The 56,733-nt window shown below is 45.4% G+C and carries 44 protein-coding genes and 1 riboswitch; of the genes, 13 read left to right on the top strand and 31 right to left on the bottom strand.

What is annotated here, in order from left to right; translation table 11 throughout:
- Positions 1-255: 255 nt before the first annotated feature.
- The 9 genes from MHH60_RS28005 to qoxA form a co-directional block, all read right to left on the bottom strand.
- Entirely contained in the window at positions 256-777 is a 522-nt protein-coding gene (locus MHH60_RS28005) for a mismatch-specific DNA-glycosylase (RefSeq protein ID WP_076137132.1), read from the bottom strand.
- A 34-nt stretch (positions 778-811) separates the two neighbouring features.
- Positions 812-1,372 carry an RNA 2'-phosphotransferase gene (locus MHH60_RS28000; RefSeq protein WP_076137130.1) on the bottom strand — a complete coding sequence of 187 codons (561 nt, stop codon included), beginning with the start codon at positions 1,370-1,372 and terminating at the stop codon, positions 812-814.
- A gap of 366 nt (positions 1,373-1,738) precedes the next feature.
- Positions 1,739-3,784 (bottom strand): hypothetical protein, encoded by a 2,046-nt coding sequence (locus MHH60_RS27995; RefSeq protein WP_143766750.1) that lies wholly within the window; start codon positions 3,782-3,784, stop codon positions 1,739-1,741.
- The gene (locus MHH60_RS27990) at positions 3,738-4,640 is read right to left on the bottom strand and encodes an ABC transporter ATP-binding protein (RefSeq protein WP_036680830.1); all 903 of its coding nucleotides are present in this window, start codon (positions 4,638-4,640) and stop codon (positions 3,738-3,740) included. The genes MHH60_RS27995 and MHH60_RS27990 overlap by 47 nt, the downstream gene beginning before the upstream one ends.
- On the bottom strand, positions 4,633-5,022 hold the full coding sequence (locus MHH60_RS27985) for a GntR family transcriptional regulator (protein ID WP_036680827.1): 390 nt from the start codon (positions 5,020-5,022) through the stop codon (positions 4,633-4,635). Before MHH60_RS27985 ends, MHH60_RS27990 begins: the two co-directional genes overlap by 8 nt.
- 970 nt (positions 5,023-5,992) lie before the next feature.
- Positions 5,993-6,283 carry a cytochrome aa3 quinol oxidase subunit IV gene (gene qoxD, locus MHH60_RS27980; RefSeq protein WP_036680878.1) on the bottom strand — a complete coding sequence of 97 codons (291 nt, stop codon included), beginning with the start codon at positions 6,281-6,283 and terminating at the stop codon, positions 5,993-5,995.
- Between the two features lie 4 nt (positions 6,284-6,287).
- Positions 6,288-6,884, bottom strand: a complete 597-nt coding sequence (qoxC, locus tag MHH60_RS27975; RefSeq protein ID WP_042124373.1) for a cytochrome aa3 quinol oxidase subunit III — start codon at positions 6,882-6,884, stop codon at positions 6,288-6,290.
- Positions 6,881-8,824 (bottom strand): cytochrome aa3 quinol oxidase subunit I, encoded by a 1,944-nt coding sequence (gene qoxB, locus MHH60_RS27970; RefSeq protein WP_036680823.1) that lies wholly within the window; start codon positions 8,822-8,824, stop codon positions 6,881-6,883. The genes qoxC and qoxB overlap by 4 nt, the downstream gene beginning before the upstream one ends.
- A gap of 38 nt (positions 8,825-8,862) precedes the next feature.
- Positions 8,863-9,882 carry a cytochrome aa3 quinol oxidase subunit II gene (qoxA, locus tag MHH60_RS27965; protein ID WP_036680822.1) on the bottom strand — a complete coding sequence of 340 codons (1,020 nt, stop codon included), beginning with the start codon at positions 9,880-9,882 and terminating at the stop codon, positions 8,863-8,865.
- A gap of 486 nt (positions 9,883-10,368) precedes the next feature.
- Between qoxA and MHH60_RS27960 the strand changes: the two genes are divergently transcribed.
- Complete coding sequence (locus tag MHH60_RS27960; RefSeq protein ID WP_076137126.1) at positions 10,369-11,505, top strand: polysaccharide deacetylase; 1,137 nt, start codon at positions 10,369-10,371, stop codon at positions 11,503-11,505.
- A 1,366-nt stretch (positions 11,506-12,871) separates the two neighbouring features.
- Here the strand turns inward: MHH60_RS27960 and MHH60_RS27955 are convergent.
- From MHH60_RS27955 to MHH60_RS27915, 9 genes are all read right to left on the bottom strand, one after another.
- Complete coding sequence (locus tag MHH60_RS27955; protein ID WP_076137124.1) at positions 12,872-14,578, bottom strand: methyl-accepting chemotaxis protein; 1,707 nt, start codon at positions 14,576-14,578, stop codon at positions 12,872-12,874.
- 202 nt (positions 14,579-14,780) lie between these two features.
- On the bottom strand, positions 14,781-17,345 hold the full coding sequence (locus MHH60_RS27950; protein WP_076137122.1) for a DUF4430 domain-containing protein: 2,565 nt from the start codon (positions 17,343-17,345) through the stop codon (positions 14,781-14,783).
- Between the two features lie 170 nt (positions 17,346-17,515).
- Positions 17,516-17,718, bottom strand: a riboswitch (cobalamin riboswitch).
- Between the two features lie 127 nt (positions 17,719-17,845).
- Positions 17,846-20,842: a GAP1-N2 domain-containing protein gene (locus tag MHH60_RS27945; protein ID WP_076137120.1), complete on the bottom strand. Its 2,997-nt coding sequence runs from the start codon at positions 20,840-20,842 to the stop codon at positions 17,846-17,848.
- Complete coding sequence (locus tag MHH60_RS27940; RefSeq protein ID WP_076129587.1) at positions 20,839-22,101, bottom strand: hypothetical protein; 1,263 nt, start codon at positions 22,099-22,101, stop codon at positions 20,839-20,841. The genes MHH60_RS27945 and MHH60_RS27940 overlap by 4 nt, the downstream gene beginning before the upstream one ends.
- A gap of 82 nt (positions 22,102-22,183) precedes the next feature.
- Positions 22,184-22,825, bottom strand: a complete 642-nt coding sequence (locus MHH60_RS27935; protein WP_076099551.1) for a beta-mannanase — start codon at positions 22,823-22,825, stop codon at positions 22,184-22,186.
- 24 nt (positions 22,826-22,849) lie between these two features.
- Complete coding sequence (locus tag MHH60_RS27930; protein WP_076129588.1) at positions 22,850-24,124, bottom strand: vWA domain-containing protein; 1,275 nt, start codon at positions 24,122-24,124, stop codon at positions 22,850-22,852.
- A 293-nt stretch (positions 24,125-24,417) separates the two neighbouring features.
- Positions 24,418-26,820, bottom strand: coding sequence for a transcription initiation factor TFIID (locus MHH60_RS27925; RefSeq protein WP_081389088.1), 2,403 nt, complete (start codon positions 26,818-26,820; stop codon positions 24,418-24,420).
- A 4-nt stretch (positions 26,821-26,824) separates the two neighbouring features.
- Positions 26,825-30,214 carry a tubulin-like doman-containing protein gene (locus MHH60_RS27920; protein ID WP_076137118.1) on the bottom strand — a complete coding sequence of 1,130 codons (3,390 nt, stop codon included), beginning with the start codon at positions 30,212-30,214 and terminating at the stop codon, positions 26,825-26,827.
- 89 nt (positions 30,215-30,303) lie between these two features.
- Positions 30,304-32,121, bottom strand: coding sequence for a vWA domain-containing protein (locus tag MHH60_RS27915; RefSeq protein ID WP_076137116.1), 1,818 nt, complete (start codon positions 32,119-32,121; stop codon positions 30,304-30,306).
- A 205-nt stretch (positions 32,122-32,326) separates the two neighbouring features.
- On the opposite strand from MHH60_RS27915, the gene MHH60_RS27910 reads away from it, so the two are divergent.
- The 3 genes from MHH60_RS27910 to MHH60_RS27900 all read left to right on the top strand — a co-directional run bounded on the left by MHH60_RS27910 (position 32,327) and on the right by MHH60_RS27900 (position 35,318).
- Positions 32,327-32,479, top strand: coding sequence for a hypothetical protein (locus MHH60_RS27910; protein ID WP_155986556.1), 153 nt, complete (start codon positions 32,327-32,329; stop codon positions 32,477-32,479).
- On the top strand, positions 32,472-33,398 hold the full coding sequence (locus MHH60_RS27905; RefSeq protein WP_076137115.1) for a hypothetical protein: 927 nt from the start codon (positions 32,472-32,474) through the stop codon (positions 33,396-33,398). Before MHH60_RS27910 ends, MHH60_RS27905 begins: the two co-directional genes overlap by 8 nt.
- A 147-nt stretch (positions 33,399-33,545) precedes the next feature.
- Positions 33,546-35,318, top strand: a complete 1,773-nt coding sequence (locus MHH60_RS27900) for a hypothetical protein (protein ID WP_076137113.1) — start codon at positions 33,546-33,548, stop codon at positions 35,316-35,318.
- A 572-nt stretch (positions 35,319-35,890) separates the two neighbouring features.
- Here the strand turns inward: MHH60_RS27900 and MHH60_RS27895 are convergent.
- The 4 genes from MHH60_RS27895 to MHH60_RS27880 all read right to left on the bottom strand — a co-directional run bounded on the left by MHH60_RS27895 (position 35,891) and on the right by MHH60_RS27880 (position 40,430).
- Complete coding sequence (locus MHH60_RS27895) at positions 35,891-37,291, bottom strand: ADP-ribosylglycohydrolase family protein (protein ID WP_076137111.1); 1,401 nt, start codon at positions 37,289-37,291, stop codon at positions 35,891-35,893.
- Between the two features lie 499 nt (positions 37,292-37,790).
- The gene (locus MHH60_RS27890) at positions 37,791-38,345 is read right to left on the bottom strand and encodes a pyridoxamine 5'-phosphate oxidase family protein (protein ID WP_076137109.1); all 555 of its coding nucleotides are present in this window, start codon (positions 38,343-38,345) and stop codon (positions 37,791-37,793) included.
- An 896-nt stretch (positions 38,346-39,241) separates the two neighbouring features.
- Positions 39,242-39,379 (bottom strand): hypothetical protein, encoded by a 138-nt coding sequence (locus MHH60_RS27885; protein WP_162636657.1) that lies wholly within the window; start codon positions 39,377-39,379, stop codon positions 39,242-39,244.
- Positions 39,380-39,857: 478 nt separating this feature from the next.
- Positions 39,858-40,430 (bottom strand): GyrI-like domain-containing protein, encoded by a 573-nt coding sequence (locus tag MHH60_RS27880; protein ID WP_076138997.1) that lies wholly within the window; start codon positions 40,428-40,430, stop codon positions 39,858-39,860.
- A 156-nt stretch (positions 40,431-40,586) separates the two neighbouring features.
- Between MHH60_RS27880 and wrbA the strand changes: the two genes are divergently transcribed.
- Positions 40,587-41,222 (top strand): NAD(P)H:quinone oxidoreductase type IV, encoded by a 636-nt coding sequence (wrbA, locus tag MHH60_RS27875; RefSeq protein WP_076138996.1) that lies wholly within the window; start codon positions 40,587-40,589, stop codon positions 41,220-41,222.
- Between the two features lie 80 nt (positions 41,223-41,302).
- On the opposite strand, the gene MHH60_RS27870 is transcribed toward wrbA, so the two are convergent.
- The 5 genes from MHH60_RS27870 to MHH60_RS27850 all read right to left on the bottom strand — a co-directional run bounded on the left by MHH60_RS27870 (position 41,303) and on the right by MHH60_RS27850 (position 44,377).
- Complete coding sequence (locus tag MHH60_RS27870; RefSeq protein ID WP_081389216.1) at positions 41,303-42,301, bottom strand: Gfo/Idh/MocA family protein; 999 nt, start codon at positions 42,299-42,301, stop codon at positions 41,303-41,305.
- Between the two features lie 44 nt (positions 42,302-42,345).
- A complete protein-coding gene (locus MHH60_RS27865; protein ID WP_081387265.1) occupies positions 42,346-42,696 on the bottom strand; it encodes a DUF1648 domain-containing protein in 351 nt (116 codons plus the stop codon).
- A 37-nt stretch (positions 42,697-42,733) separates the two neighbouring features.
- On the bottom strand, positions 42,734-43,060 hold the full coding sequence (locus tag MHH60_RS27860; RefSeq protein ID WP_076138995.1) for a nucleoside triphosphate pyrophosphohydrolase: 327 nt from the start codon (positions 43,058-43,060) through the stop codon (positions 42,734-42,736).
- Between the two features lie 40 nt (positions 43,061-43,100).
- Positions 43,101-43,496 carry an 8-oxo-dGTP diphosphatase MutT gene (mutT, locus tag MHH60_RS27855; RefSeq protein WP_076138994.1) on the bottom strand — a complete coding sequence of 132 codons (396 nt, stop codon included), beginning with the start codon at positions 43,494-43,496 and terminating at the stop codon, positions 43,101-43,103.
- A gap of 167 nt (positions 43,497-43,663) precedes the next feature.
- Positions 43,664-44,377: a YceI family protein gene (locus MHH60_RS27850; RefSeq protein ID WP_076138993.1), complete on the bottom strand. Its 714-nt coding sequence runs from the start codon at positions 44,375-44,377 to the stop codon at positions 43,664-43,666.
- A 147-nt stretch (positions 44,378-44,524) separates the two neighbouring features.
- On the opposite strand from MHH60_RS27850, the gene MHH60_RS27845 reads away from it, so the two are divergent.
- The 3 genes from MHH60_RS27845 to MHH60_RS27835 all read left to right on the top strand — a co-directional run bounded on the left by MHH60_RS27845 (position 44,525) and on the right by MHH60_RS27835 (position 47,176).
- On the top strand, positions 44,525-45,208 hold the full coding sequence (locus MHH60_RS27845) for a response regulator transcription factor (RefSeq protein WP_232061150.1): 684 nt from the start codon (positions 44,525-44,527) through the stop codon (positions 45,206-45,208).
- Positions 45,196-46,611, top strand: coding sequence for a HAMP domain-containing sensor histidine kinase (locus MHH60_RS27840; RefSeq protein WP_076138991.1), 1,416 nt, complete (start codon positions 45,196-45,198; stop codon positions 46,609-46,611). Before MHH60_RS27845 ends, MHH60_RS27840 begins: the two co-directional genes overlap by 13 nt.
- A gap of 70 nt (positions 46,612-46,681) precedes the next feature.
- A complete protein-coding gene (locus MHH60_RS27835) occupies positions 46,682-47,176 on the top strand; it encodes a hypothetical protein (RefSeq protein WP_076099543.1) in 495 nt (164 codons plus the stop codon).
- Positions 47,177-47,272: 96 nt separating this feature from the next.
- Here the strand turns inward: MHH60_RS27835 and MHH60_RS27830 are convergent, their stop codons facing one another.
- Positions 47,273-48,400 carry a copper amine oxidase N-terminal domain-containing protein gene (locus MHH60_RS27830; RefSeq protein WP_076138990.1) on the bottom strand — a complete coding sequence of 376 codons (1,128 nt, stop codon included), beginning with the start codon at positions 48,398-48,400 and terminating at the stop codon, positions 47,273-47,275.
- Positions 48,401-48,569: 169 nt separating this feature from the next.
- Here MHH60_RS27830 and MHH60_RS27825 point away from each other — a divergent pair, with 169 nt between their 5' ends.
- Positions 48,570-50,027, top strand: coding sequence for an amidase family protein (locus tag MHH60_RS27825; protein WP_076138989.1), 1,458 nt, complete (start codon positions 48,570-48,572; stop codon positions 50,025-50,027).
- A gap of 6 nt (positions 50,028-50,033) precedes the next feature.
- Here the strand turns inward: MHH60_RS27825 and MHH60_RS27820 are convergent, their stop codons facing one another.
- Both MHH60_RS27820 and MHH60_RS27815 read right to left on the bottom strand, forming a co-directional pair.
- Positions 50,034-50,357 carry a YciI family protein gene (locus tag MHH60_RS27820; RefSeq protein ID WP_081389215.1) on the bottom strand — a complete coding sequence of 108 codons (324 nt, stop codon included), beginning with the start codon at positions 50,355-50,357 and terminating at the stop codon, positions 50,034-50,036.
- Positions 50,358-50,459: 102 nt separating this feature from the next.
- Positions 50,460-51,017 (bottom strand): DUF1273 domain-containing protein, encoded by a 558-nt coding sequence (locus MHH60_RS27815; RefSeq protein WP_038568847.1) that lies wholly within the window; start codon positions 51,015-51,017, stop codon positions 50,460-50,462.
- Positions 51,018-51,216: 199 nt separating this feature from the next.
- Here MHH60_RS27815 and MHH60_RS27810 point away from each other — a divergent pair, with 199 nt between their 5' ends.
- On the top strand, positions 51,217-51,906 hold the full coding sequence (locus MHH60_RS27810; protein ID WP_076138988.1) for a hypothetical protein: 690 nt from the start codon (positions 51,217-51,219) through the stop codon (positions 51,904-51,906).
- Positions 51,907-51,983: 77 nt separating this feature from the next.
- Here MHH60_RS27810 and MHH60_RS27805 read toward each other — a convergent pair whose 3' ends face one another.
- Complete coding sequence (locus tag MHH60_RS27805) at positions 51,984-54,014, bottom strand: beta-galactosidase (protein WP_076138987.1); 2,031 nt, start codon at positions 54,012-54,014, stop codon at positions 51,984-51,986.
- A 119-nt stretch (positions 54,015-54,133) separates the two neighbouring features.
- Here MHH60_RS27805 and MHH60_RS27800 point away from each other — a divergent pair, with 119 nt between their 5' ends.
- The 3 genes from MHH60_RS27800 to MHH60_RS27790 all read left to right on the top strand — a co-directional run bounded on the left by MHH60_RS27800 (position 54,134) and on the right by MHH60_RS27790 (position 56,714).
- Complete coding sequence (locus MHH60_RS27800; protein WP_232061149.1) at positions 54,134-54,967, top strand: AraC family transcriptional regulator; 834 nt, start codon at positions 54,134-54,136, stop codon at positions 54,965-54,967.
- A gap of 69 nt (positions 54,968-55,036) precedes the next feature.
- Positions 55,037-55,312 carry a hypothetical protein gene (locus MHH60_RS27795; protein WP_143766818.1) on the top strand — a complete coding sequence of 92 codons (276 nt, stop codon included), beginning with the start codon at positions 55,037-55,039 and terminating at the stop codon, positions 55,310-55,312.
- A 283-nt stretch (positions 55,313-55,595) separates the two neighbouring features.
- A complete protein-coding gene (locus MHH60_RS27790; RefSeq protein WP_076137728.1) occupies positions 55,596-56,714 on the top strand; it encodes an IS4 family transposase in 1,119 nt (372 codons plus the stop codon).
- Positions 56,715-56,733 lie beyond the last annotated feature (19 nt).

The following is a 56,733-nucleotide window of genomic DNA, read 5'->3' as shown; positions in this document are numbered from 1 at the left end:
GTCTACGGATCTACACCGTAATCTGCGCCAACTTCCCAGCTTTTACCCTTGCGGACTCAGGCGCCGTTATTCGCGGATTTTCGGCCATTTAGTGGTGATTTCGGACTCCAGAGACGCTATCTACCCAAAATGGTCTCATATTCAGTCAATTTCCACCCAATAGCTGCATTGGTGTCCGATAGCGCACAAATTAGAGTGATTTGTTACTTTTAGCGACTCCTGTGTCCTTTAGCACCCTAACTCCGAATACATCAATCACCCATCGTTCTCTTGCGTAAACTCGGCTAATCTGCGATAAATTCCAACGATCTCTTCCATCGGCATTCTAACTAATCCACTTGAAGAGGGTGCAACAAATTCACGGACACCATCTACCTTCGGAGGCACGTCCCCTTGAAATCCCCAGTTAGCTTTTGTTCTGCGACTAAACTCTGTATACACACCCTTACCTACAAAACAGGCGACTTGAGGCCGATATTTCTCCAGCTTGGAGCGAAGCAATTCCCGACCCTCCTGGTATTCTTCACGAGTAATATCGTCGATTCCCCGTGTGGGACGGGCAACAATATTTGTAAACCCATAGCCCAGCTTAAGCAAGTTCCCATCCTCAGACGCATCATACAACCGGGGAGTAAGTCCAGACTGATGTAATATTCTCCAAAAATTATTCCGCGGATTGGCGTAATGATGTCCTACCTCGCCAGAACGGATACTAGGATTGAACCCAATAAATACAATCTGTAATCCGTGATCTAAGTGATCTGGAATTTCATCCATGTTATTATGCCTCCTAACCAAACGTCGATCTAGTTCAACTTACAGGTGTATACACCTTAAGACAGGAAGGCGGTATATGACCTGCCAACCATACCTTATTACCCGCATTATAAAAGGTTACACCCATTTGACCCGCTCTAATCGTATCAACAGTTAACAATATCAATTTCCCTCTGCGACTTCCGGCTAAACTGGCAAAATGAGTCCCTTCAGACAAATGAACATACTGCCGTCCCATCGATTGAAGCCCCTCTTCCAAAATCACAGTAAGCACACCAGCATGAGTTCCGTGAAAAAGTACAGCAGGCGGAGTCCCCGGCTCATAAGTGATTTTTGTATGGCTATGCCCGTACCGGGCTTTGATCCGGTCATCAACGATTTCCAATCGTTGCTTGTCGCAACCTGCGACCACTTGCCGAATATCTCCCACAGTCACCTCTGACCATCTAGGAGTGCTTACAATAACAGACAGCAAATCATCTAACCTACAGGAACCATCCTCTGGATCCAAAATAAGACCATATTGCTCCGGGGTATGCCGAAGCAGCTTAGTCATAAACTTACTTAACGACACTTCCGCTGTATTGCTTAACATTATATTTACACCTCAATTTTTCCTATTTATATTATTCTACAGTAAAGGATCTCTTCGAAGTAGATTCCAGAGGCATTACAGCAATCACACATCCATGTATTACCTCTTACTATGCAAAAAAGACCATGGACTCTATCGTCCATGGTCGGGCTTCACCTAAATACAAAACTCCTTACCAGTTAATACAGCGATGTTATTTTACCGGAAATGAATATACTGGTTCAGAGGCTGACCTGAAAGTTCCATTTCATCCTTATCGTATCTCCAAAAGCATAATCCAACTATCCAGTTTATGTCAACAAGTAGTCTTTTATCTGTAATCTTTTACTTACCTTATTCTAAACTTATTCTTAACTTATTCTTAACTTATTTCAGCAATGCTTTCAATTCAGGCGTCATATCCGATTCTTTTAACATTACGAAATCGCTATACCCCTCTTTGTACATCAACTTCACAATGTAGTTACCATTCTCAACACCATAATGGAAATGATGGTCCAAAATATCTGTTAATAATGTCTTATCCTTCGTAACAGCCGTACGATTCTTTTCACGTGCAAGCACTACTCTTTGTTCAGGACTAGTAGGGTTCTTAGGTGTTTGCTCGTCCATATAATCATCTTTTATAATCTCTGCCGATTGGATATCTTCAGCTGTTATTCGTATTTTATCGGCATAACCTTTTTCATTCATCCATTTCTCTAACTCATGAAAAGATGACTTCCACGGATAATAATAACCATAACTTGAAGAAACTTGATTGCTGTCCTCTTTTACCTTTACCTCTGTTTCGATATTAGCCACATCAGGTTTTCCGTCCTTATCTATCTGTACTTCGTAGGACATATTCAAAATTTCGCGTTTGATAATCTCCTTTAGCTCTAAAATTTCCCCGGGATCAGAGATGGCAACTCTTTTATTCCTATTAGTAATCCACATGAGATCCATTTCTCTGTCTAAGAAAGCTAAATTATACTTTTCATACTTGTAAGCTTCAGTATCCTTAACCGCCTTGAGCTCTGATTCAAACCCCTTATTAGGGATCCAGTATTCCCTCACCAACTTGTGACCATTCTCCAATTGATAAGCCAGAGTAAAATATTCATAAACATATTGCTGTGAGGTATGTTCTGGACGTACTGCAACTACCGTTTGATGAAGTTTACGGACAGTTTCTATATAATCTTTATCATCGGAAAAAGGGTTCTGCCCCATGTAGGGTGTAGTGTGCAAACCATCCGTTGGGGTATACAACCGGTAGTTAGCTCCCATATATACACCGCTAATCTTATCACCGGAAGGCACTCTTGCTTCATACCCCGTAACACTTGATACCGGGATATACAGAAGTAACCCTATCATTACCGCATAAACTGCAAACTCAGCTACCATTTTACGCGTCATAATCTGCCATGTTTTCCGAACAATCATTTCTGCGGCAACATAACCAATAATGGCTCCGATGGCATATCCACTAATCACCCAGCCCATTTGATGCTTCATTTGCGCAAAATAATTACCAGCAATAAGCATGGCACATAACATAACCCCTGCTTTAAACAGTGGATTAAAATATCCAAAAGCAATAGCCTGACCCGCTTTTTCCGTATTACGTTTACGGTATAACAGATAGCACAACCCAATAAATAGAAGTGCCAATACCCCATAAATCCATAACTCTGTATTGGTGAAGGGTTTGACGGTAAAATAATACACGATATGAACAAACGGAGACCACATCTGCAAACTAGAATCACGGAAGTTTACATTTGTATTTGCATTTGCATAACCATAAAGATACATGGCGAAATGGCTATTGATTAATGAGATCAGTACAACAGGAAGAATAAGCAAAATATAAATGATAATTCCCTGAAGAATAGATTGGCCCGTACATATTCCCACAAAAACACTAAAACAGAAGAGGAACAAAGTCAGAATACTAACTGTTATACACCATTGCCAAATATCTGCGCCTTGAAAAATATAAAAATTCCCACTCCATGGCTTAACAACGGCAACCACCCCAGCAGTTAACCAAACAGGCAGCAACAGTAAGGTAAGTCCACTCGTCAGATGAGCTGTAAATAAATGCTCTCTGCGTAAAGGCAGGCTATGCCAAAGATCTGCGGGTGATTTTGCCTGAAGGTATCGGAATAAGAATAGTCCTGCGGCAACTGGGATTGTAATGATAAACAAGGCTTGCACACTACCAGCTATGCGAAATAAATGATCAATTCCCTGCGGTTTTGCATCCGGATTGTTGCTCATGAAGAGCTGTAATGGAAGAGCGAATAATAAGCCGAGTGCATATATAATCCCTATCCAGCCATGCTGGCGGAAGTTCTGGCGAAAAACACTGCTATTAAAGTAGTAATGGCTGCGCGTCATATCCGACATCCCCCATTTCATAAATAAAGATCTCTTCTAACGTTAATGGAAGCAAATCGAATACGTATGGCTCGTACACCTGAAAAGCCGCTTTGATCCGTTCACGATCCCCTTTTACAATATATAGGTTCACACTTCCCCGGCGCTCTTGATGCAAAACTTGTAATTTGGCAGCTAACGGAATCTCATGCCGTTCATCCCGAAACGCCACTTGAATCTTATGTGTATCCGCCTTAAGATCATCCAGATCTTTCTCAATCAACATCTTCCCACCATGCATAATCCCGACATGATCGCATAGATCTTCAATCTCACGAAGGTTATGGGAAGAAATGATTACCGTCAACTCGCGTTCAGCAACCTCCTGAAATAGCAGGTTTTTGATTTGACGCCGCATCACCGGATCTAATCCGTCAATCGGTTCATCCATAATCAACACATCCGGCATACAGCTTAAACATAACCAGAATGACGCTTGCCGCTGCATCCCTTTGGAGAAACGACTGAGCTTGCGCTTTTTATCGAGCTGAAATACGGTTCCCAAATCTTCAAAACGCTTCTGATTCCAGCTCGGATAAATCGAGCGATAGAAAGCCGCCATTTGCAGCATGGTGGATTGTGGGAAAAAGTAAGGAGCATCCGGCATAAAAATAACCCGTTGCTTAGTCGTCGGGTGTTCGAATACTGCTTCACCATCCACCCGCACGGTCCCCTTATCTGGAGAGTAGATGCCCGCCAATGTTTTGAGCAGCGTAGTTTTGCCCGCGCCATTAGAGCCGAGCAGCCCATAAATTGTTCCTTTATGTACCGTTAAAGAGATATCGTCGACTGCCTTCTCGCCTTGAAATAACTTGCTGACTCCTCGAATCTCAATCATCACTCTTCCCTCCTTCTCTTTGCTTCTCCACTTGTTGGTACAAAGAACTAATCTCAGCTGCGGTGAACCCAAGGTATACCGCCTCCGCCATCAGCCTCAGCAACTCATTCCGGACTTCCGCTTTTTTGATCGCATTTTGTTCTTTTTTCATCGGGGCTACAAAACTTCCTTTCCCCTGTAATGAATAGATATATCCCTCACGTTCCAATTCACGGTAAGCCTTCTGAATCGTATTGGGATTCACGGTTAGCTGCTGGGATAACGTCCTTACAGAAGGTAGCTGTTCATCCGTCTGCAAAATACCATGCAGAATCATCTCCTTGACCTTATCGGTCAGCTGCTCATAAATCGGCTTCCGACTACGAACATCCAGTTCGAACATAACCTTCCTCCTTCCACTATCTTGCATTAAATCCATTATGATGTGTACTAACTGTACTACTATTATTAATACAGTTCGTTTTATATGTCAACAAAAAAATCCCCAAGATTTTCCTTCGGGGATTTATCTATTCCTTGCTATTAATCAAAATTACGTCCGATCGCGCCGAGCCAATCTCACCCCCGTGGCTTTCGGACCCAGATGACGCTATTCGCACATTTTCCGCCTATTGAGCGAAGTTTCGGACTCCACTGCAGCTATTGCCTAGAAAGGTGCTCATTTGGGGCATTTTTCACACCAATAGTGGCTTTGAGGTCCGTCACTACTCCAAATGACGCTGATTCCTGCTTTTAAGGTCATCTGAGTCCGATCGCACCGAGCCACGTTTGTCTCCCGGGGCATTCGGACTCAAATGACGCTAATTCCCGCTTATAAGGTCACCTGAGTCCGATCGCACCGAGCCACCTTTGTCTCCCGGGGATTTCGGACCCAGATGATGCTATTCGCACATTTTCCGCCTTTTGAGCGAAGTTTCGGACTCCAGTGCAACTATCGCCTAGAAAGGTGCTCATTTTGTGCGTTTTTCACACCAATAGCGACTTTGAGGTCCGTTACAACTCCAAATGATGCTGATTCCTGCTTTTAAGGTCATCTGAGTCCGATCGCACCGAGCCACGTTTGTCTCACGGGGCATTCGGACTCAAATGACGCTGATTCCCGCTTTTAAGGTCACCTGAGTCCGACAGCGCCGAGTCGCCTTTGTCTCCCGGGGCATTCGGACCCAGATGACGCTATTCCCACATTTTCCGCCTTTTGAGCGAAGTTTCGGACTCCAGTGCAGCTATTGCCTAGAAAGGCGCTTATTTCCGAGCATCCGCTACACCGAACCTCCTAAAATAAACGCAAAAAAAGAGACGTCCCTAAGCCATTTTGGCTTTGGAGACGTCCCTTTGAGTATTAGTGACTGTAATTAAGCATACCAGCCCCATACGAAGATGAAGAGCGTACCGAATATCGTAACTAAACCAACGAATAAGGCATAGGCGATATTGATGTAAAGTTCTTTCTTGGTATCTGCTGATTCACCAATATGCATGAACAGGAAGAGCTGCAAGGAAGCCTGAATGAGGGCTGTAACAAGCAGGATCGCCATGTTCGCAGTGTTGGATAGATCAAGGTAGATTACAGCAAGTGCAGCCACAGAAAGGACAAGAGAGGCTAAGAAACCCATCACATGGCGAATTGGAAACAATTGCTTCATCATGCTACATCAGTCCTTTCAGATAGACGAAGCTGAAAATAAAGATCCAGACAACGTCCAAGAAATGCCAGTACAGCGAGAAGATAAAGGATTTATTGGCCGTAGCCGGATTAATACCTTGACGCTTCAACTGGATTAGAATAGCCGCACCCCACAGGAACCCGAACGATACGTGAGCTCCGTGTGTTCCCAGCAGTACAAAGAGACTGGATAGGAAACCACTGGTTTGAAGTGTAGCCCCTTCGTGAACATAAGTGACAAACTCCGTGATTTCAATACCAAGGAAGCCGAGACCCATTAGAAGGGTTAGTCCGAAAAAGACCATCATGGCTTTTTGGTAACCATGCCGCATGGCATGAACTGCAAGACCAATCGTGAACGAACTTGTCAGCAGCAGCAATGTTTCGATCATCACTGGACCAATTTCGAAAAGATCCGGCCCGCTAGGGCCGCTGGCAAAACGGTCTACCATTACAAAGTAAACAGTGAACAATGTAGCGAACAGCGCAATCTCCGCTCCCAGAAAAACCCAGAAGCCAAAGATTTTATTACTATTCTCTTCTGTTGAGTATTCAAGCGGCTTAGACGCATCTATTTTCATACTGTCTCACCCCGCAATTTCTTTTCAGTAGCAATAACTTCTTCTGCTGGGATGTAGAATCCGTGATCCCGATCAAAGGACATAGCAGCTAGAACAATGAGGATACCTACTCCAGAGAGGATCGCTGGAATCCAAAGACTGAAGACCAGAGAGAACCCTGCGATGAAGAAGATAACACCCAGAATAAATGGTTTTCCTGTGTTGCTAGGCATATGAATCTTAGTAATCTTATCTTCAAAAAGCGGCACTTTATCTTGCTTAGCAGACCAGTAAGCATCGCGTGTTTTTACATTTGGAACCACTGCGAAGTTATAAGCTGGAATCGGGCTTTTCGTTGCCCATTCCAAAGTACGTGCATCCCACGGATCTCCATCAGTATCTCTTGGTTCGTAACGAGTACTCCAGTAAATGTTATAAACCAGGATTACAAATCCAATAGCGAGACCAATCGCACCTACGAATGAGACCATACTCAGCGGGCCAAATCCGGTATCCGCAGAATAGGTGTATTGTCGGCGGGTCATGCCCTTAAGTCCGAGAATAAACAGCGGGAAGAACGATACGTTAAAGGAAATGATAATCCACCAGAAGGCATGCTTGCCAAGACGTTCATTCAGACGGAAACCGAATACTTTAGGGAACCAGTAATGGAACCCTGCGATAACGGCGAAGACCGCACCCGGAATAAGAACGTAGTGGAAATGGGCAACCAGGAACATCGTATTATGGTACTGGTAATCGGCACTGGCCATAGCCAGCATGACACCTGTTACCCCACCAATCGTAAAGATCGGAATAAAGGCCAGGGTGTATAGCATAGGTGTCGTAAAGGTTATTCGCCCTTTTCGTAAGGTGAATAGCCAGTTAAATATTTTCACACCTGTTGGTACGGCAATGGCCATGGTTGTAATCGAGAAGAAGCTGTTAACCATAGCGCCTTGACCCATTGTATAGAAATGGTGAGCCCATACTAGGAAGGACAAGAGGGAAATGATCAACATACTGAATACCATGGATGTATATCCATACAGGTTCTTTTTAGAGAAGGTGGCGATAATTTCACTATAAATACCGAATGCCGGTAAGACAACGATATATACTTCAGGGTGACCCCATACCCAGAACAGGTTGGCCCATAACATATCCATACCGCCATTGGCCATCGTAAAGAATTGAGAGCCGAACAACCGGTCGAACATCATCAACGCAAGTGCTACCGTAAGCACAGGGAAGGCAAATACGATAATTACGTTGGTGATCAATACGGACCAAGTAAACATCGGCATTTTCATCAACTTCATGCCTGGTGCACGCATTTTCAGAATCGTTACAATAAAGTTAACGCCTGTGATAAGCGTACCAATACCTGAAATTTGTAGTGCGAGCGAGTAATAGTTATTACCCACCGTTGGACTGAACTCTAGACTTGCTAGCGGGAAATATGCGGACCAACCAGCATCTGGCGATCCCCCGATAACGAACGAAATGTTAAGCAGCATAGCTCCAAAGAAGAAGAGCCAGAAGCTGACAGCGTTCAGACGCGGGAAGGCAACGTCTCTAGCGCCGATTTGCAGCGGAACGATAACATTCATCAGACCGATAATAAACGGCATGGCCATAAAAAGGATCATAATCAAGCCGTGTGTTGTAAATACCTCGTTGTAATGCTGTGCGTCAAGAAATTTCATGTCCGGGGCTGCTGTTTGCAGCTTCATCATAATAGCATCAACGCCGCCGCGGAAAAGCATAAGCAATGCAGCGAGGATATACATAATCCCAATACGTTTGTGGTCAACAGTAGTCAACCATTCGCGCCATAAATATCCCCATTTTTTAAAATAGGTCAGGCCGACGATAATCCCGATTGTAGCCAGAACAATACTTGCCATAGCTCCGTATATCAGGGGTTCGCCGTGGACCTTAAATTTATCCCAATCCATTAGGAATCGCTCCTTTCAAGTTGTTCAATTAACATTGACTAGTGTCCGTCATGTGTTGTGCTCTCTTCTAATGGAGAACTAGGTGTCGGCTCATCCAGTTCTGGATTAGGCTCGGTGTTGAATTCCGTCTCGCTGGATGGTGCTGGAGTCGGGTGAATTTCTTTATTATCCTGATGCTCCATACTTCCGTTATCCGTATCCATTTCAGTGCCGCCATTACTCATATGGTCACCATGGCTTCCCGGAGGCGGGCTAAAGGATAAGTGAGTATTCGTATACGTTTTACGTCCGACATGTTCCATTTCCAAAAGACCTTTAAATTCATCTTCCGTCAGTGGACCCGCCGTTTCTTTAACGTCTTTCACCCATTCCTGATAGTCCTTATCTGTCATCGCAAGTGTTTCAAACTCCATGTGGGCGAAGCCCTTACCATTAAAGTTCGCATTTCTTCCGACATAAGAACCTACAGTATCAGCTGAAAGATGCAGGGTTGTGATCATGTCGCTCATCGCGTATTTTTGTCCTCCCAATTGTGGGATCCAAAGACTTGAGATCGTACCGAAAGAATACAATCTGAACTCTACAGCGCGGTGAACTGGAATGTTAACGTAGTTTACTGTTTCGATACCTTCTTCTGGATAGCTGAAATGCCATTTCCAGTTAGAGGAGGAAGCATAGATTACAAGCGGTTTCTGATCTTTATAATCCGCTGCAACATTTTCTACATCTACTGTTGTTTTGACGGTGACTACGGAGAGGAATGCCACGATAATAATCGGAATGGTAATCCAGATAGCCTCCAGCCATTTGTTTCCTTCCTCGTGAGGAGGAATATAATCTTCGTTGCTTTTTTTGGCACGGTATTTCAGAAGCACGAAGACATATAAGATGTAGACAACTGCCAGAACACCGAGCATCATAACAATGGAGAGAATGATCGTGTCAGATAAAGTTCTTGCAGCCGGCCCCTTCGGATTCAGAACAGCGATTGAACTGCATCCTGGCAAGAGTAAAATTAGGCTGAGAAATAAAGCGTATAACGGTCCCTTTTTGTTCATGCTTAAGCTCCTTCCTTCAATACTTCTTTTATTAACCCTCAACATTAACCTTTATATATAGTAAGAATTTATGGGGAAGAAAGCAAAAGACTTATTTTTCCATTTAGCCTAAAAAAGACCTTAATAATGGCGAACAAGTTAAATATGTGTGATCAATTTGTTACAAGTTTCTAATAGTATGATAAAGATCACTGTAACGGCGCTGTTTATGGGTTGAAAAATTCCGTTCAAACTTTGTTCAATAGTTTACTAAAGTTGCTAATTTGGACACATCTATTTTGCGCAAAACGGGGTTATTTTAACCATTTTTGTTGATGTGTCAGTATTTAGCCGGAGTTACGTGCTTTTTATGATTGTGGTTGAAATCACAGTTAACTTCTAAAAGGTAACAAATTATTCTGCTGGGGGTTACAATCTCTCAAATTTCATTCTATCAATGTATGATAAGGTAATAGACAAATATACATAGATAGGAGATTTTTGACGATGTCTTTAAAGAAAGTATGGCTATTATTAATCGTATTATTCATAGGTTCCGGATCAATACGAGCGATAGATTCAGTGAATGCAGCAGGTGCAGGCTCCCTTAGGTTAGGTGTGAACGATAAGTTAACAACTATTGAAGCCGTTTCGGTAAAAGATACCTATTACGTTCCTCTACGTGATCTGTCACAGGAACTTAAGTTAACGCTAACTGGAGTGAGTGATGGGATAAAAGTTACAGGTCAGAACAGATCAATCAAACTGCTGAATGATCATGCAACAGCTACTCTAAGCGATGGAAAGACCATATCCATGAGTACATTTTTGAAAAACGGAAAAACAATGGTTCCACTGAAATTGACCTCTTATCTTGGTTTTGGAATTTCCTTTAAAGCAGATCAATATTTATTGCGTGTAAAAGATGGCTCGGCCACATTAGATGATGCATCATTTGTAAGTAAGTTTAAAAAGGAATTGAAGCCAACCGCAACTCCTGGAACTTCTACGCCAACTGTTGGGAAGCAAGGTAAGAGCGTATACCTCACCTTTGATGATGGGCCAACGGCTACAACTTCTACATTGCTTGATATTTTGGCAAAATATGATGCGAAGGCAACTTTTTTCATGATTGGACCGAATATGAACCAGCATACTGCGCAAGTGAAACGGATTGCGAATGAAGGGCATGGTCTCGCATTGCATGGAATGACGCACCGGAAAGAGAAGTTTTATGCTTCACCTGCGGCTGCGCTGGGAGAGATGGATAACGATAACGCCATTTTGAAAAAGATTACAGGTCAAAGCACTACACTGATTCGTCCTCCTTATGGAAGTAAGCCTTATTTCACAAAGGCCTTTAGAGATAAAGTGCTGGCTCAAGGTTATCATCTATGGGATTGGAACGTGGACTCAGAGGATTGGAAATACAAGGATGCTAGTACGACGATCTATAATTCGGTAATGAATCAGGTTCATAAGCTGCAGAAATCACAGACCAATCCAGTGATTCTGATGCATGATCAAAAGGCTACACTTAAAGTACTTCCGCGTATCTTAGAGTCATTGAAAAAAGAAGGCTATACATTCCACGTCATTAGCTCAGATCTGAAACCTCTGAATTTTTGGAAGGATACACGCTGAGTTTTTCAAAAAAATCAAGAGGGAATCCCAACAGCTGTGAACTAGCTGCTGGGATTCCCTCTTTTTTCAGGTCTTGATCTAAACACTAATTTTTGTTTAATCCAACCACATTCATGCTCCCGAATTTTTCTATCGGACCCACATGACCTTAATTGCTGGATTTAGCTATATTTCGGATGCTATCGGACCTCATAGCCGCTATTGATGCAAAAACCACCCGTTATCAGCGTTTTCCACACCAATAGCTGCACTGGAGTCCGAAACTTTGCTACAAAGGCGATAAATGGGCAAATAGGGACGGCTGTGTCCTAAACTCCACTCCCAAGCCACTAAATGAGCGAATGGCGTCTGCTGTGTCCGCCAAACCAGTGGGGATGAGTATGAGCACACGCTATCGGACCCACATGACCTTAATTGCTGGATTTAGCTATATTTCGGATGCTATCAGACCTCATAGCCGCTATTGGCGCAAAAAACACCAGTTATAAGCGTTTTCCACACCAATAGCTGCACTGGGGTCCGAAACTTCGCTCCAATGGAGATAAATATAGAAATAGCGGCGGCTGTGTCCTAAACTCCACTCTCAAGCCACTAAATGAGCGAATGGCATCTGCTGTGTCCGCCAAACCAGTGGGGATGAGTAAGAGCCCATGCTATCGGACCCAGATGACCTTAATTGCTGGATTTGCCTCTGTTTCGGGTGTTATCGGACCACATAGCCGCTATTGGTACAAAAAACACCAGTTATCAGTGTTTTCCACACCAATAGCTGCACTGGAGTCCGAAACTTCGCTCCAATGGCGATAGATATGTAAATAGCGGCGGCTGAGTCCGATAGCCTTTGGGGATGATCATGAGCCCATGCATCGGATTCAGATGACATTAAACTGGGGAATATCAAGTAGATAGTGTGTTTAAAAAACTAGAGAACAGCCGGGGACAATAGGGTTACGGGGTACGGGGTACGGGGTACGGGGTACGGGGTACGGGTTACGGGTTACAGGTTACGAGGTATGAGCATACCGATCATCTCCAAGGTTTTTATTGTTTCCTTCCCTTCGTCTTGCCACTGTTGTCGCTGGAGCCCACATAGCATATGTTTGCCCGCAACCTACTGAGTCCAGTTTACGTCTATCCGCTCCTGACCTACTGAGTCCAGCTTACGTCTATCCGCTCCTGACCTACTGAGTCCAGCTTACATCTATCCGCTCCTGAGCTGCTGAGTCCGCTTACATCTATCCCCCTTGACCAACTGGGATCAACTGGCTCGCACTTGCTCCCAATCTGCTAAAACCACAAACAGCAGAGCAGCGATCTCCGTTACTGGAGAACCGCTGCTCTGCTGGTTTTAACAATATTATGAAGCCTATAGTTTGAAGCTGGACAATGTCTTTTGCAGATCTTCTGCGAGCACCGCTAAATACTGAGCTGAAGCCGACATTTCCTCCATTGCGGATAGTTGCTCCTGACTCGCTGCACTTGTGTCCTGAACACCTTCTGCGCCTTTACTAGATATAACGTTGACCTGTTCCATAGCTGCTGCCACACCTTGTGATTCCATGGCTACATGAGCAACCGCTTCTCTAATTTCGGCTGTCTGTAAGGTAGCTTCTTTAATGGAAGTCTGAATCTCATGAAACGCTTGAGATACCAGATGACTTTGAACTACGCCATTGGTGACTAGCTCAGTACCCAAAGCCATGGATTCTACTGCGCTTTCGGTTTGCTTTTGGATATGTGTAATAATATCTGTAACCCGCAAAGAACTATTTCTAGTTGCTTCCGCCAGATTACGAATTTCTCCAGCAACTACAGCAAATCCCCGTCCATGCTCACCGGCCCGTGCTGCTTCTATAGAAGCGTTGAGCGCAAGCAGATTCGTCTGTGTAGCAATACCGTTAATCGTTGTAATAATTGTATTAATCTCTTGTGACAATGTCCCCAGATTAGAAACAATCTCCTGACTCTGAGTTACACTGAGGTCAATTTCCTTCATCTGCACAATGATTTGGTCTACAGCCTCTACTCCACGATCCGATGAACCGGAAACTACGCCCATTAGATCCGACATTTCATAGCTGCTGCCCTCTACGGCTGCAATATCATTGGTCATTGCTTTTATGGAACGTGTTGTATTGTTAATGCTCTCTGTCTGTTCATCAAAACCCGCGGCAATCTCTCCAGAAGATACAGCGATCATTTGTGAAGCCAATGAGGTCTGCTCAGCACTAGCGCTCATCTCTTCCGATGAAGCTGACAGCAGTTCTGCACTCTCTGCAATCCCTTGCATCATCTTCCGCAAGCCCTGCAGCATATTGTTAAATGAACTGTTAATTTGGCCGATCTCATCCTTGGCGGTGTACGTTGCTACCACGGTCAAATCTCCATCTTCTGCCCGCTTCATTAGTCCTTGCAGTTCTTTAAGGGGTTTTGTTATCAGTCGAATAATTGCAATACTAATTACGAAACAAATCACCCAGGCGAACGTAATCATTATGGTATTGTTTACCCGCATGCTTTTAGCGGTTGCCATGGAATCTGAATTGTGTTCATCAGCATCTTTAAGCAAAGAATCACTAATTCCTTTAAGTAGGTTGATCATTTTTTCACGGGATTCGTTAAATTCGCCTGAAAATACTTTATAGGCCTCTTGATTATGATTACTATCAGCAATCTTTATAATGTTATCCCGCTGTGCACGATAATCTGGCAAAAAGGACTCATACTCTTTGATTTTACTTACAATAGCAGGATCATTATACTGAATCGCTTTCACCTTGTTCATAAGTTCATTATTATCCTGAACCTTCACTTGAATACTCTCAGAAAGTTCTTTGTTTTTGCTGGCATTTACGCTAATCAAACGCTCCAAAAGATAGGATTCAATAGCCCGATTATTCGTACGCATCTGCCCTACGTAAGAAACAGGCAATAAATTTTCATTATATGTCTCATTTGTTTTTTCGGCCATTCGGGTCATCGTGATGATGCCTATGCCACCTACAACATTCACCATGATTACAGCAAATACCAAAAGCAACCCTATTTTGTATTTCACTTTCAAATTTTTCATCTACACTCCGCCTTCACATTATCTTATGATCTATCTATTTTTATCGGTCGGAAGGGCTAAGAGTTTGATGATTTTTTAAATATTGTGTCGAATAAAAGTATATATTGTCATAAAACGACTTTTCCAAAAAAATAAAAGGGCGGGCACCCGATCCGCTATTACTCCGAATCCCTGTGCCCGCCTAATTAATCATTCCTCTTCCTTATTCTCCAGAGGTATAGTACCAGTACAAAGTATCACCGTTCTGCAAAATATAACTGTCTGCACTGATGCTTGGATCAGCATCCCGGTTCGTTTTATACTTCCATCCGCTGCTTGGGCCTCCATCAAATTCAGCCAACCCGTCAATAGATTTCACGTAGATGCTTCCAGCGTTGCCGGATGATACTACCTTAGTGCCTAATTGACTGACTAATAAGCTATAAGCCGTTTCGCCCTCTTTTAGAGCTACTGTTGTACTGGCTAGGATGGTTCCTTTCCGGCTATCTCCAATCACTGAAAGGGTAGCGGTAGCTTTAACTGGAGCAATAACAGAGGATCCGACAGTCAGAGACTGAGTATAACGCGCTACGCTCGGTACGCTGTCTTTAGCATAACCGGTAACAGTTATTGTATAGCTATTTGCTGGGAGACCGCCATCAACAACAGCCACACCTTGTTCATTCGTGATTACCTTCTTATCACCAATCGAAACCTGCACACCTGCAGCCGGTGAGGTAACCGGATCAGAAGTGAAGCTTTCCTGATTCCACACCCACTTTTTCTGTGAAACCTTTACAGTAAAAGCTTCATTAGCTTTTGGCTGTGATGGGGAAAGCACCACAGAATCTACAACCTGTGTATTTTCTCCTGCATAATAGACAAGCACACGATCGGATTCCTGTAGTTCGAACGCATCCATACCCACACTTGGATATATCCACTCCCCGCCGCGTGATACCACGAAGCTCCACCATCCGTCGTAAGTACCTTGCGAAACTCCATGGATACCTGATACAAAGTTGCCATAAGACGATTTGGTGATATCTACTTTAAAATCATCGGTAGACCCTAGTTGTTGCAACGCTTCAAGGGCATTGGAGGCTTTCAAAGTCCCCTCACTAATCAACCCTTCCGGGCCTTCAACGGTTAGCGAAGCTGTTACATTCTTAGAAATCACTTTTAGAGCTTTTGTATATTTAGCAATCGTTGGGGCTTTGCCTTCACGGTAGCCAGTTACAGTCAGTGTATAGTCACTTGCGGGCACATTTCCTGAGAATACGGCCTCACCTTTAGCATTCGTCGTTACCGTCTGAGCTCCAATTTCGACCTGAACACCCGCAGCTTTTGCAGTTACAGGAGAGGAAGTGTTTGTAGCAGCGTCCCATTTCCACGTCTTACTAGTTACAGTGACGGTAAAAGAATCGCCCTCTTTAAGATTTGCCTTGGAAAGCGTAACGGAATCCACAAGCTTAGTGTCATCTCCGGCATAATAAACCAGTACCTGATCTGAATCTTTAAGTACAAAATCACTCATGCCTACATCGGGATTCATCCATTTTCCGTCACGTGATACAACATACATCCATCCGTCATAACCACCAAAGCTTCCAGCAGCAATACTTCCGATGCCAGTCACATAACTGCCCGAAGGATTCGTGATCGGCAAGTTCGTTTGAAGCGCCAGCTTCTCTAACGCTCCAAGTGCGTTGCCAGCATAGGCGTACCCTTGTGCCAACGTGGCCCGTGGTCCCTCAATCGTTACAGGGGCGTAGATTAGTGAGCTCTGAATGGAGGATTTGGAAAAATCGTATAGCTTACTGTTGCTTCCTTTATACAGCAAATTATACGCAACCAGCGCCTGAAGTCCTTGCTCTGTCGCCAGAACATTACTGCTTCCACCACGGCTATGGGTGAAGCTACCATCAGCTAGACGATAGCTAAGCAGGTTCTCCATTAGATCCACTTTGTTTTTGGTGTATTCTAATCCACTAGGATCAACTCCAAAGGATGTGAGTCCAAGGATTGCTTGTGCGCTACTTTCAGCACTGTCACCGTAACCCCCATGGCTATCTTGAGCTGCAGATAACCAAGCTACGGCTTGTAGCCCTGCTAAGTAGGCTTCGGGATTATTTTTATGTGCCGCCAGAGCCGTCAAGGTTATCGCTGTCATATCAGGCTCACTTGCGCCTGAGGTTAATGCAAAGCCCCCATCCGGATTCTGTTTGGAGAGAATCTCCGTAAGGAGCTTATCCGCCGTCCATTTCGCGTCACTCGGGATATTATATTTACCAGAATCCAGCGCAAGTAAAGCATATACCGGATTATTTAGCGTCTGTTCACTGAGCTTGCTGTTATTATAAATTTTCTCAATCAGATTATAGCCAGGAGTCGTTCCGTTACCAGCAAAGCTAGTAGGATCTGCACCAATCGCTCTCACTGCGAGCACGATTCGAGCATAATCGGTTACATTGGCGAAATTTCCAGCTGCATCCTTTACTTTTTTCTCAAGCTCTGAATGGTAACTGGTTGGCAGCTTATATCCTGCTTGCGCTAATCCAATAGCTTGCCAATCCGATTGCACGCCACCTTTCAAGAGATATTCTGCAGCCGCATAAGTCGCATCCGCAACATTAATCCGCTCCGCAGCAGTTGCTTCCAGACCGGAGCCAGCGCTCGCTTCTGCAAATATTTGTCCTGCCGGAGCAAGAGATGTTCCTAGAATTGAAATGACCATGAATAAGGCCAGCCCAAGTGCTACAAACTTGGAAGACATGATTTTCTTCATTGTTTAACCTCTTTCTGTATAAGAATGGGTACTACTGGGAATAAGACGCATAACATAAAGACCGCCCCTTTAGAGGGCGGTCAGGGAAGATTACAAATCGAGGCTGAGGCGCTTGCTTCCTGCCAACAGTCCATCTGTATATGTTCCACATTCTTACCCCACGAAGAATAGAAACGCTCACGAAAAAGGCAGGTCTCCTGGCTGATGCTTCATCGCTGTTCTTCACCTTCCCACCCTACCTTCGGGGCAGTGGCTTATAGAAGAAAAACTCCGCACATACAGTGGCGGGACCGCGCCGGACTCTTGCACCGGACTTCCCTTTTAAGCAGACGACTAGATTGATAGAGTCTGCACCTTTTCCAGTATGTAGTATCTTATTTTGACATCCATAATCATATCTATTAATACATAGCATGTCTATAGAAAAGCTTAGTAAGGGCAGCAAAAAAATGAACAGCAATACGCCACCTGCCGGTAGGTATTGCTGTTCAGAAAGCTTGTTATTCGACTGTTCCTTCCGGACTTGCAGTTGGGGAAGGTTCAGCACTTGAATCAGAAGCTGGTGGAATATTAGGATCGGGATCTACGATCAATGTAAATCTTCCGGCTTTGATCATACTTTTCTCTAAAATTGTCGCTCCAGGCTCCAATGTAACCTCAACCTGATAGGAAGGTTGTTCCCCTTCAGTCACAGCTGTTGCGGAAGGCAACCCAGTGCTGTCCTCAGCATCAGAGGAAGGCGTAGGAGACGGAGATACATCAGCTACAGCATTAGTAGCATCTGCACCTTCTGCTGTTCCTCCAGTAGTGCCAGCGGCATCTGACTCGTCAGCGGCGTTTCTCTCATCCGTCCCATCCGTTGACGGCACTGGACAAGTCCCATTCGTAGCAGCGACCTTAAAGCTTTTATCTATCTCTGTAGACGAAGACATTAAACTAATCTCAGTCGGTTGAAACTGCACACAGTCATCTGCACTTGCGAAGGTGAACACCAATATGCTGCTCCCCTTATCTCCTTCGCCGCTCTGATCCTTCAAGTATACTGAAGCCGGAGGCAGCACATTGCCTGCACTCTGAACAGGGGTCGGCTCAGGGCTTGTTCCCGGCAGAGCCGTCTTCGTATCATCCGGACGCAGCATACTGAATACGATAATTGCAATAATCACCAGAATACCCGTAATGGAGCCGGAGATTAAGAGTCGAAATCGGCTGCGGCTGATCCAGCGCGCCAGCGGGGAAGCCAGTTGGGAGCGGGCTTCATTGTACACATTTTGCAGAGCAGGCCGAGCTGCCGCGACATAGTTCTTTCGGAATTCCCGATTCTTGAACGCTTCACGATCACTGCTCAGGAAATACTTCAGAATCGCCTTACGGTAACCCGGTTGCAGCTTTTTATTCGAAACCGTAAATAAAGGATTGCCTTGCGACCAAGCAAAAAACCGATAGATGATTTCTTTGTCGGAACCGGCTTTACGCTTTAACAGCTCCAGAAGCGCATCGTAATCCAGCGGACCCCCTTCACGCTGAGTTGTATAGTAAAAGGCTAGCGGAAGCCGTTCAAAGGGTTCCAGAACACGCGCCTCTTTTAGCAAACGACGACCCAGTAGCTGCACATCATCTAGTTCCTGCGGAGACAATCCTGTAAAAATCTCTTCATTTGGCTTCTCTTCACCAAACCAGCGGTAAGCGGCACGCAGCGCATTCTCTTTCTGCTTGCTAATCCTATCCAGTGGCGGCTGCCAATCGACAACATTACCATACCGTAAAAAAACTACCTCCAGAAGCTCCTCCTGCGTCATATCAGAAAGCGATAAGCGGTTCAGTAAGAATCTATCTGCTGAAGCAGCAAGATCCTGCATTAGGGAGAGTGCCTTAGGAGCAACTCCTGTTCCTTTGCGGCGATCTTTTTCTGCCTTATCTACAATTTCATGAATTTCCGCCACAGAAGCCACCGGATCATGCTCCAGCTGAAGCTTTTCTAGCAAATAATCCTTCACAGCATTTTGAGCAAAAGACTGCTCTAACGCCACTGGCAGGAACCGCCCCCAATGGAGCACAAAGCTCAGAATATCCGCAGATCTGGACGCCGCAGCTAGTCTTGATTCCATATAAGGCTCAAGTAGCTGCTTACGGAAATAAGTTTCAGACATCACGCGCTGGAAGTAAGCTGCACTTAACTCATCATTACTCTCAATGATCCCGTAAGCAGCACTCAAAATATCCTTGCGGCCCGCTTCCACACTATGAAGCATCCCATTGATGAAATAATCCACGATTCTGACCCTGTAATTGTGATCCTTAAGTACAAAATACTCTTTAAAGCATTCCATAATCGCCGGATCTGGCACATTTCTTTGCCGAATCAGATCAAATTCCCGGTCAAACCGTTCTAAGAAAATATCATTCAAGCGGATTCTAGAATGAATTGCACCGTCTGGCTTTAGGTATGAAAGCAAACCACTTAGCACCGCACTCTTGTTTTCCGTATATAAATGCTCGTTCCCTTGCTCAATCTCATAAAAGATAGCCAACTCATTATAGAAAGAAAGAGATAGCTTGTGCTCAGGACTCTCTCCACGCAGAATCTGATCGGCGAAGCTTACGAAGTCGTTAATATCTCCTGGATTCAGCAGTAACAGCTTCCATACCAAATCAGCATAAGGCTGGCGGGACTCGCCAAAATCGACATTCCCCATCCGTCCGGAAGCCAAATCAAAGGTATAATCCTTCTCAATACTGCGGTCACCGGGACGAAGTGAACCTTTTTCCACAAAGCTAAGATGTATATATTTACGGCTTTGCGGTTCATTCGCATACGTAATCACGCCTAATCTACGGCGGAATTCATACGGCAGCACGCTATACAGAATTTCTGTAAGCTCCACCGCCCGCGCGGACAACTCGGTGATAGGTACGTTTAGAGCCACGTAGATTTTTTTCTTACCTGCTACAGAGAGCATTACCGCTTGCAATAACGCCTTGAATATCCCTTCATCAATCCCTAGCAAGCGTAAGCCTGCGATTGGATCCGGGCTGCGGTCTGTGCGAACAACTGGAATAGAGGGCAGCTCCGGCAAGGTTCCACCAAGCTCTCCAGTATAACGCTCTGCAAAATCAGCATGCAGCCAGTCTCCATAGCTCTGCACAATTTCTTCGGAACGTGAAGCAGGTACTACATAGTTATGTGCAAAAAAAGCGCTTCGTTGGCCTGTGAAATCGGCCGCTTGATAACGACTAAGCCCAATAACTGTATCCCCGTTCTCAGCATGAAATAGGTGCAGCGCACCAGGATATGCAGCCTCATCCTTCTCCCCACGCGCGGTTAACTCCGCAGGAGCATCGTAGAGGCAGAAGGGATGAAGGATTTTTTTCACAAAATTATTGTCTAGACTATCTGATTTCGCTACCGTATCGAAGCCTTCTGTGGAACGAAACACTCCGCGACGTTCGCGGGTGTACATCTGTTGGGCGATTGTTGACCCTGAGAAAACATTCACGGGCCGTCGCTCCCCTCAATATACTTCAGCTTATGCAGCAGCCAAATAAAAGGCTCGTCTACACGAATCGGGCTTACTACACCCTCAATCTTTTGATTCACAGGGTTGCTGCCCAACGCAGATACTGCAAAATAACCCGTATTCGCGAAATAAACATCCATTGTATCTTTAAAGGGTCTGTCCACCTTACCAATAAATCTGCGAATTTCCCCGTCGATATTATGAAACTCGTCCATGTTTAATGTTTTGCGGTGAACATAGTTATTGAACACATTGCTGTTAGACTTGATGTAATCGCCATCTTCATCCTTGAGTGAATGCAGCATATCACTTTTGGCAAGCACAACCGCTGTTGGAATGTCTGTTTTGCTCTTTTCCTGATAGGCAATAAAATCACCGAACATCGTCAGCACCACATCGCGTGGCTCGTCATATTGTGAGACCCATTCTCCCGGGCGGTCACCGATGTTAATATGAATCTTTTCACGGATAGAACGGATTTGCAGCGGATCGACCATAAACAAAATACCCGCTGAGTTCTTGATATGCTGACCATGAAGTCCAAGATAATCCTGATCCACCATACCCTCACCTGCTACATCAAAGAATACAAGTGTCAGTGGCGGTTTATTTTCATCCTTAAAGACAAATTGAAAGATAAAAGGCTCCTGCATTTTTTCCTTCTGTGTAGAAGCCAGCAGATCCCCACGCTCAAAAAGCGGTTCCTCATACAATGTACGGAACTTACGGCTAATTTCTGCATTAAGCGGCATACAAGCGGCATCAAAATGACCTGCTGTAGTATGCTGCAATGTGTGGATCAACGAGGTCATATACACCGATTTCCCGACTTGGGATGCCCCGATAATCGAGATGATGTTACTTGGCACCTTCCCGGCAGTCACCGGCAGCTCATTATGGCAGGACGGGCAAAGCCGTCTGCGCGTAAGCACACCGTAACGATCCGTAAGCCCAGTTAACACATGATCTGTGTAATGATGATATTCTTCCGGAATATCTGCCGGGTTGATAATCGCTTCTATGTCATCTACCGTATCAAGCCCGAAGCGCTCACGGTATTTGTTCAAGGCGTCATCCTCACCCAATGCGTAATTTTCATCGTCCTCCCGGCTGTGCATAGCCCGAAAGACGACATCCTCCGGAGAGAACTTGGTGAAGCAATACGGACACACTATATCGTAAAAAAGCGGCCGCGGCTCCGGCTGATTCTTTTTCATAAAACGGCTAAAAAAAGACATCTACTCATCCTCCCAAAAGTTGTATCTACGTACTTGCTATGAACGCACTGCTCATTACCCGCTTGTACGCGTAGACCAAGTCTCACTCCGGTACCAATTCGTAATAAAGCCCATATTTCTTGCCATCGGTGAAAAAGATGCGTACAAAATCATCCTTACCGATTTCAATCGGCGGAAGTACATTGCGTCCAGGAGCGAAATCCTGGACGAAGGGAAAGAGAATACCATCCTCTTTCCCTGCCGGATGCCCTCCACGTTTCTTGACATAACAGAGGACATCCCGTGCCACGGGCACTTCTGCCGTAATCGCCATATGTACGGTCTTTTGTTTTCCGAATAAGGCCTTTTTTTGTTGAATGGAATAATAGATCCGGGCTTTGCCTGCACTGACCATCACCCGGTTCACACCATCATTTTGCCTCACCAGGGCAGTCTCACCGTTCTCAGCAAGACGAGCAAATATCGTATAGGATATCAGACCGATCTCATCCAATCGATCACGATAACCATTGTTAGATTTGTATTCCTCACGAGTGTAGAGCTTCATACCGATCGGCGGATCATCTCCGGTTCCCATGTCAGCCGCTTCTGCGGAGGTTTTGTGGATGTACACCGCCTGCACGCCGTCCGGCCAGCGCCATCTCAGCGTACAGAATCGGTCATCCACTTGGGATGTCACATCCGTTATTCCCGGAGCGGAAGCATTAACCTCGGCGTACCTCATTACTGTAAACCCCTTTCCGCTACACTAGAATCCTTTGCTGTTCCGGCTTCTGCGCCGGCCCGGAAAGTTATCCGATGCTGGTGCAGGCGCTGCGTTATTGTTTCTTCTATTTCGATAAATACGTCCTTCACCTACCGGAATGACGCCTGTAAATAATGCAATAATAGCAGCTAATATAAGAACAGCCAGAAGACGAATAAGACTATCTGTAAAGGAGTCACCGCTAAGACCAAATTCCAGAATCAGTCCTGCGAACAAGCCTGATATTACGCCGCCAATCCCAAAGCTTTTAGCCAAATGACGGTTATCAAACATAATTCCCAGACCTAATCCAAGCGCAGCCCCCATCAACATCAGTGACAAAATACGAACCGCAGCATAATAAGGACTGTCTGCCGTTGAATCACTGCGCTCAGTTAGCAGCGTCCGATCTCCCAGACGGTCATAGATCTGCTGGAACACATCGCCCAGTAGGGCTGAATCCTTGACATCATAATAGTGTCCGCCTGTCACTCTCGCAATATCCTGCAACAGCTGAGTGCCTGCTGGATCATTCAAGCCCAGACCAATGGTATTCACGGCAATACCGCGCTCTACATAAGCCTGCAACTCTCTTGTGGTATCGAAATTACTCACTCCGTCAGACAACAAGATGACCATGGCTCCTTGGTCTTTTTTACCGTCACTGTCAATCTCCTTGAGTGCCTCCGAGACCGCGCCGCTAATATTCGTACCGCCTTCGGTTGGCTGCAGATTATCGATTGCAGTCAGCACCTTCTCACGATTCTCCGAATTTGAAAGTGGCGTTAAAGGTTGGACAACTACAGCTTCGTTGTTAAAGGTCACCACGGCTACCTTATTGTCAGTGTCCATTTTTGTAATTAACGCTTTTGCTGCGGAATACCGGCTATTATCGGGATCACTCTGCGTCATACTGCCTGAGTCATCGATAGCCATCACCACATTCTTAACCGGTCTGGCACCGCCAAAATTCAGCTCATAAACAAACTCCGTTAAGGCTCCAACTCCAAGTGCAAGAACAATCATCAGAGGCAGCAGTTTCCACGATAACCCCAGGTAGCGCTGCTTCCATGAAGCTCCGTTCAGCCGTGGTGAGATCATCTCTGCAAGCAGGCAGCCTACACCGACACCCAGCGCCACAATGGCAAAATAAATACCCACAAGCAGGATGGAAGGCAGATCGTTATACCAGCTTAGCAGCCATTCGCCAAAAAGAAAGGCAACCCCGCCGCCGATCAGACTGAAGAAGAGCAGCAGCAGATTGATTTTTCTCTGCATCGTTATACTTCCTTTCCGGGTAAAATCTGAATTGTACTCTTATCCTTTAAACATTCCGGGGGTTATGCTGCCCGATAAACGGGCTACCCGGATGTGATATCATCCCCCAGATTGCACTTTGTGCAATAGAATGGAATAGGAGGAACAACTATTTCTATTCTATTGCATAGTGTGCATTGGAAATAAGGAGAAATGTCCCTATCCCGGAACTCTAATTAAGCGTTATATCCGATGACTCTATTGCACAAAGGCAATAAAGGGACTCAAAGTGAGGGGACCTATCTATTACGCCATCAGCGCATCTCAGGAAGCTGATCTTCACTCAGCCCATGGAGCTGATAGCCATTCTGAGCATAAGTCTCATAATAGACCTTACCATTGCGATAATAGAGCAGGTCTTCTAAATGAAAGCCGCCCATCAGGTTTAACTTCTCAACTCCGCTCCTCCGCTGCTCATGCACGAATCCTAACCGGTAAATCCGGGTTGTCTCATCCACTCCAAATGCGTAGCGTAGGAATTCTGATGAACTGTCTCCGAAGAAATATTTCTCCTCATGACGATGCTCTTGCGTGTATTCGAATAACCGAACATTAATAGCCGCGCCCTCTTCTAAATTATGATACAAGCGCTTGAACAGCTCTTCCCTTGATAGAACCTGACGATTCTCATAGGCTGCCGCAACATTTGCACGCCGCAGAAGCTCTTCCTCAAAAGATAAATTAAAAGGTTCTGCTGTCAGCAGCTCCCGGCGGCAAATATCAATCAAACGCTCAATCACAGCTTCTTTCCCTTGTTCTAAGAGCTTGGAGATACTGCCCATGTACTTCTCACTGAAGAATATTCCAGGTCCACGCCGGGTTTCGATATCCTTCATCACTTCTTCTGTGACTACGCGGTAGTATTCCATTACGTTCTGGCCCGTTGTTTCGTTTGTTCGCCCAATGCTGTCCATAACAGTAATACGCAATTCTTCCTCCAAAGTCTCCATAGCTTTCACACGAGCCATACTTTCCATATGAAGCTGCTCAAGTGCAGATTCCAAACGACTGCATAGGGCAAGCTCACTTTCTAGGCCCAATAGTTCATATTTTTTGCCATATACGGCTGAGAATAAGTAATGAATGAAGTTACGTACTGTTCTTTTGTCAAAAAGCGGCACACGCTGGAACGGCTGGCGCTCCACGCTTTCTGCATAAAGATCCTCAAGCTCCTCCTGCATGGAGAGAATCGCGGAACGCAAGCCTGCCATATGCTGACGTAAAAGATGGAGCACACTTCCGGCTTCATCACGATCTGCCGTCCACTCCGCAAGCTGATAAAAGCTTACCGCTGGCGTAGATGTTTCCTGTGCCGCCAGCATAGTGCGCCATTGGCGTAATGGATTCATTCCCTCCACTCTCCGGTTTGACTCTGCCACAAAGTTATTACGGAAATAAGCTTCGCCCCCGTCACCGAACAACTGCCGTTCAGCTTCACGAAGTGACAGCTGCTTCAGTTCATTATAGGAAGGGCGTCCGTGACTCATTAACCCCGTCATTTCATTCAGGCCGTCTTTCTCCGGAAGTAGCTGTACCGCGTGTTCCCGCAAGCTGTCAGGGTCCAGCCCTAACAACGCTTGCCGTTCACGTATAGTCCACGAACTGCCCTCACGCATATCGGAGACAAGCCGCCGGAACGCATGATACAGCACTGCCAAAGCAATTTGAACATTAGGTCTTCTTACCCCGGAAAAGCCAGCAGAGGCGTAGCCTTGTCTTCCAGTGCTGCCTCTGATGCCGCTTTTGAAGGTCATATTGTTATATCCGCCATGACCAGTAGCCTGATCAGAAGCCGGGCGGACCCGATTTTTGAGCAGACTAATATGAGAAATAATCTCGTAGTTGTCATCCATACCGTGTGCAGACATCATACCGCGCTCATTCTTATCGGAGAGCAGATACACAAGGTCAAATAATGCGGAAGGACCATGGGCAACTGGAATCGACAGACCATCTTCCGTCACAAGTAACGGCGCATTAAACTTATAGTCCGTAGCTTGCATTTTGTCCAATTCACGCAGAAAAGCCAGCCCTACTGAGCTGGAATATCCAAAATTATCCCCCTGCTCCCGCTCATTGATCAGAGCGTAGAGATCTGTCTGTACGGACTTAAAGGACTGGCCGAGTACAGCACGAGCCAGCAGTGTAATTTCCGGCAGCAATACATTAAGCGGATCATCAACCCGCGTAATGATAGAGAGATGGATGACGTCAAAAGATGAATATAGACGTCCATAATCCGCTATACTGTTGCTCAGCCGCCGGATAACTTTATTCATTTCAGCAAGATAACGTGTATCCTCATGAAACTTGCGGAAAAGTTCATGACGCACAGTGCGTGGATCTAACCCTGCCGTTTCCGGCAAGGCCATGGCCAGCACCCGGTCTTTTCCTCCCGCAACAGATCCACTTATACTTCCGTCTATTCCCTCTTTTGCCGCACCTGACACAGCATGTAATGCCATAACCCCGCCGGCGTTATCCCATTTTCGTTCGCAGCTATCCAGCACCGGACCGATGGCCGGAGCAACCTTGTCGCCTACGAACAGAAACAGGGCAGGGTAATGGATGCTGCTGCGTCCATCCCCTTTGCTGCGCTGTGCCTCTTCCTGTACCGCATATTGTTCACCATAAGATAATGCCTGTGTTTTGATCATAGGCCTATTTCAACTTTCTGCGGATACTGCCGAGCTTGCTAGTCATGCTCTTGTAGAATCCGTACATCTCATCACCGCTCTCATACTCTACCCGTTCATACTCTAAGCTGTCGCGTGCTTCCAGGAACGATACATACAGCCCTTCCAGCTTATAGAGCAGCGGGGTAACGTCTTCAGCGGCAGTCATTTCACCTGCACGACGTGCTGCCTTACGCAGCAGTACGCTGCGGCTCTTCTCATCCAGCTCCCGGAAGTGCCGATACACGGCATACTCTACGTAGCTGCGCTCTTTCATCAAATTAGCAAACGGCTCCCAAGCGTCCTCTTCTTCATCACGGTCATAAACGTAGAGTGCGCCTTTTTTGATAATACTGTCCGTATACAAAGCTTCAATGAACTGATCCATCCACTTATCTTCGTCCAGATATTGATGGAGCACACCTTCAAGCTCAGTGGCTTTAGCAGTCAGTTCAGTATATTTAGCCAACTCCACACGAACACGTGAAATCAGCTGCGGTGAACGAATGAGATTCTCCTGCGCCATGTCCTTGTTGATACTGCCAAAGATATCTTTAATGCCTTCACGCTCCAAGCCCTTCTCACGCAGGCTCTTCAGCTCATCAACCGCCTTCTTCACTTCACCAAGATTCGGGCGTGTAGATTGCAGCTGCATATCGAAACCACTCAAAATGGCGTCCAGATCAAAAGGTTTGGTGAACACAACAGAATATCTGTTACTTGTGTTCTCATCTACACCTTTTTCAATAATGACTCCACTTGCCAGCGCTTTTGCAAAGTCTGCACGCACTCTAGCGTTATAATCCCGTACACGAGAATTGACGTAAGTGTCGCCCCATGATTTTTCCGGAATCGGAGAAGGCAGATACGTCCAGTTGTTCTTATCCGTCATCACGAGATGGCGGCCAATCCCTTCCTTGTCGAGAATGGTCCGCTCATAGTTCTCTTCAAACACCCGCAGCGGCGTGTATACGAAAAGTGGCACACCGTTACGTGTGTTAAGCCAGAAAATACGGTTTTTCACTTGGCTTTCCTTGATCGTAAATTGCGATTTGCCAAGCGCATTATTCTGATAATTACGAATTCCTTTTAGGATACCCGGCGCTTTAACAGGCACGGAAACGAAACCCCATGATGGGAAATGTAAGCTGCCCGAGCTATTGCTAAGGTGGAAGGTAGGCACAGCCTCTTCGTCCAATTTACCGGCAATAATCCGCTCTACGAACTTATCCAGCGGCTCTTCATGGCCGAATTTCATCACAAGGAAATCCTCCATCGAACGGGTAATCAGATCCCCAAACTTATCACTAAGGAATTCCGAAATCGAGCGGACGATATCAATCTCCTGCTCTTTGACCCAACGTCCGGAATGCTTCAGCATTTCACGGGTAAAGTCACGAATCAGGTCGTCGCCATCCTTCTGATCCATGATTTTGGAGATGGTCGCCGAAATATCCGGCACGTTCACAATGTTCCAATAATAAGTTTTGTTTCCTTTATAGTCTGCCTGCTCTTCGCCATTGATAAGGATGTCCCCGTTCTTGGCAAAAATCGAGCTAAGCGCACTAAGAATCTCTGTAAACACACCGTAAATCCGGCTGTTCTCATCGTTTAAGAGCTCATATAAGTCCTCGTAAAATTGAATCATTTGCTCAGTGCGTTCTACATCGGCGTGCAGCCAATACTCATTGATTTTAGCCTCAATATAGGCATTTTTCTTCTTCTCTTTGGAGACAAAAGCACTGCGGGCATCGCTCAGCTTCTCATCCGCACTATCCTGCGCCGTCTCAATATCACGTGGCAAACGCAACAAGCTTTCACGTAAAGCCTCAATATAAGACTGAATCAGCTTCAAAATACAGAAGCCCTTCTCGGTATACAGCAGGCGGGAAACGTAGAACGGCCCTTGCTCTGGATGCAGGAAGATGCGCTCCAGCTCTTCACTGAAACGTCCCACAATTTCGCCAGGCAGCTGCTTTTTCGATTTGATATATTCTTCACGGGCACGAGCCAGGAAGTTCTGCTCCAGCTCTGTATCCATGCTTACCACTTGATTCTTAACAACATTGGCATGGCTCAAGCGTTCGCTGTTCTCGTAGCCTGGCAACGGCTCAGGCACACGGGATTCAAACGTCTTGATCATACTGTCGAGATCAATCCCAAGCTTACGTGCGAATTTCTCTACATCCTCTTGACCTGGCGCCTGCTGGAACATTTTTTCCATTTTATCAAACAAGCGGAAAGCCAGGTAAGTCGTCATTTCCTCAATTGGAAGCACAGCGGACGAGGCACCGATAATGTTGTATTCATAGTTAGCTGGGTAGGTCTTGTTCATCTGCGCAATGTTGGTGCGGATATTACTGATATAGTCATGGATGGCGAATTCTTCACCAGACTGTTTTTCTTCACTCGCCATAAAGTTCGTGATGTTCTCCGCCGTTACGTTCATACAGTAATCGTACGCATTCTCCAGCAGCTTACCCTCGGTATTCGTTGCAGAAATCAAATGACATAGATTAAATGGAGGCAGCGGTGAATTTACAGTCAAAATATTACCGTATTGCTGCTGGAATCGCTCACCACGACTGTCCACATTCATCCAGTAATCCAGCTCTTTTAGCGCTGCATAACCGTTCTTGCGAATATATTCACGCGTGTGCTCGCTTAGACTTTTATTAGACAGATTCACGTCAGGTGTAAAGAGATAACCCAGTGTGTTCACACGGTCAATACCGGCTGATCCGTAGTCACGTTCAATAATACCGCGTACGATATAGGCAATATCCAAGAACGCCCCACTGCCTGTACCTCCCGACAGACCTGTCAGTAGAAAGACCATCAGCTTTTTGTTAGTGCCTACGGATAACGTCTTGATCTTCTTATCAATCGCGCCTACAACCTGATTAATCTTGGTGAATAAAAGCAGACGTCCAGCCTGCCGCACACCAGCGGCACCATTCATACCATCTGTAATACTTAACTCAGGTGACAGCCAATCTGTAATATAAGAATCGAGAATACTACGGTTCTGTAGCAGTCCGCCGATTTCAGCATTCGCCAACAGTACAAATTCATTTTGCGGGTCCAGCCCAATGCCCTTGTATTTTTTTCCGCGATCCTGTTCATTCGTCTCAAAAGCTAGAAATTCTACATTATCCGGCTTGTCCCGTTTCTTCTTGGATATCGGATCCTCCGGCAGCTTAAAGCGGCGGTTAATCTGATATTTAAGACGCAACAGGGCATCAATGCCCGTGCCCCCTAGTCCAATGATCAGGATCGGATTATCAATCGTATCCACCCTGATTTTATCGCTGACAATCCCGCCGCCTAGTGATACATCCAACTGCTGTATATGCTCTCTTACTACTGGTTTCATATGCTTATCCTCCTAAAAGTTTTGCGGAAGCTGTACTTCAGATATCTTGCAGCAAAACTGTTTCTGCGGCATACATTGCCCATTGCCTACTATACTAAATATTCCAGATAAATCGTCTTATCTACCGTCTGTAGAGATACTGAAACGCGGTCCCCACTCTTCAGTTCAAGACCACGCGAAGCATCCGCAGCACGTCCGGACCTCTCCACAGTAACACCTTCTCCGCTGCGTAACAGCAACCGGTCATTCTTAGCCGGGGTGAAAACAACACTTTCGCTCTCCTTCAGTTCAGGCGCCAATTGCAGCAGCTGATGAAGGGTGAACTTGCCCTTGAAGCCTGCAAGCTTCTTATATTGTGGGTAGGTCTTCTCACCCGTATTGCTGTCTTTAACCTCTACTACCAGCTGTCCAACAAAACCACGCGCCGATTTCTTATTCAGCACATACCATGCTGCACCAGCTGCCAGCACTATAAGAATACCCCCTATAATGTAATACAGGGTTTTGGACGAAGCTTCCTTCAGGGGTTCTTCCTTGCCAGTCCCTGTAGAAGGTCCTGTTGTTGCTGCTCCGCCTGTCTTCGCGCTGATTTGGACAGGTGCACTTTCCCGATAGAAGCTGCTTTCCTCTGCCCGTACCTTCAGCTCGTAGTTATGGCTTTCTTTTACCTCAAAGGTACCCTTGAAGACAGCACCGGAGTTATCCAGTTCGATTTCTTGCACATCTCCTGTATCGATATCTGTAGCAAGCAGTACCGCCTTCATATCTTGATACAAATTACTGAGTGTTACCTGAGTACCGTTGCTGAACAGATGCGAGGTGATGTCGATTTTATCACCCTTTTTATAGGTTGCTGATGGCAGCGCATCGATCTTAAGCTCCAGGTCATAGTTAAAGACTAGATTAATATCAATCTTATCCTTTGGCACACCTTTAACCTGAAGTTTCCAATCTCCTTCCTGCGGTGACAGTAGCTTAATCAAGCTATAAGTAGAAGACTTGGACAGCAGGACATTGTTTGAGGGGATCGCAACTTCTTTCCCTGACGGGTCCGTTAACTTCGCTGTCACAGGCTGTGAAGACATAATTGAGATATTGGCTTCCAAAACACTGCCGTTAGGCACGTTGACGGTCACATCCTGATAATCGCCATTTGCAGTAATCGACTGCACAGGCACTACCTTCAGCTTCAAATGGCTGGCAAAAATCTCACTCAGGATTTGCGGCAGATCATCTGCTGAGTCCGTCGAAAATGCTTTACCCCCCGTCTCATTGGACAGGTCGGCGAGGCTTTGTTTATTCAGCTTGCCATCTGCATTAAGTCCAATGGTATAGATGGGATAGCCATTCTTTTTGGCAACCTCTACGGCCGCCTTCAGCTCTTTATCTGATTCACTTTGCGTCCGGCCTGTCGCTTTGTTGAAATCGTTATTGCCGTCAGCGAGCATTACAATGATAGGCTCATGGGAAGGGTCGCTTCCATTCTGCAGAACCTTCACAGCTTCCTCTACGCCAATAGCGATATCGGTATAAGCTCCTCGGTCCAAACCATCAATAAAATCCTTCAAATCCTGCTTATCGCTCTCCGAGCTAATTTGCAGCAGGGCCTTTTCCCGTTGCACCTTGTCGGTATAGGCAACAATACCTACTTTATCACCTTGGGTGGATAACATATCTATGAACATTTTCATCGCTTCGTTGGCGATTTTGTTCTTGTCACTAGTCTTCATGGAGTTGCTGACATCAATAAGAAGCACAGCGTCAATATGAGATTGCGCCGACGTTGCCGCATAGGCCTTAACAGCTGCAAAAGGCGAGGCAGCTAGACAAAGAGCCAGGAGCAATGCCGGAAAGATACGTAGAAAGAGAGTCTTGGTTGTACTAATACTTTGATATTTACGAAGCATAAATAGGGCTCCTCTTGTGTTATATTAGGCACATATGACAGGTTCAGCACTATCGCTAAAATCTGTAAATAGCATGCCATTATGATATAATTAAACCTTGTAAACTTCAACTTTAGGACCGCCGGACCCAGTGCATTGATGCATAGAAGATTATCATTCTAAAAGCCATCTGGACTGCAGAGCGTCCATGAGAAAGGATTGTTCCATGATTTCATACGTCATTCTTGGGATTACGTTCCTAATTGCCGTAATTCAGATTTCCATTTATGCCGCACATCAGCGCAAACCACTGACACGTGATGATATTAACGATCGACTGCTAGCCGCTTTGAACGGAGGCGATAAAGGCCGTGAATAAGAAAAGACCCGTTACCTTCCGGCCCTTTAAGGCCCCTCGTTACGCTTATGACAAGCTGCGCATCTGTCGCCACTGCGGGCGGTATACCGCTCTTGGCGAAGACCGCTGTAGCAAATGTGGCAGAGCCTCACTTATTGCTGTAGAGCAGCACGCAGCATCACTAGCCAGACGGAAGATGCATACCCGTCTACTATTCATCTTACTGCTCACACTAGCCTCTGTCTATTTTGGAAATAGCATCCAACAAATGATATTGTGTGGTGCCGGGGGTCTTGTGCTTGCTGGACTATTGTACTATACGCAGCGAAAAGTAAGGCAGAACGAGAATCTTCGTTCTCTCAATGAGCTGCTTGGTCGTGGGATCGGCATCATCAAGGAAGGGCTGGAGGTCAACCGTCAGGAAGCTGTCTCCGTACTCCGTGAGGATGATGTTCTTGCCTATGAGAAGCTGCGCGAGCTCTCCATCCTGCTTCGCGGCGACCGGATCGCGCGGCAGCGAGTGGCTTTGCTGCATGGATTTTTACTCCGCAAGGATATGGATCTAGAACTGGAGCAGCTTCTTCTAAAAGACTTCGAACCACTGCTAGCCGAATATATCGGCGAGATCGCTAAAGTCCGTCCCGATCTCATTAAGGATCGTACACTACGCTACGTGAAGAACTATGAAGTGGAGATTCGCCAGATGGCTAACGGCTTAACCATCCTTACGAGCGTTGCGGGAGCGGCGGTAAGAATGAAGCGTTATGCCCTGCTCTACTCCAATATGATTGGCCGATACGTGCAAGATCTGCCTAAAGACCGTTTTATGCGGTTGTCCAAACTCATTACTGCGAATCCCCATGAACCTTGGAACGGCTTAGACCTCAGGGTAGCTGACATTCGTGAAGCCAAATATCGCTGGGACCCGGAGGTCCAATAGATCTGAAAGCTAAGATGAGCCAATATAAAACAAACATCCTTATTGATGACAACCAACCGTTTCTCAAAGAAATATAAGGATGATGTATACCGTGAAACTTATACTTTCTTAGGCTTTCTTATATTTTGAAAAAAGAGGCTACTCTATATGACGTTCAAACAATTAATAACCCTGCGAAACTTTATGATCATTTTGTGTATATGCATGCTTGTGCTGCTTGGACAGAAGGTTTTTCTCATCGCAGATAAAATACAAATTACCAAAGAAGCCGACCGTCTCTACGCTGCTGGGGATCTGATTAATGCAGAGAATCAGTACCGCCAAGCAGCGGCCAACTATTCCATTGATTACCAGGAAGAAAGAGTCGCAAAACGTCTGGATGAATTAGCTCCAATCACAGACATCCGCAAAGTTCTGAATGTTTTGGTAGCCTCTACTAACGAGGAAGCAGCGACTAAGGATTTTGCCGGATTTATGAAGAGCTATCAAGCTCTGCTTAGTTTAAAAGCTACATATATGAAGCCAGACGGCCCCTATGAATCCTATTATCGCCAGTTATCGTCGGCCTCAGGCATTTCAGACCAGTTCACCTCTTATTTCCGTCAGTTTAAGGAGCAGTTCCTTGCCGAGCTTGCCCAGAACCAGAGCGGAGGGGTGAGTAATGAAGAGAACTTTAAATGGAATCTTTTGCAGATTCCTGATGCTTATTATGGAAGTGCAGCTTCCAAAGAGGATTTACTAACCTCAAAGTTTAAAAGCCATGATACAGCTATATTAAAATCCTTAGCAGGAGCAGGAAACTTTACCGGCATGCTGGAAAGCACCCTGTCCCTGATGAGTGCTTATAGCCAGCATAATTACGAAGCTCCTTGGGTACTTCAACAAGCAGAAAGCAGCGGGAAGATCATCCTGAACAAAGATCTTGAAGGTGACAATATCACAGCTTTTGCTGGGCATGCTGTAGCTTATCGTAATTTTGCAGGATCGGCAGGCATCACGTCATCCAAGGTGCTGACTTTGATCGATACTAGTAAGGCTAAGGTACTGAAAAATGCCAAACGTCTGACTACTAAAGGTCAATATGCTGAAGCGATACAATTATACGGAGCGCTTGCTCCGCTAGAAGATACTTCGACAAACATTGCCGCTGCTAGGCTGGCCTGGAATATCGCAGAGCCTGTTCGCCTCCTTCCTGGCGGTGAAGAGCAAGGCAAATACGACAACGTCATCTCCCGCAAAGAACTATCGGGCACAAAAGTGATCGTCGCCGGGACGGATAACAGTGGCGTGCTCTATTATGCCGCGATGAATAACGACGACAATGTGGTCACATTAACCGGAAACAGCTTGCCACGCTTCGAGAGTCTGCGCAGTCTTACTTTTAATGAACAGTTGGCAACCTCCTCAGGTGTACCTGTGGTTTTAGCCCAATCTGAGGTCGAAGGTGGACGCACCCTTTTCACAGCGTATGAGATGAAATCGAATGGTATTTCGCAGTTATTTTCTTTAGCTGGCGATAGTTATGAATTGCAGCCCGATGACTCTATTCTCGTGCCTAATGCGGATCTTGGAGACGGTGTTGACGGGCAAACGGCACTTTACCGTAAAGTAGACGGTATCTATCAATTTGCGGAGATCGTTCAGGAGTATGCAGTAATTTCAGCTTCCGATCTAACTACTCATCCTTTTGAAAAGGTCTCTTTTCATTGTGAGATCGTCGTAGATAACTTCGGCAATAGTCTTGCTTACTCGGATGGGAATTATTTTTTGCTCCAAGGAGAAGTGGGTTCCGTTACAGGTAACGCGTTAGTTAGTGGCCAATATCAGAATGGATATGAACTCGTTGGAACAGACATGGGCGAGCAATATGTACCTGTGTTTATAGTGGAATCCGTAGGTAGCATGAGCTTTGGGAGGTAGGAATTTGGGATTTGGGATACGAGATGCGGGATACGGGATACGGGATAACCTTGTCTTTGGCTCGGCTCCACGATCCTGTAAGCTCCACCACTTATAGCAACTGGCGTTGGACAGCGCTGCGATGGTTAATAGGTACCTAATGGCATGAAGATCACACAGCTCGTTAGTCACTTCGTAATTATCCTGTAGTCTAAGTCTCGTTAAGTCACCTATTTCGGATATTTTTACCAATTCATTGAACTTTCAAGTAATCTACTCCAGACGCTATCACACCATTGGTTACGCATCATCCCTTATGTGATCTCCGTTTGATGTAACTTCTTTAAGCAAATTTGCCATTATTAGCAATACCTGTCGCTGGACAAAAAGACACTAACCGGGGGTTGGTGTCTTTTTGTCCATGTACTAGCAGTCTATGGATAGATGAAAAAAATCAAATAGTAACCCGTTACGGGATAATGTACATATTGCATTAAGCACGGTGACTTTTACTCAGCTACTTAATTGGCACTTTTAATTTCTGAAGCACTTCTTTATAGGTCCCACTTAACCATTTTTTGATGAAATCAAATTCAAAGGTTTAAATCGGTGTTCTCGTTTACATAGAGCTCGCTGGGTTCAATTCGATGTTGGCGAGTATGCAACAGCTCTGGCAAACGCCCCATCCGCTCAGCCAAACGGGATAGCTTTTGCTCATGAAAATTAGATAATCCTGTATGAATCCGGTCTTGGAAAGGCTCAAGCCATCTTGTTTCCAGGCTGTCAGAACCGAAATAAACCCCGAGCAGAGAGCCTGCTGTTGCTCCAAAGCTGTCCGTATCGTTGCCTTGCATCACCTGCTTGCATATCCCGTCACCGACATTGTCTGCAAATCGAAATGTATTAATTAAGGTACCTATTTCCTGATAAACCTGACAGTGACTATAATTTGCATACTTATGGTTAATGCTCTGATAAGCTTCCAGCCAGTTATCTGCATTCGCTACCATCTGCAGGCAATCCTGAGTAATCTCATAGAACCGGCTCCTTCTAGGTACGAATTGCAGTGCAGTACTTATTATTTTAATAGGATCGCGCAGCACTTGCGCAGCTGCAATCGCAGCGGCGATGAACATCGTGGCGTAGATACCCGTCCGGCGATGTGTAAAACTTGCATCACGCCAAGCTAGCTCAGCGGCAAGCGCGGGCTGACCAGGGCAAGCATAACCGTAAGCATCTGCGCGAATTGCTGCTCCGCATAGTTCTGTATCTTGTACCATGAAGTCGGGCCAAGCCTCTATTTCAGAATGATTGAACAGTTCTCTATCATGCTCCAGATAGCTAATTCCCGATCGAAGCAAAATGGCTCTCTCCGGCCCCCAAGTAGTACTTATCGGAAGATGATTTATCCATAAATCTCTTAAATTTCTTTTCGTAAAACCATCACCAAATTGTTCTAACGCCATCATTCCCATTAATGTGTAATTGATATCATCATCAGGTGCCACATAACGAATTCGCCCCCGCGTCGTCTCAAACCAAGACCAATGTCGACGATCTAAAGCATGGAGAACTTCATCGGAAATGTAATCATTCAGTGGCCATTCCCCTACAGAAGTTAACGCTTTACGCAATTCCAACAAACTGGGGTTTACCTCAATCGGTTTGCCTAGCATTGAACCACAGACTGAAGCGAGGAATCCCGCCTCCACACGCTTGGAGCTATCCTTCAGATTCAAGATGCCTACCTGGCCTAAAGGTCGTGCCGGATCGCATTCCTGCCATATCTCTTCTAAATCGTTTGGTTCATAGTAAGGCCAATTGTCCCTCATTGGAATGGCAGCCAAGCTATGAGCGAATTCCAGATAGGCATCATAGCTTGCGGGAAGCTGTTCCAGCTTGGCTAAATAACCCGAGGTTTGATGCCCCTGTGCAAATTTATTGCGTAAAATCCCTTCTAATTGACCTTTAAGAAATGCGAGTGATGGCAGCATGCTGTATCTCCTTTGTCCGTTTATTAATCTACGTTTTAAATGATTTCTACATGAGAATGTAAACGATGCTAGATGGAAAAGCAGTCATCCCATAGCCTTCATTATAAGTTTAAATAAATGAACACACGATGATAGAAATAACAGTAAAAGCAATAAGTTTAATAGACTATTAAATAGTGAAAGACACTCTAAAAAATCCCCCCAACGGGGTGCCAAATGAGTCGCCACCCTTATGGCCTTCATTTTTTTGATTACGGGATTACGGATTACGGGATTACTTGTTGCGTTCAATTAGCTTATTACTTTACCTAATGAGATCGAATGTAATGGTTTATAGCATACACTGTACCAACTAGTGAACATTTATAATGAGTAGTCAAGTAACTATAGCGACTTGGGTGTACATATACGAAGCAGACAACTTTGAACGATTGGGTAAGCACTCCCTATGGGTAGTAGGCTCCTTCTGCCGACCATGGGAATGGGAACTCCTGTCTGGTCAGTTTTTTTGTCCAAGAGGTGTGGGTAGCCCGTCTATACTCTTTGTGTTTTTTTCTTGTCTATATTCTCTCAAGCCTGTCTCGCCCTTTTGAATAGACCAACGCTGCAACGTATCCCGCTCACCCGCGTAACTCATGAATGGGACCGAAAACCCGCAGGAAGTCTGTACTTTATGAACATCTATCAAAATGATCTGTCTAGCTCCAGGCAGAGATGTAAACAAAGGGGACAGTGTTTCCCATTCTGCTGATTCAGGCAAAACCACAGCCCCTGTTCCATACAGCCTTAAAATATTAGGCGGTCCCTCAAACGCACAAAACATAACCGTCACTCTTCCATTTTCCAGCAGATGCGCGCTCGTCTCATTACCGCTACCAGTCATATCTAGATAGGCCACCTGATTAGGAGACAAAATCCGAAAACAATCATGTCCCTTCGGCGAAAGGTTAACATGCCCATCTCCTGAAAGCGGCGCTGACCCTACGAAAAAAAGGTGCTGCCGAAGAATAAACTCTTCATGTACAGGTAGTATAGCGGTAAATTGTTTTCCCATTTGGCATTCTCCATTTCTGCATATTTGTGTGTTGGCTAATTGGTCATCTCTACTCAACTCTATCGGATCCGCCGACTCAATGAGTTCCATGAACTGCATGAACTACATGAACACATGAACTAAATGAACTACAGCAGCTCCAGCAGCTCCACCAATCACCTCAGTTCCATCAACCACATTTGCTTAACTAACTAGCTTTGCCGACTACATTAACTTCTACAGTTACATTAGCTCTATCAACTCCGTTAGTTACACCAACTGGATCAGTTCCTTAAGCGCTTTAACTCCACTAACAATAACAGCTCCACTAGCTCCTCCAGCAAACTAACTTTGGGTTGGGGCGGCTAATGTAGGGCATTTTTGCCTCTCTTTCCTGCTACTTTAGCTTCGGGCCGCTAATGTAGGGCATTTTTGCCTCTCTTTCCTGCTACTTTGGCTCGGGGCGGTTAATGTAGAGCATTTTTGTCTCTCTTTTCTGCTACTTTAGCTTCGGGCCGCTAATGTAGGGCATTTTTGCCTCTCTTTCCTGCTACTTTAGCTCAGGGCGGCTAATGTAGGGCATTTTTGTCTCTCTTTCCTGCTACTTTAGCTCGGGGCGGCTAATGTAGGGCATTTTTGTCTCTCTTTCTTGCTATTTTAGCTCGGGGCGGTTAATGTAGAGCATTTTTGTCTCTCTTTCCTGCTACTTTAGCTCAGGGCGGCTAATGTAGGGCATTTTTGCCTCTCTTTCCTGCTACTTTGGCTCGGGGCGGTTAATGTAGAGCATTTTTGTCTCTCTTTTTTGCTATTTTAGCTTGGGGCGGCTAATGTAGAGCACTTTTGCTCTTATTTCTGACTAATTCGACGCTATGCAGCTGATGTAGAGTATTTTTACCGTACATTTCCGCCACTTTGGCTCAACCCAGCAAATCTACGGGATTTTTACCGTTCATTCTCGCCACTTCTGCCCAATCCAGCAAATCTACGGGATTTTTACCGTTCATTCTCACCACTTCTGCCCAATCTAGCGATTCTGCGGGATTTTTACCGTTCATTCCTGACACTTCTGCCTAATCCAGCAAATCTACGGGATTTTTACCGTATATTTTCCGCAGACACATTAGTTAAGTATATATACTCTAGGGCTTCTCTTATGTCTCCCCCGTCTGCCTAAATGCAAGCGCCTCAGCAAGGATTAACAACATATCCCCAGATGAGACAAGAGTCGTTATCAATTATTTTTTACTGATGTATATATTCTTTAAAGCTGTTTATTCTCTTCCACCGTCAAGTAACCCTTCCCCCCGGTACGAGGCACGTCAGCAAAAATAGGGACTACCTCTCGGCAGCCCCCCTTCTCTCGCAAGTTGCTTGATACTACTGTCAGAAGCAAGTCCCTCAAATCCCTTTTTCCCTATAAAACACTTCACTTTAAAACAGTTCTCTATAAACACTTCCTATAACACTTTTCCCAAAAAAATCTCCCGCTTAAGCACTTAAGCCACTAAGCACACAAAACCATCTTTCCCCTACCTATTCAATCGCAATATAAATCTCAACCTGCGTGTCAGCGGGATCAAAATTCTGGGAATCATAAATCTCAAAATCCCCCGTGTAAGTTCTTACCTCCCCAGACTCCTTAAAGTACGCCCAAATCTCTCCCCACGCTTGCGCGACTACTTCAAATACCGGACCCTTTTTCGTCTTAAAAACCATGTATTTGCTCTCCGGTACAGCCGCATAGGTGAACTGGGTTTCCACTAGTTGGCTTTCCTCTAGCTCGCTTTCCTCTAGCTCGTTTTCCACTAGTCCGCTTTCCTCTAGCTCGCCTACCTCTAGCTGACTTCCCTCTAAATGTCCCTCCTCAGCTACTTCATGCCCGATCACAACGGTATACGCTCCGCTCGCATCACTCTCATAATCCGTATACAAAGCATAGATATACTCAGGATTTACCGTGGCTATCTGCCCCGCAATATTACTCTGAAAATAAGTCTCCCACAGCTGCGGCAAACCTCCATCAGGTCCCATTTCTGCTTCATTAGTTGTGCGGATGCTAACCCCCGCCAAGGTCATTTTTGCTTTCTCTACAAAATAAGTATTCATCCATTCTCCCTCATTTCCTGTGATTGAACTTAGTATACACAGGCAAAGTGGACATCTGTCTGTCCAGTTCGAATAGATTGATTTCATTCTGGGTTATAAAGACACCATTAGGGTAATTAATAGTATGGAACTACACTCGAAGGGAATGACTACTGCATGTCAAAAATCAAATTAGCTGTCATCTACTACAGTGCCACAGGAACTAACTACCAGCTAGCACAATGGGCCGCGGAAAGCGCAGAAAAAGCAGGAGCTGAAGTAAAACTGCTGAAGGTGCAGGAACTGGTTCCCGAGGACAAAATCCAAGCAAATCCAGCCATGAAAGCCCTAGCTGAGAAAACAAAAGATATCCCAGTTGCCACACCCGACGATATAGTCGAAGCGGATGCGATTATTTTCAGTTCCCCAACCCGTTACGGTAACATTGCTTCCCAGATGAAGCAGTTCATTGATACAACCGGTGGCATTTGGGGCAAAGGATTAACAGTAAACAAAGTCGTCAGCGCCATGAGCTCAGCACAGAACCCGCATGGTGGACAAGAAGCTACGATTTTGGCACTCTATACGTCGATGTATCACTGGGGAGCAATTGTTGCAGCACCCGGTTATACTGATCCAGTCACATTCGGTGCGGGAGGCAACCCTTACGGAACAAGTGTCAGCGTAGATGGAGACGGTAAAATGATCGAAGATCAGGATCGGATCCGTGACGCTGTTTTTCATCAAGCGAAGCGTACCGTTGAAGTGGCCGGCTGGGTTCAGGCAGGCAAAAACGCCAATAATCAGAACTAGCGCAGCTTAGTTAATATAACAACACCCCTCGGAGCTACTTGTGTAGCACTGCACCGAGGGGTGTTTAATTTATATTTCAATTACTCTCCGGGGTACTTAAGCCCCCACTGTGCACGCACTTGATCCAGCAGTTTCAGAATCGCTAACGATTCATCCAATGTCATCACCGGACTCTCTGTAAGCTCGGCCTGAAGACAACGTCCTACTTCCTCCGCTTCAAAACAATACCCAATAGAAGCACGGTCATCCACAAAGCTCTCTACCTTCTCATCTCCTATATAAAGCGCAGCCGATTTCGGGTTCACTAATGTACCCTCTACAATAATACGGCCTTCTGTGCCAAACACATGCGCTTCCTCCAACATGTTAAGACGAATACCACCGTTCAACGAAGCGGTTTTCCCATTACCATATGACAACAGCATCGAGAAATGCTCGTCCACTCCAGTCTCACCTATGTGCACTGTGCTGGAAATAGACTCAGGATGAGGTCCAAACACCATGGAGGCAAAAGAAACCGGATAAATTCCCACATCCAACAGCGCTCCCCCGCCCAGCTTCGGATTCAGCAATCTGCCTTCCGGATTCCAGTCGGTACGAAACCCTAGATCTGCCTTCACCAATCGAACATCACCGATCTTGCCCTCAGCAATCCATTCTCTAACCTTCACAATCGCCGGGATGTAGCGACTCCACATTGCCTCCATCAGGAATAGCTTATGTGCTCTAGCATAGGCCACAACTTCTTCCAATTCACCGCTGTTTACGGTAAAAGGTTTCTCACACAGGACAGCTTTGCCTGCACGCAGCGCCATTAAAGCATTTTCTTTGTGAAAAGGATGCGGCGTTCCAATATATACCGCGTCTATATTCGGGTCATTCAGCAATTCCTCATAGGTTGCATAGGCATGCGGAATCCCATGATTTTTAGCAAATTTATCGGCACTTTCCTGAGATCTTGACCCAACGGCATAAGCCATACCATTGCTGGCATGCGCCAAATCAGTAACAAATTGATGGGCAATCCAGCCTGTGCTAATAATTCCCCATCTCACCTTGTAAGCGTTGTCCATTTTCATTTGCATGTTCCTCCTAATCCTTCTGCTAAGTCTCTTTAATTCTATCAGACCATTCTAATGAATGTATAGGAACTGATGCCAGCAAACACCACCGTCACCACCAAAATAGCAATATTCCAGATCTTGCTCAAGGCCGCTGAGTGCTCGTTAGAGCTTTGAATAAACGCTTTTTGCAAAAGGAACTGTAAAAGCTTCATGATTATGAATCCCAAACAACCCAGCCCGCTTTGCAAAATAACCTCCAGACTAGCTTTACTTACAAATCGATCAGCCATGTTCCCATCATAATGAATCGGAACGGTATCCGGCATTTTAGAATAAAGGAATAAATAAATAGCTACAGGAATCAAGGCCACCACACTGCTTAAGATCATCGTCAGTTTGGTTTTGAACAACGTTTTACCCTCCTTGTGCGGAAAAATAATCTTCCCGTTATTCTCCTTCCACTTTAATCAGATATATCCCCTTCTTAAATCCACCGCGACGTTTAGCTTTCTCTGCACGTTGCTTCTCCAGCTCCACGCTATTGCTCCCGTGTGTCTCCGCCAGAGCCTGAATCACTTCCAGCATATCGGCAAGCTCCTCCAGTGCTTCTTCATCACTTGCTGCCTGAAAATATTCCTCCGACTCTTCTTGCAATTTTTTACGTAGTTCAGTTATGTATTCTTTGGACTCTAATATCCTTGTGTTAAAATCTTTACCTTGAGAAGCTATCAAATCAGGGATGCCGTCACGCACTAGCTTTTCATATACTGGCATTTAAGCTCTTCCTTTCTTCTATATTATATTCTATCTCCCTTCAATCCGGCTTTGATTCCATCACTAGACGTTCTACAAAAGGAAGATCTGCCGGAGCAAACATGAACTGACCCAGTTCAGCCGGAAGCACCCACCTATGTTCGTCGTGATCCACCAGATCAATTACACCTCCCTGATACCGCGCTTTCCAAGCAATCAATTGGATCTTTATCTCTCCATAGTTATGCTCGTTTATGCCAAAGCTCTCATAGGGAAGGATTGTGATCCCCATCTCTTCCTGAAGCTCTCTTTGCAGACACTCTGCGATACTCTCATCCTGCTCTATTTTGCCACCAGGAAATTCCCACAGACCTGCCTGCGACTTACCTTGCCGCCGCCGGGCAATAAGAATCTGCCCTTCTTCATTATGTATAATTGCTGCCGCCACCTTGATCACAAAGAACACCTCCACTATTGCTAGTTATTCGACAGATACTACTATTAAAACATACAATTCATTCCAAACCAAAGAGACTCTCCCAAACGCCAACACGGCCTGGGAAAATCTCTTCAGTACAGTCTCTCTATACATTTCACAGCAGCGTTATCCTTACAAAAGGGCTACTAATTTGTCAGCACAAGCTCCAAGCGAACCTCAAGATTATTTTCTGTGTCCAGCACAACGGTGTGAGGATTGCTTAGACCAAAGTCAGAAAAGGCCACTGTTGTCGTTCCCGACAACATCAACTGTCCCCCGCTATACGCCGCTTGCGACTGAAAGGTGACGTCCTTTTCTACTCCTTTTACGGTAAGCGTCCCCTTCATTTCAACAGGCACAGTTGCTCCTTCAGTCCATTCTGCCGGCAGCTCCGAAAATGACTTCACTACAAACGTGGATTGTGGAAATTCCGTAACGGATAGAAAATCCTCTCCTTTTACATGCTCGTCCCGTTGGTTATTGCCAGAATCCAGAGCGCTCATATCCACTGTCCCTTCCCCGGCCATCGAAGTAGAATCCTCTATATTTACCTTCCAGGTACCCTGAACTTTGTTGTCTACGAAGTTTACTGTTTCTTTAGAGGTCGTCACTGACCAATAGACTTTAGAGGTTTCCGCAAGGGTCCAATCCCCGTTTAATTGTTCGGCCGTGACCGCCACCCCTGCTGATGCTCCAGTGTTATTTGTTGCCTCTCCAGCACCTGCTGTTGTTGCTTGATTCGGAATCACGGACTCGATCTCTACATTATTGCCCAGCGATTTATCCAGTAATGTATAACCTGTGACTACTCCTACGATAATAACTCCTGCAGCGATCAAGGCTATTCTTTTTCTCTTCATCCTGTTCCCTCCAATATTCATAATTTCTGTATGCTTTCAAGCTCGTCCCTCATTCTAACAAAACAATATGTCGGGAAGAAGTCAGAGCAGAACGGGCTATGATGTGTTAAACTTGTCGTAAATTTTATGGACTGGAGGTACTCCCATTTGACGAAATCCATTCTTGTTGTAGAAGATGAAGAAGCCATCTCTAGAGTCCTCAGTGCTTATCTGAAAAAAGCAGGCTTTCAAGTCACCCGTGTAGCTGATGGACGCGCTGCGCTGGAGTCTTTTGCTATATCTCCCCCTTCATTAGTATTACTAGACATCATGCTGCCAAACATGGACGGCTTTGAACTGCTTAAGCTCATCCGTGAAAAAAGCAGCTGCCCTGTGATCATGCTGACGGCAAGAGATGGGATCAATGACCGGTTAGCCGGCCTCGACGGTGGTGCGGATGATTATATGTCTAAACCTTTTATTCCCGAGGAAGTGGTGGCACGCGTGAACGCTGTCTTACGCCGTCCCTCGCAGTGGTCAGATGGCAGCCGTAAACGGCATTATGGCAGTTTGTTTATCGACTTCACAGCACGTGCTGTCTTTTTGAATGGGGCTGAGCTGAGTCTTAGTCCTCGGGATATGTCAGTACTGTTATTTCTCGCTGAAAGGCCTAATCAGATTTGTACGCGTGAGCAATTAATAGAATTTGTATGGGAAATGGATTATGAAGGAAGTGACCGGGCGGTAGATTTGTCGATCAAAAGACTACGCCAGGCGTTGTCGCACTGGCCTACTAGTGAGGGGGAAATCCGTACCCTAAGGGGGACGGGATATCAATTATGGACAACTTAAAGAGAAACAACGCCAAACGCACCTCTATCCTTTCTTACTGGACGATACGTTATCTGCTCATTATTAGTGTAGGCCTGCTCCTCACAGCTTTAGCTACATTATGGTGGATCCGTCAGGAGGCTATGAGCAATCGTCTGCAGACTGCGGGGCTTTTGGCACAGGAGATTGCAGATCGCAGCTTAAATATGGAAGGCTCCATTGAAATCAGCCAAAATCTCGAAAAACTGATCGAAGACCGGAAGCGGTTTTTCAAGTTAACCATAGAGATGTGTGTGATCATTACTGATCAACAAGGTCAAATGCTGTTCTCCCTGCCACCTCTAACTGACAAGGAAATGAGATATAAGCTTAATGATAGCCTGAACGACTCCCGCAGTCCGGAGTTTAAAGCTGCTGTGGCACCCATAAATTCGGATGACAAAACACTGGGACAGGTTATTGTCCTGCAATCCAAAAAATCGCTGCGGCATATTCCACAGGAGGAGATCATATTTTTCTCCATATTGCTGCTGTTTCTAATCATCTTAAGTTGGCTAACCATTTACCTCTTATCTCGTAAACTGGCAAAACCCATTCAGAAGGTAGTCGAGGCAGCGGCTCAAATCAGCCATGGCCGTTATGATATCGTTCTAGATAAGGATGCTAAAGAGCGGGAAATTCATGAGCTGATGATGTCTTTTGAAGAGATGGCAGGCAAGTTACAGCAATTTGAGCAGTCTCGAGCCGTAATGCTGGCCGGAGTCTCCCATGAGTTGAAAACACCCGTAACTTCTATTAAAGGCCTGGTGCATGCCGTCCGCGAAGGGGTCGTTGAAGGTGATGAAGCTGTGGAATTTCTGGATATTGCCCTGCTGGAGGCTGGGCGGTTGCAGCGAATGGTAGCCGACCTTCTGGATTACAATGCCCTGACTGCAGGAATGGTTTCCGTTCGTCATGACCGACTCGAGGCCGTACCCCTGTTATCCGAAATCGTATATCAATGGAAGCTGACACAGGCGGAAGAAGTCGCTGAACCCGTGCTCCATATGCCGATCAATCCCTTATTTTTGCGTGGGGACTCCCTTCGTATCCAGCAGATTATCGTCAATCTACTTAATAACAGCGTACAAGCCAAAGCTCCTGATCGAAGGGTGCAGCTTACGATAGAACTGCTGGAGCAGCAAGGTCATGGCTTTGCCGAAATTCGTGTTCAAGATAATGGGCTTGGCATCTCATCCAATCATAGTGAGCATGTCTTCGAAGCCTTCTTCCGGGGCAGCGACAAGCAGAGCACACTGCGTGGTCTAGGACTCGGCCTAACCTTCAGCCGACTGTTGGCCGAATCTATGAATGGAAGCCTCGTGCTTGAGGCGCACTCAGACAAAGGCTGCACCTTCGTGCTGTCTCTGCCGCTTGATGACTAAAAAAATAGTCTACGATCCATCGACATGGTATAATCATGTGCACAATCACACCGAAAACCGGAGGCTGTATATGCTTACTTTTGAACAAAAATTAGCGATTCTCGACTCTTACCCCCAGCTGGAACGCAAAAACGTATCCCTTGGGCGCGTGAACTATCACTACGAGGAAAGCCAGCATGATAAGAAAACCGTGGCTTTTCACCTGCATCCAAATGGTAATGGCTATGTGTTCGCAGGCTTACTGCGGGGCTACGAGACAGACGATAAGGGCTTCGTGAATATTCGCGACTACTCGGAATCCGAGCTACGTAGTTTGCTGGATGCCTCCATCACCTCACTGTCTATTTACATTCCTGATGCTCCTGTAGCCAGCAAAAGAAAGAAAAAGGCTGCGGCCACTGCCGATACACTCTGGACTAATGATGAGGGCCAAACCCTAACCCTAAAGCTTGAGGATGATTTATGGTATGTCTATGCCGACCTCAATCTGGAGATGGCGTTTGAAACGCTTGAGGAAGCTAAAGAATATTTAGCGGAAGAGGGATTTACAGCAGCGCAGGAGTAATTGTCAGACTTTAATCTACACACTCACAACAAAAGAGGTGTCTGAGCAGCCATTTATTTTGGCCGTTCGGACACCTCTTTTCTAATAAAACGATCCTTAATATACAGGTTCCGTATATATGTAACTATAAATACCCAAATCGAGCTCGGAAACCACTTCATAATCTAGTTGGAATTCTATAATCTTATTTGATAGACCTCCTACAAAATAGCTGCCCTCCACAACCAACCTATCCTTCCCTCCAACTGGGGCGACCAAGATCAGCTGTTCAGCTTTATTGGCTGGGATCACAAAGTTTTGCAGCCCACCCGTCTGATCTTGAATATATTTACGGACAGACACGAGGTTACTGCCTAATTCCGAGAGGCCGGAATTGTTGTTCCGCCATTCATCAAGCGCATCTTGTTGGGATTGGTTGGAACTGACACATGCCTGATTAACTGAAAATTCCGGGATTTTATATATATTCCCGCCCATATTATCGATAACTACTTTATGGGTTACTTCCGTACAATTTTCAATTTTCAGAGTCGGCATGGGGTCCTTTTCCTTTGAGAACGTCTTAATGATTTTTTGATCACCAGACTTAAAACTTATTGAGATGTCTTTATTATCCATGTTAGAAAATTCGAGCAAGCTATACAACTGATTATTTTTAATTCCGTAGTGCTTTACGTTTATAACAAACCTGTTTCTCTCATCTGATAACGATTTTGATTGCTCTTGACTTCCTACTGAAATTGTTCTGTTAACCGGAGCAATAAGCTTCTCCTCGGCAACTGGTGAGGTTATGTAAATAGATTTTGCACCTTCATCCCAAGTGACACTACTACCCAACACTTCGCTAATAAATCTTAGAGGGACGAGTGTATTATTTTGAAAATTGATACCTTTTAAGACTTGCTCATGCTCTTTGGCGTTTACAATTACTCTTCCTTCCTTGACCAGATAAAAAATGTTAATATCCCCTTTAACCGCTGAGACCGACTTCGCATGATTATCCCATTTAATAGTTGCGCCTAAAGCTTCAAATATCGCCCGCATAGGTACGTATGTAACTCCATCTTTCAGTATAGGACTTACATTAAAATGTAATTGCTTACCGTCCAAATAACATTTGAGATCACTGTCGTCCGCCAAGGCTTGACTTGAAAATAAAACAGCAAAACTTATCATCACCATAAAAAAAGTGATCATTTTTGAAGCAAAGTTGTGGTTTTTCATGTTCTTAATTTAGCTCCTAATCTAGAAAAATAAAGTATTACTTTGCACACCTGAATATATCAAATGGTCAAGCAAAATGTAAGTCTAAAAAGAAAACTACCAACTACACCCAAATTATGGTTAGATGAAGAAGAAGCCATATCCTAGAGGGAAAGAAGCGTGAACGTATATGAGTTTTGAAATCGTAGAGGCCACCATACCGGACATCCAAGCCGCATTAGAAGCCGGAGAAATTACGTCAAAACAACTAGTTCTCATGTATTATGAACGCATTGCTGATCACGACAAAAACGGCCTAACGATTAACTCTGTACTGGAGATTAATCCTGATGCGTTGTTTATCGCAGAATCTCTGGATGTGGAACGGGCAATTAAAGGCCCGAGAGGACCCCTGCACGGGATACCTGTGTTGTTGAAAGATAACATCAATACTGGGGACAAAATGCATACAAGTGCGGGTTCGCTGGCTTTGGCGAATTCTTTTGCCGGGGAAGATGCGTTTATAGTTACCAAGCTGCGTGAAGCCGGAGCCATTATTATGGGTAAAGCCAATATGACCGAATTCGCCAATTTTATGACGAACGGCATGCCCTCCGGTTACAGCTCCCGCGGCGGGCAAGTCCTTAACCCCTACAATATTTCTACGCCAACCGGCGGCTCTAGTGCGGGTTCAGCAGTAGCTGTCGCTTGTAATTTCTGTACGGTCTCTGTTGGCACAGAAACCTCAGGATCGATTCTTAACCCCGGTAATTTGGGCTCCATCATCGGCATTAAGCCAACCGTGGGGCTGCTCAGCCGTTCAGGAATCCTGCCGCTCTCCAATACACAAGACACCGCAGGTCCTATGGCTAGAACCGTTCATGATGCCGTGTTGCTGCTAAACGCCATGCTGGGCAAGGATCAGCACGATGCAGCTATGGGAACAAATACAGGTAAAATTCACGAGGATTATACTGTATTCCTTGATCCGAATGGTTTGCAGGGCGCTCGAATTGGGATACCACGTGATTATTATTTTGAGGAGCTCACAGATGAGCAGCTTGCTTTGTTCAACGCTTCCGTCGACAGGATGAGAGAGCTTGGAGCGACCATCATTGATCCCGCGGATATTAAGACCGCCCGCGAAATTAGTTACTCTTCGGTGGTATTAAACGAATTCAAAACAGCACTGAATGCTTATTTATCTCATTTGGGCCCCGGAGCACCTATGCGAACCTTAAAGGATATTATTGATTTTAATCATGCACACCCTGTCGAGACTTTGAGATTTGGTCAAGCTACGTTAATAGATGCGGAATATACCTCCTCCGGCACACAAAGTGAAGCTCAATATTTACGCCATCGTGCGACTGACCTGAAGCTGTGTAAGGAAGAAGGGATCGATGCCACTATGAAAGAATACAATCTGGATGCCCTGCTGTTCCCTGCCGATTTTGGCGCCAGAATTACTTCCAGAGCAGGATATCCGTCTATCGTCGTTCCTTCTGGATACACGTCAGCCGGTGCTCCCTTTGGTGTAACCTTCTCCGCAAAAGCTTATCAGGAGCCTACGCTAATCAAGCTAGCCTATGCTTATGAGCAGCATTACAAGGTGCGAAAAGCACCTTCGCTAAAAAGCTTCATTTGATTAAGCCTATTCCTGGAGTGGAACAATACCTAAATGCCTGTTTCCCTCATGTGAAAGACTCCATGTACGCACTTCATAGCTACGAATGCCAGACAGCACGTAAGGATCTTTTTCGGCAAGGAGAACGGCTTCTTCGCGTGAGCTCGCTCTTACAATAACCATACCACCAGGACAATCACTAAAGGGACCACACAGCACTAATTGACCTTTACGGTCCAGCTCTTGTAAATGCTTAACATGACCACGAATAATCTCCATGTCTCTACGGTCTTGATTCGTCGGGCTAAGCAAAATAACATAACAAATATCTGCTTGATTGACCTCACTCATCCTATTCTCCACCTCTCGTTCAAATAGAAACTAAAGCCTGTAACGGTGATTTCCCAATGCCGATTCGGGCTTTTTTATTTCGTGATGTCTTCGTTCGTAGCTTTATTCATAATCTCGCTGATTTTCTTCATCGGCAATATTTTGAATCTCATCAGAATGAATAAGAAACAGCTCGTAGTCTCCCTCTGCATGCAGCTTTAGCGCTCGTTCTTTAAAAAACTTCGGACTGCCTTCCGCCGCATCCTCATCATAAAAGAGCAATATTCCGTCACTTTTGCGGAACAACAAGTCGTCTCTGGCCCGGAACTGCCAGCTGCCGTCATAAGGAGCATTACTGACCGCCCTGCAAAAGTCCGCGCCCGCAATAATACGTCGGTATTCCTCCTGCTTCTCTTCCTTCCACTTCTCTTCCTGTCCAGTATGCGCCGTAATGATCCCCAATTTCAATTCAGGATATTGAGTCTTGAGTTCACTTACCACCTCACAAGCCCAAAGATCGACACCATACTGGCCGGGGGTAATAATCCATTCGACGCCTTCTTCAATTAGCGGTTTTAATCTGTTAGACAGCGCCTTTTTGATATAAGGAATTCCCGGATGTTTATTGTCAAAAATACCGAGCTCGTGCGCACGGTAGCCTGTTACGAGTAAATTCTTCATGTACTGCCTCTTTCCTGACCGTTGGTTATGTCTTACCATGACTTACCTTTGTAGAGTTTTATCCCACTTATATGATTATTATATAGCATTTCCTTGATCTATTTCTTTAGGCAAACTTTCAGCTGATCTTAAGCAACCTTTCAGAACCGTCTGATATATTTCTCCTAATCAATCTAAAACTATGAAGGAGAGAAAATAAATGAAGAAATTAATACCGATTATGATCTCAGGAAGTCTACTCGCTTCTCTACTATTGGCTGGCTGCAGCACGAACTCGGAGGCCGAAGGAACAGCAGTCACTAATAACCAAGCGAACACGGCACCCGCAGATAACACTGAGGCACAGCAATCTCAAGGAAACGGCAATCAACAAAACGGCAGATCCGACATGTCTATGAATTTCGGCAAGATTAAGAGTATTAGCGACAACACAATTACAATCTATACGTCAGAAATGCCTTCCCCGCCCGTACAAGGCACTGGAGATACGGCTGGAGCCGATAAGCAGAACGGCCAGGCTGGTACTCCACCGGAAAGACCCGAAGGTGATCAAGGCTCAGAAAACGGTACACCTCCAGAGGGGGGAATACCGGAAGGAGGAGCCCCTGACGGCGGTGGACAAGGTGGTGGACCACAAGGAGGTGGGATGAAGCAAACCTTCTCCGAGGAAACCACAGATATTACAATTGATGCTGATACCAAAATTGTAACGATGACCTTTGACAATGGCACGCGTCAGGAGAACACGATCAGCTTAGCTGACCTGAAAGCTGATGACATTATCCAATATACGCTTAAATCAGATTCCACTGTGGCGGAGAGCATTACCTTAAGCAGCGGAAACCCCGGCGGATCCGCTCCAGACGGGAGCACGGGCAGCAGCAGCTAATCAGTTTCTTCACAACAAAAAAACTTTCCGGGGACAAGCTATACCCGGAAAGTTTTTTAAAAATCGTATATTATAAACTATTTTTTATCCGACAAAATCAATACTCCGCGACCCGGCACAATTGCTGAACCGCTGATTACATTACCAGTCAGTAGATCAGTACGCTCAGCTGGCCCAATATCCGCGCTTAAATCCCCGGCAGTGTGGTTCAGTAAGAACAAGTAAGATACGCCATCCTTCACACGTTGAACAGATTCGATACCTTCCGGTGCAGTTACCAGCGGCTGAATGTTCTTTTCGGCACACAGATTCGCTAGGAAACCTTGCAGGAATCCAGCTTCTGGGCTAGTCGCCACATAATAAGCTTTACCTTCGCCAAATTTATTCACAGTCAGTGCAGGCATTCCTTTATAGAAATCAGAACCGTATTCTGCCAAAACTTCTGCCCCTTCGGCATGGATCAGATCGCAGAGCAGATCACATTTATAAGAACCACTCAAGCTACCCCACGTTTTATCCAGCACGAGCTCATTGCTCATACCTGGCAATAATGCATCGATTTCCTCTGCCCAAATTCCAAGCACCTTACGCAGTTCACCTGGATAACCTCCAACCGTCACGAGGTCGTTCTCATTAACAATACCGCTGAAATAAGTCGTAATGAATGTGCCGCCCGCTTTTACAAAGGCTTCAACCTTCTCTGCAAAACCTGGCTTGACCATGTACATTACAGGTGCGATAACAATTTCATACTTGGACAGGTTCTCTTCGACCCCGATCATGTCGGCTTCGATATTTTGCTGATAAAGCGCATCATAATATTTGTGAACTTCATTCACGTAATCCAAGGCAACCGACGGTCCGCTTGAGAGATCAAGCGCCCAACGATTTTCCCAATCGTAGATGATCCCTACTTTAGCTGCACTGCGCGCATCCAGTAGTTGATCTCCAAGCTGCTCCAGCTCTTTACCCAGCTCAGCACATTCACGGAATACCCGTGTGTGTTCATGACCCACATGCTCAATTACCGCTCCATGATACTTTTCACATGCCCCTATCGAACGACGCAGCTGGAAGAACAACACAGTATCTGCACCACGCGCTACAGCCTGGTAACTCCATAGACGCATAACGCCTGGACGTTTCAAAGAGTTGTACGGTTGCCAGTTCTGCTGGCTCGGTGTTTGCTCCATCAGCATGAACGGTTGGCCATTTTTTAATCCACGCATAAGATCATGTGTCATTGCTGTAAAGCTGACCGGTGTGTCCAGTGAAGGATAGTTGTCCCAAGAAATTACATCCATATGCTTGGCCCACTCAAAATAATCCAGCTCCGGATAAAAGCCCATCAGGTTCGTTGTAACAGGTACGTTAGTGCTGTGTTCTTTGATCGCTTCGTATTCGATTTTGTAACATTCGAGCAAGCTATAAGACATAAAACGGCGATAGTCCAACGAGATTCCTTGGAAGTTAGTACGGTTACCGTTCCATTCTTCACTCAGCTCATTTGGTACCACAATTTCTTCCCAATCATAAAACGTATGTCCCCAAAAGCGTGTATTCCAAGCCTTGTTCAAAGCATCCAACGAACCATAACGCTCCTTCAACCAGACACGGAAGGCAGCAGCGGACTGTTCGGAATAGTCATAGCCACCATATTCATTAGAAATATGCCAAGCTACCAGTGCCGGATGATCCTTGTAGCGTTCTGCCAGCTTACCAGCCAGCTTCGCTGCATACTTGCGGTAAACTGAACTGTTCGGATTGGAGTTATGTCGTCCGCCGAACTTACGTTTTCTGCCCTGCACATCGACACGGGTCACTTCAGGATAACGATGAGCCATCCAAGCTGGATGTGCTCCTGTTCCTGTAGCTAGACATACATAAGTTCCATTTTTATATAGTCTATCCATTAATTCATCCAATGAGGAGAAGTCATAAGTATCTTCGGAAGGTTGGATTAAAGCCCAGGAAAACACATTAATTGTGGCAACATCAATTCCCGCCAGCTTGAACATCCGTTCATCCTCAGCCCATACAGGCGCATCCCATTGCTCCGGATTGTAATCTCCACCGTACCAAATTTTAGGTAATTTATCGTTAATCACACTTCGCACACCCTTTATAGTATAATTATATATCTATTGTAAATGGTTAAGGTTGCCCTTTAAATATAAAATAATATCTCATACATATAAGAATATAGAACTAACAGGAGAGGATAACATTGTCCGAAATCATGCATCGCAGGATCGTATTCGTCCATGAAGGTGGACAGCACTTGCCAATCACTTTAGACAGTATGGGGCACAATCATGATCAGGAAAAAGTATCCCGCCCCGATGGCTATGACACGTATCATTGGCTTCAGACCTCAGAAGGTGAAGGGATCATCCATTTTGATAATAAAACCTTTTCCCTGCCCGAAGGCAGCGGCGTATTACTACTTCCTTATACACCCCATCGTTATGAGGCTTCCACCAAAAACTGGGGCACCTATTATCTAACGTTCGGTGGCGATTCGGCACAATCTATTTTGGAGACGCTTGGGATGAATAGTAATTCTTTTTACCGTTGGGAAAATGAAGCGCCTCTCCCCAATCTGCTGAAGGAAATGCTGGATCGTCATGATGCCTATCAGGATATGTTTGGTCTCGGCGCCTCCACAGATGCTTATCGTTTTTTACTTACTTTGAGTAAATATGGCCAGCTTCATAATAATACGGCGATTTCCCGCAATGTAGATAAACTGCAGCCACTGCTAAAATGGATGGACAGCCATTATGGCGATCCTGATCTCGGACTGAACGATCTAGCCGATGAACTAGGGGTATCTGGGCGCTATCTTAACAACCTATTCGTCCAAACTTTCGGACTCTCGCCTTATGCCTATTTCGTACGTTTACGCATCCGCAAAAGCAAAGAATTGCTCGTAAGCCAACCCGATCTTACGGTAAAAGCTATCTCCCAGCTAGTCGGCTTCCGCGATGTCAGCCATTATGTAGCCACATTTCGCAAGCAATCCGGGACTACGCCGGAGCAATTTAGACGCCTGCATTAAAAATGTCCCGCCCACTGTGGAGAAATTGCTCGTTGGGAATATGCGGCTAGAACGTAGTAAGAGTATGGTATGCGCTACTATTGTGTAGAAATGGGCGATACGGTGAAGTGCGGTATGGCCCGTTGGCTGGGTTTATGGCTGCGAGTGTACGGCAGCTCTGGGGTTGGATCGTGTAGATCTGCTCATGGTGGGACTCCATGTGGAAATCTGCTCATGTTGAACTCCATGTGGAAATTTGCTCATGGTGGACTCCATGTGGGAATCTGCTCATGGTTGGACTCCATATGGAAATCTGCCAGTGATGGGGACTCCATTGTGCAGCTCTCTTCAGTTCAGTATGAGTAAGTCAGACGAAATAATTGCACTTTGTACACTTAAAATAGCCTGCACGGCAGAAATTATCCATATAAGTGTATTCTGTGCAACTATATTCTCGGAATACGACCTTGCAGCGGGATTAGCCAATTTTTAGCTGCACAAAGTGCAACTAAAACCAATTAAGTACTCCAACACTTCAAATAAGTGTACGAAGTGTAGGCCTGTTGATTAACCAATAAAAGGTAGAAAAAAGGCCGCTCATTCGGTAAAGTGTTTGTACCCCTACAAACATCCGAAACGAGGCGACCTCATGAGAAAGTCTACTTCATTATCAAATATTCTGCAATTGGTGATTCCCGAGGAAAAGATACTCCATCTTCTTAAAGAGCTGAAGTATATTGATGTGGCAAGAAAGTTTACGGTATATGATTTGTTTCTATTTTTGGGCGAAGCTGCCTTCCAGCAGTGGGATGGATACCGGGACGGAGAACAGCGGATGGCCCTTTGTGGGCAACGTTCTGTAGATCATTCTACTCTCTCCAAAAAAGCCAAAGACGTTCCTTTTGAATTATTCAAGCGTTTGCTGGATCTCATGATTGGGTTGTGTAATCGAAAGACTCGGCGTGTACTTGGTATTCCAAAAGAGTTGCTGGTCGTTGATTCTACCACAATTACGGTAGGTTTGGGACGACTGCCTTGGGCTCCACACAAAGGTCAAAAAGCGGGTGTTAAGCTACACGTAGGGATCGTTGGAGACCACGGCGAATTGCACAGAGTCACCGAAACGACGGGATATGAACCTGATTTGAAGAGTTGCCCAGACTTATTGGACTGGAGATATATTTTGGTAGCAGACCGAGCGTATGGCAAGCATAAGGGATTTGACAACTATCAAGAGCAAGAAAATCGGCAATATTTTGTAATTCGCCTTCGTGACAATACGACCTTCCAGAATCCGATCCCAAGAGAACGAAAAAGCCCTTTTACGGGAACGATTGAACAGGATCTGACCTGCCAATTAGGTAAGACAAAGGCGCTCACTCAGAACAGGTTTCGGGTGGTGATCCTAAAAGATCCGAAAGACAATCCCGTCATTCTCGCTACAAATCTGCATTGGCATTCAGCCGAACGAATCGCAGATATCTACAAGAAACGGTGGCAGATTGAGGTCTTTTTTCGTTGGATCAAGCAACATCTCAACATTCCGAAATTATTTGGAACAACGCCAAATGCAGTGTATGGACAGTTGTACACGGCGTTACTCATTTATGTTTTGCTTAAATTCCTGTTTGAGCAAGGAAATACAGTTGTGCATGGAAGCGCTAAATTGACATTCGCCGACTTTGATCGGTTATTTACTTTACAAACTTTACCACCGGAGTGGAGGATTTATTTAGCTAATGCAGTGTTTTTTCCTGCCATAATTTAGCTAATCAACAGGCCTGTAC

It is taken from the genome of Paenibacillus sp. FSL H7-0716 (genome assembly GCF_038002705.1).
In the GTDB taxonomy this organism is placed as follows: domain Bacteria; phylum Bacillota; class Bacilli; order Paenibacillales; family Paenibacillaceae; genus Paenibacillus_AQ; species Paenibacillus_AQ odorifer.
The sequence above is the reverse complement of the archived record's forward strand: the minus strand, read 5'-3'. Positions and strand labels throughout refer to the sequence as shown.

Coding starts and splice junctions, on each gene's coding strand:
- MHH60_RS27840 (WP_076138991.1), top strand. CDS start 45,196: ATGGACAACTTAAAGAGAAACAACGCCAAACGCACCTCTATCCTTTCT.
- MHH60_RS27920 (WP_076137118.1), bottom strand. CDS start 30,214: ATGAAACCAGTAGTAAGAGAGCATATACAGCAGTTGGATGTATCACTA.
- MHH60_RS27815 (WP_038568847.1), bottom strand. CDS start 51,017: ATGAAGAATTTACTCGTAACAGGCTACCGTGCGCACGAGCTCGGTATT.
- qoxD (WP_036680878.1), bottom strand. CDS start 6,283: ATGAAGCAATTGTTTCCAATTCGCCATGTGATGGGTTTCTTAGCCTCT.
- MHH60_RS27885 (WP_162636657.1), bottom strand. CDS start 39,379: ATGAACGGTAAAAATCCCGCAGAATCGCTAGATTGGGCAGAAGTGGTG.
- MHH60_RS27895 (WP_076137111.1), bottom strand. CDS start 37,291: ATGCTGCCATCACTCGCATTTCTTAAAGGTCAATTAGAAGGGATTTTA.
- MHH60_RS27995 (WP_143766750.1), bottom strand. CDS start 3,784: ATGAAATGGGGGATGTCGGATATGACGCGCAGCCATTACTACTTTAAT.
- MHH60_RS27935 (WP_076099551.1), bottom strand. CDS start 22,825: ATGAGGTACGCCGAGGTTAATGCTTCCGCTCCGGGAATAACGGATGTG.
- MHH60_RS27910 (WP_155986556.1), top strand. CDS start 32,327: ATGATTTCATACGTCATTCTTGGGATTACGTTCCTAATTGCCGTAATT.
- MHH60_RS27955 (WP_076137124.1), bottom strand. CDS start 14,578: ATGAAAAATTTGAAAGTGAAATACAAAATAGGGTTGCTTTTGGTATTT.
- MHH60_RS28000 (WP_076137130.1), bottom strand. CDS start 1,372: ATGTTAAGCAATACAGCGGAAGTGTCGTTAAGTAAGTTTATGACTAAG.
- MHH60_RS27850 (WP_076138993.1), bottom strand. CDS start 44,377: ATGAAGAGAAAAAGAATAGCCTTGATCGCTGCAGGAGTTATTATCGTA.
- MHH60_RS27950 (WP_076137122.1), bottom strand. CDS start 17,345: ATGAAGAAAATCATGTCTTCCAAGTTTGTAGCACTTGGGCTGGCCTTA.
- wrbA (WP_076138996.1), top strand. CDS start 40,587: ATGTCAAAAATCAAATTAGCTGTCATCTACTACAGTGCCACAGGAACT.
- MHH60_RS27790 (WP_076137728.1), top strand. CDS start 55,596: ATGAGAAAGTCTACTTCATTATCAAATATTCTGCAATTGGTGATTCCC.
- MHH60_RS27990 (WP_036680830.1), bottom strand. CDS start 4,640: ATGATTGAGATTCGAGGAGTCAGCAAGTTATTTCAAGGCGAGAAGGCA.
- MHH60_RS27930 (WP_076129588.1), bottom strand. CDS start 24,124: ATGCAGAGAAAAATCAATCTGCTGCTGCTCTTCTTCAGTCTGATCGGC.
- MHH60_RS27960 (WP_076137126.1), top strand. CDS start 10,369: ATGTCTTTAAAGAAAGTATGGCTATTATTAATCGTATTATTCATAGGT.
- MHH60_RS27890 (WP_076137109.1), bottom strand. CDS start 38,345: ATGGGAAAACAATTTACCGCTATACTACCTGTACATGAAGAGTTTATT.
- MHH60_RS27820 (WP_081389215.1), bottom strand. CDS start 50,357: ATGAGTGAGGTCAATCAAGCAGATATTTGTTATGTTATTTTGCTTAGC.
- MHH60_RS27795 (WP_143766818.1), top strand. CDS start 55,037: ATGCGCTACTATTGTGTAGAAATGGGCGATACGGTGAAGTGCGGTATG.
- MHH60_RS27925 (WP_081389088.1), bottom strand. CDS start 26,820: ATGATCAAAACACAGGCATTATCTTATGGTGAACAATATGCGGTACAG.
- MHH60_RS27985 (WP_036680827.1), bottom strand. CDS start 5,022: ATGTTCGAACTGGATGTTCGTAGTCGGAAGCCGATTTATGAGCAGCTG.
- MHH60_RS27825 (WP_076138989.1), top strand. CDS start 48,570: ATGAGTTTTGAAATCGTAGAGGCCACCATACCGGACATCCAAGCCGCA.
- qoxC (WP_042124373.1), bottom strand. CDS start 6,884: ATGAAAATAGATGCGTCTAAGCCGCTTGAATACTCAACAGAAGAGAAT.
- MHH60_RS27880 (WP_076138997.1), bottom strand. CDS start 40,430: ATGAATACTTATTTTGTAGAGAAAGCAAAAATGACCTTGGCGGGGGTT.
- MHH60_RS27860 (WP_076138995.1), bottom strand. CDS start 43,060: ATGCCAGTATATGAAAAGCTAGTGCGTGACGGCATCCCTGATTTGATA.
- MHH60_RS27830 (WP_076138990.1), bottom strand. CDS start 48,400: ATGAAAAACCACAACTTTGCTTCAAAAATGATCACTTTTTTTATGGTG.
- MHH60_RS27940 (WP_076129587.1), bottom strand. CDS start 22,101: ATGTCTTTTTTTAGCCGTTTTATGAAAAAGAATCAGCCGGAGCCGCGG.
- MHH60_RS28005 (WP_076137132.1), bottom strand. CDS start 777: ATGGATGAAATTCCAGATCACTTAGATCACGGATTACAGATTGTATTT.
- qoxA (WP_036680822.1), bottom strand. CDS start 9,882: ATGAACAAAAAGGGACCGTTATACGCTTTATTTCTCAGCCTAATTTTA.
- MHH60_RS27900 (WP_076137113.1), top strand. CDS start 33,546: ATGACGTTCAAACAATTAATAACCCTGCGAAACTTTATGATCATTTTG.
- MHH60_RS27810 (WP_076138988.1), top strand. CDS start 51,217: ATGAAGAAATTAATACCGATTATGATCTCAGGAAGTCTACTCGCTTCT.
- MHH60_RS27870 (WP_081389216.1), bottom strand. CDS start 42,301: ATGAAAATGGACAACGCTTACAAGGTGAGATGGGGAATTATTAGCACA.
- qoxB (WP_036680823.1), bottom strand. CDS start 8,824: ATGGATTGGGATAAATTTAAGGTCCACGGCGAACCCCTGATATACGGA.
- MHH60_RS27835 (WP_076099543.1), top strand. CDS start 46,682: ATGCTTACTTTTGAACAAAAATTAGCGATTCTCGACTCTTACCCCCAG.
- MHH60_RS27915 (WP_076137116.1), bottom strand. CDS start 32,121: ATGCTTCGTAAATATCAAAGTATTAGTACAACCAAGACTCTCTTTCTA.